Raw genomic sequence first — 55,007 nt, 5'->3', positions numbered from 1 at the left:
GGGCTCCGCGAAGAAGCAGTGCACATGCGCCCCCAGCACCTGCCGCAGGCCGAAGGTGATGCCCGCCGGCGCCCCGCCCACCCCGCAGGGCAGGTAGACGAACAGGGGGTGCTGCGCGTCCACGGCGATGCCCGCGTCCTGCAACTGCTGGCGCAGGTGTAGCGCCGCGGCGCTGTAACCCAGCAGCAGCGACAGCGAGCGTTCGTCGTCCACGAAATGGCTGAACGGGTCCTGCGCCGCCTGCGCACGCCCCGCGGCCACAGCGCCCTCGTAGTCACCCGCGTGCTCCACCACCTGCACGCCGCGCTGGCGCAGACGCTGCTTCTTCCATTCCTTGGCATCGGCCGACATGTGCACCACGGCGTGAAAACCCAGCGCCGATGCCGCCACGCCGATGCTCAGGCCCAGGTTGCCCGTGGAGCCCACGGCCACGGTGTAGCGCGCAAACACGGCGCGCGCAGCGGGGTTTGCCAGGGCGCGGTAGTCGTCGGCATCGGACTGCGGCGTCAGCAGGCCGTGCTGCAGTGCCAGGCGCTCGGCCAGCTCCAGCACTTCATGGATGCCTCCGCGTGCCTTGATGGACCCGGCCACGGGCAACCGGTGGTCCGCCTTGATCCACAGCGCGCCCTGGCCCGCGACGAGCCCCGCCGCGGCATGCAGGCTGGATGCGGGTAACAGGGGCGACTCGATCACGCCCCCCGTCGCCTGCAACTCGGGGAACACGCCCTCCAGCAGCGGCGCAAAGCGCGCGAAGCGTGCCGCCGCCTCCTTTGTATCATCCAGACTAATGTGATCACCGGCCACGGCCTGCCGTGCGGCGGGTATGGGCTGCCTGTGCGGGTTGAGCCATAGGCAGGGCTCGGCGCGGCGCAGTTGTGCAGCCGGGGCGTCGTCCTGCAAGCGGTCCTGTGGGGAAACAACGGAGGGCATGGGCTGCGGTCGGTGGAAGGTGGGTATAGACGGCATTCTTGGCATGCCCCGGCACCGATACAACTCATTTATATTGACGAGTGCATTAGTTTGAATAATGAATTCACGGCTTTTTCCTTCCCTGCTCGCGTGGCTGCGCTGCTTTGAAGCAGCCGCACGCCACGGCAGCTTCACGCGCGCGGCGGCGGAGCTGTGCATCACCCAGGGCGCAGTGAGCCAGCAGGTCAAGCAACTGGAAACCTGGCTGGGGCGCCCCCTCTTCGTGCGCACGCCCCGCACCCTCATGCCCACGCCCGAGGGCAAATGGCTGGCCGTGGTGCTGCGTGAGAGCTTCGGCGCCGTCGAGGACGCCCTGTCGCAGATGCGTGTGACCGGCGATACGCCCGTGGCCACGCTGAGCTGCTCCCCCTCGTTTGCCATGCAGTGGCTCACGCCGCGGCTGGGGGAATTCTTTCGTGAACACCCAGACGTGGGCCTGCGCGTGTTTGGCGAGTTCCACCGGCTGGACCGCACCCGCATGGTGCGCGACGGGGTCGAGGCGGCAGTTCGCTTCGACCTGGGCGGCTACACCGACCTGCGCGCCAGCGTGTTCCTGGATGAGTGGCTGATTCCCGTGGCCAGCCCCGCCTTCCTGGCCGCCCATCCTGACCTGCAGTCACCATCGCAATTGCGCGGTGAATGGCTGCTGCACGACAGCAGTGCCTGGGAGGGTGCCGAGCCGTTCGAGGAATGGCAACACTGGTGCAACTGCACGGACACAGCGCCGCCCGCCTGGGGCGCCGGGCAGCAGTTCAACCTGTCGCAATTGGCGCTGAGCGCCGCCCTGGCGGGCCAAGGCATTGCCATGGGGCGCGCGGCCCTCGTGCTGGAAGACATACGGCACGGGCGGCTGGTACCGCTGTTCGGGTGCAGCGTGCGCTCGCGGGCGTCGTACTCTTTCGTCACCACGGCGCATCCCAGCCCGCCGATGCTGCTGGTCAAGGAATGGCTGGCGCTGCAGGCACAGCGCTTTGCGGAGTTGCGCGGGGCTCTGCTGCCGTATCCCGCTTGAAAAAAGAAACTTATAAAGCGCTTTTTAATAAAAAAGCGTATAAAGGATGGCATGACGCATTCGTTGATCACCACATTGGCAGAAGTGCGCAAAGCCCGGCGCATCACGCAGGCCGACCTGGCCGCACAAGCCGGCCTGTCGCGCATGGCCGTGCAGCGCACCGAGACGGGGGACGTGGACCCGCGCTTTTCCACCCTGGCCGAGATGGCCCGCGTGCTCGGCATGGAACTGATTGCCGTGCCGGCCGAACTGGGCCCCGCGCTGCAGGCCTTCATCCAGTCGGGGGGCAAGTTCCTGGGCCAGCCCTCGGGAGCGGACGCCCCCCCCTCGGTGGTGGAGAGCCTAGGTCGCTGATCAAGACGCACGATGAGTACCGCCATCCGCTACCTGCGCCTGTACCTGCACCGCCCTGCAGCGCAGGGGGGCGGGCGGCGCGGTATCGGCTACCTGTCCCAGTACGGCGACATCCTGCGCGTGTCCTTCGATGAGGACTACATCGCCGACCCGCAGCGCCCCACCCTGTCGCTGAGCTACCGCGGCGCGAACGAGGCGGACACGCAGCAGATCCTGCGCTCGGCGCGTGACGCCCGCTTGGTGCGCACCGACGGGCGTTGGCCGGCGTACTTCCAGAACCTGCTGCCCGAGGGCCACAACCGCGACCGCCTGGCGCGCGAACGCGGCTGCGCGCCCGACGACGAATTTGAGCTGCTGGCCGCCGCCGGCCACGACCTGATGGGGGCGCTGGAGGTCGAACCCGTGCCCGCCCAGGAGGGCGTTCCCGACGTGGTGCGCTACTGGCACACCACGCAGGGCCTGGACGTGCTGGAGCCCGGTTTTGTCGAATACCCGGTGGAAGACGCCGCGTCGCTGCCCGGTGTGGTCACCAAGTTCAGTGCCGTGCAGGACGGGCGCCGCTACCTCGTCAAGCGCCGCGGCGCCGCCGGCAGCGTGATCCTCAAGCTACCCACCACCGCCCACCCGGACCTGGTGGCCAACGAGTTCACCTGCTACCAGCTGGCCGGTAGCCTGGGCCTGCATTGCGCCCAGGCGCGCATCATCACCCGCGCCGAGGCGGAGCTGCCCGAGGCCGTGCCGTTCGACGACATCCTGGCCGTGCAACGCTTCGACCATCTGGCCGACGGCACCCGCGTGCACATGGAGGAGTTCAACCAGGCCCTGGGCTACGCGCCGCGCCAGAAGTACGGCAAGGGCCTGTTGCAGGACTGGGCCACCATGCTGCGCGTGGTCGATCGCCTGAGCGACCAGCCGGTGCAAGACACCCGCGAGTTCCTGGCGCGCATGGTGGCGTTCATCCTCATGGGCAACACCGACGCGCACCTGAAGAACTGGGCCCTGGTCTACCCCGACGGGCACACGCCGCGCCTGGCGCCGCTGTACGACCCGGTGTGCGTGGCTGCGTTCTTCGAGGGAGCGACCGAACACCAGTACGCGGTGAACCGCGCCATCGACCGCAGCATGCGCGCGCTGGATTGGGACGCACTGCAGGCTCTCATCAAGACCGCCGGCCTGTTGCGCATACCGCGCCACCTGGCACTGCTGCGGGACGTGGTACGCCGCGCGCAGGCCGACTGGCCCGCACTGCTGGCTGACGCCCCCTCCACGCTGCAGCGCACCGTGCAGGCGCGGCTGGCGGGTGGCGTCACACTCACGCACCCATAACAGTCGGGCCCGGTCCAGGCGGGTGCGGCACCCACCCCCGTCGGTGAAAAGCCTGTGGGGCCACGCCCCGCACGCGCATGAGCCGGCGCAGCAGCCCGTTGCCCGACAGCCTTTACCACAGAGTGCTGCCTAGATGGACTGCAAACCGGTGCCTGCCCCCGAGTCTGGCCACCATCGTCAGTCACAGCCATGAGGCGGCGGCGACTGCGCCTTCATTGGTCAAGGGATAAGCCAAGCCCCGCCGCAGCCCCTCAGCGGCTCTGCATCCATCCAGCAGCCTCATCCATCAAATGCCCGCGAAACACTTCGGCAATGGGCGACAGCCGCTTGCCCTTGGGCCAGACCAGGTGCCACTGCGATTGGATGGGAAAACCCTGCACGTTCAGAATGGCCAGGCCATCGAGGTGCGGACCCAGCGCGTGCCGCGAAACGATGGAAACGCCCAGCTGCCCTTGCACCGACTCCTTGATGGCCTCGTTGCTGCCCAGCTCCAGTACCGCAGCGGGCGCAAAGCCCAACTGGCGCAGATGGGCGTCCGTCGCCATTCGTGTGCCTGAGCCTTTCTCGCGCAGGATGAACCGCTCGCTCTGCAACTGCGGCAAGGCCACCCGTTTCTTGGCGGCCAGCCGGTGCCCCGCGGGAGCGATGACCACCAGCGGGTTGGGCATGAGCACGTGGTCCTCCAGCGGCAGATCGCCCGGCGGCATGGACATCACGTAAAGGTCGTCCTGGTTGGCACGCAGACGGGTGATGACATGGTCGCGGTTGAGAACTTCCAGCGAAATATCGATCTGCGGGTGCAGCTTGCAAAAGCTGCCCAGCAGGCGGGGAACGAAGTACTTGGCGGTGCTCACCACCGCCACCTTGAGCCGGCCGCTGGTCAGGCCCTTGGCGCCCGAAATGCCCTGCTCAAACGCATCCCACTCGCTGGCGATGGCGCGGGCGGTGCGGGCCAGGGCCTGGCCCGCCTCGGTCAGGTACACGCGGCGCGACACCACCTCGTACAGCGGCACGCCCACCGCTTGCGCTACCTCGCGCAACTGCATCGAAGCCGTGGGCTGGGTCACGTGCATGAGCTTGGCGGCGGCGCTCACGCTGCCGGTCTCGGCCAACGCAAGAAACAGGCGCAGTTGGCGAAAAGTGATATTCATAGACTTTTATCTATAGATAACCGCATTCGAATCGATTTTACTTTGCCCCCTGCCCTCTCTAGCATCGCCTCCCATCACCCATGTGGAGTTGAAGAATGCAAAGTTTGCTGGACCCTGCGGTCCTTTTTTTTGCACTGGGCGCGTTTGCGGGCCTGGTGCGGTCCAACCTGGAGATGCCAGCGGCCATCTCGAAGTTCTTGTCGATTTACCTGCTGACGGCGCTGGGCCTGAAGGGCGGCTTTGCGCTGGCGGCCTCGGGCTTCACGGCCAGCGTGGCCAGCAGCCTGGGGCTGGCGGTGCTTCTGGCCGTGGTCGTGCCCCTGGCGGGCTACGCGCTGCTGCGGCGGGTGCTGTCGGGCTTCAACGCGGCGGCCGTGGCGGCCACGTACGGATCGGTCAGCGCAGTGACATTCGTGACCGCCACGCAGTACCTGGAATCGCAATCCATCTCCTACGGCGGCTACATGGCCGCGGCCATGGCGCTGATGGAGTCGCCCGCCATCCTCCTGGCCGTGATGCTGGCCAATGCGCTGCGCCAGCGCCAGGCGGTGCCCGCAGCCCATGCTGCGCCCGTGCTGGCCGTTTCTGCTTCAGGCGCCGTGGCCCTGGCCGGCCCCGGCGGGCTGGGTGCCGCGGACCCCACCCCAGCGGGCAAGGGCGGTCCGGCCTTGTCGGTGGGGAAGATCCTGCGCGAATCGTTCACCGATGGCACCCAACTGCTGTTGCTGGGCGCCATGCTCATCGGCCTCATCACGCGCGACGCAGGCAAGGCCGCCATGCAGCCGTTTTCGGGTGACCTGTTCAAGGGCATGCTCTGCCTGTTCCTGCTAGACATGGGCCTGTCTGCCGCGCGCAATCTGCCCGCCGTGCGCAAACAGTCGCCCTGGCTGTTGGCCTACGCAGTGTGGGGTCCGCTGGTGCATGCCAGCGTGGCGGTCGGCCTGGCGTGGCTCGCCCAGGTGCCCGCGGGCGACGCCGTGCTGCTGATGGTGCTGGCCGCCAGTGCGTCGTACATCGCCGTGCCCGCCGTGGTGCGCTATGCGATACCCGAGGCAGATCCTTCGCTGTACGTCAGCCTGTCGCTGGGTGTGACGTTTCCGCTCAACATCCTGCTGGGCATCCCGCTGTATACGCAGGTGGTGTTGCAGTTGTGGGGTGGTTAACGGGTTGGGCACCAAAGCGCATTGCCCGGCGGTGGCATCCACTGCCGGGCATATGCCAACTATTTTGCTATCAATAAAGTAGCTTCAACTGCTTATCCGACCGGCGCCAGATCGTCTTTTCACTCAAAACTTTCGGCACCTGCCGAGCGCAGCAGGGCGGCTGCCGCGTCGGCTTTCATCGCGAGGGCGCAGCCCAAGGCGGTGTTGCCTTGCAGGTCGGCCGCGCGCGGGTTGGCGCCGCGTGACAGCAGCAGTTCCACCACGGCCGGGTGGTTGAACAGGGCGGCGAACATCAGCGGCGTACGGCCATCGGGCGAAGGCCCGTCCACGGCCGCACCACCGTCCAGCAGCAGGCGCACCATGTCCACGTCGCCCTTGAAGGCGGCGCCGGCCAACGGCGTCTGCCCGCGGCCGTTCACCAGCCCCGCATCGGCTCCGCGCGCCAGCAACAGCCGCGCGGCCTCGGCATGGCCGTGGTAGCTGGCCAGCATCAGCAGGCTGTCGCCCTGGGCATTGCGCAGGTCGGGCGGCAGGCCGTTGTCCAGCCACAGCGCCAGACGGGCGGCGTCGCCCTGGCGCGCGGCGTCGAACACCTTCTCGGCAAAGGCCAGGGTGGCTTCATCCAGGGCGGGGCGTTCGGGCGTGGCGGTCATGGGGTTCTCCAGCGTCAAGGTGTGAGCCATTGTAGGAACGGGCGCCCTGCCCCGCCGCGCAATTGCGCTATGGCTTCGATAGCTTGACAGGCCGCACGGGTCAATGCCCCGTGGCCTTGGAGAGCAGCTGGATCACCAGCACGCCGCCCACGATCATGGCCATGCCGATGACGGCCGGCAGGTCCAGCTTCTGCCCATAGAGCAGCCAGCCGACCAGCGAGATCAGCACGATGCCCAGCCCCGACCACACGGCGTACACCACGCCCGTGGCCATGTGGTTCATCACCTTGGAGACGAGGTAGAACGCCACGCAGTAGCCCAGCACCGCCAGCGCGCTGGGCCCCAGCCGCGTGAGCCCCTGCGAGGACTTGAGCGCCGAGGTGGCCACCACCTCCGCCACGATGGAGATGCCGAGCAGAAGGTACGGATGCATGGGTAAGAAAGTGCGGTGCGTGCGAGATTTATCAAAATGATAGCTGCTCGCGCTTGATGGGAAAGCGTTCCAGGCATATTTGGCTTGAAATTCCCACGCTACACCCTACCCGCCCGTGCAGACCAGCCGCTGCTCGCCCAGCCCCGTCGCGCCCAGCCGCATCACGTCGCCCGCGCGCAAGAAGCGCGGCGCAGGCTTCTGTCCCAGTCCCACGCCGGCGGGCGTGCCGGTGAGCACCAGATCGCCCGGCTCCAGCGTCATGAACTGGCTGATGTAGGCCAGCACACGGGGCACGCCGAAGATGAAATTGCGCGTGTGGCCGTCCTGCATGCGCTGGCCGTTCACCTCCAGCCACAGCCCTATGGCGTGCGGGTCGGGAATCTCGTCGGTGGTCACCAGCCAGGGGCCCACGGGCGCGAAGGTGTCGCAGCCTTTGCCCTTGTCCCACTGCCCGCCACGCTCCATCTGGTAGCTGCGCTCGGACACGTCGTTGGCCAGCACGTATCCGGCCACATGGGCCAGCGCATCGGCCTCGGCCACCTGCTGCATGCGCGTGCCGATGACGATGCCCAGCTCCACCTCCCAGTCGGTCTTGAGCGCGCCGGGCGGGATGCGCACGGCGTCCGTGGGGCCGCTGAGCGCGCTGGTCGCCTTCATGAACAGCACGGGCTCTGCCGGCGCGGGCAAGCCGGCCTCGGCCGCATGGTCGGCGTAGTTCAGGCCCACGCAGACGATCTTGCCGACACCGCCCACGGGGCAGCCCAGGCGTGTGCCGGGTTCCACCGCGGGCAGGCGCGCGGCGTCGATGGCGGCCAGCGCGGCCAACGTGCGCGGCGTCAGCTGCGTGGGGCCGATGTCCGGCAGCAGCATGGACAGGTCGCGCAGCACGCCCTGGGCGTCGATCAGGCCGGCGCGCTCCGCGCCGGGTTGTCCGTGGCGGACGAGTTTCATGGGTGTCTCCGTGGGTTTGGTCGGGACGATCTTATGCACGCCATCCCGTTCATCCATCGCATCGACTGATGGCCGCATCGCGTTTGGCGATGGCGAGGCCGGCACGGCCGCCGCGCGGCACGCGTACGATGCGCAGCTTCGCCGCCCCGCCATGCACCCTCACATCCCCGAATCGCCCGCCAGCCCCCCCGCGGACGACCACCCACGCCCGCACAGCCTGCGGGAGCTGTTCTGGGCCTTCACCTGGCTGGCGCTGCAGGGCTTTGGCGGCGTGCTGGCCGTGGTGCAGCGCGAGCTGGTGGAACGCCGCCGCTGGATGAGCAACGAGCAGTTCGTCGAGGACTGGGCCGCCGCGCAGATCCTGCCGGGCCCGAATGTGGTGAACCTGTCCATCATGGTGGGCGACCGCTACTTCGGCCTGCGCGGCGCGCTGGTGGCCGTGGCGGGCATGCTGTTGCTGCCCATGCTGCTGGTGGTGGTGCTGGCCGTGGTCTACGCCGGCTTTGCCGACCAGCCCATGGTGGCCGGCGCTCTGCACGGCATGGGCGCCGTGGCCGCAGGCCTGGTGGCGGGCGTGGGCTGCCGCCTGGCCGCATCGCTGCGCAAGCACCCGCTGGGGCCCTGGGCCTGCGGCGCGATCGCGGCCGCCACCTTCGTCGCCATGAGCGTGCTGCGCCTGCCGCTGGCCTGGGTGCTGCCCGTGGTGGGCGGCGCGGCCTGCGCCCTCACCTGGCGCAAGCTCGCTTCCGCGGGGCACTGACGCAGCCATGGCCGCACCGCTGACCTTGCACCTGCAGCCGCTGGACTGGCTGAACCTGTTCCTGTACTACCTGTCGCTGTCGCTGCTGGCCGTGGGCGGCGCCATCGCCACCGCACCGGACATGCACCGCTTCCTGGTGGAGCGCCAGGGTTGGCTGACCGAGGTGCAGTTCAACACCTCCATCGTCATCGCACAGTCGGCTCCCGGGCCCAACGTACTGTTCATCGCCCTGCTGGGCTGGAACGTGGGCCTGAACGCAGCCGGCACCGGCACGCATGCGGCCTGGGCCTTCGGCGCGCTGGGCGTGGCGGTCTGCATGCTGGGGGTGCTGCTGCCCAGCAGCCTGCTGACCTGGGCCGCCACGCGCTGGGCACACCGCAACCGCGAGCGCCGCTCGGTGCGCGCCTTCAAGCAAGGCATGGCACCACTGGTGATCGGCCTGCTGCTGGCCACGGCCTGGGTGCTGGGCAGCGCCCATGGCGAGCCCGCGCAAGACTGGCCACTGTGGCTGCTGAGCGCGGCCACCACCCTGCTGGTGTGGCGCACGCGCATCCACCTGTTATGGCTGCTGGGCGCGGGGGCGTTGCTGGGCGCGTTCGGCTGGGTCTAGCGCGGTGTCAGGGCTGGCGCGCGCGACGGTAGTCGGCCAGCGCCCGCACCGTGGTGCACAGCAAGCCATGCGCACGGGCAAAGCGGGCCACCTGTGCGCCGCGCGCCATGCTGCCGTCGGGGTTCATGAGCTCGCACAGCACGCCCGCAGGCGGCAGGCCGGCCAGCACGGCCAGGTCCACGGCCGACTCGGTATGGCCGTCACGCTCCAGCACCCCGCCCGCGCGTGCCACCAGTGGGAACACGTGGCCCGGGCTTACGACCTCGGGCACGCACCCCGGCGCCGGAATGCGCAGGGCGCACCGCACGGTCTGCAGACGGTCGGCCGCCGACACGCCGGTACTCACGCCATGCGCGGCTTCGATGGACTGGGTGAACGCGGTGGAGAACGCCGAGCGGTTCACCTCCACCATGGGCCGCAACCCCAGCGCCTTGGCATGCGCGGGCGTCAGGCACAGGCAAACGATGCCGCTGCCCTCACGGATCATGAGTGCCATGGTGGCCTCGGTCATGTTGGCGGCAGCGCAGACCAGATCGGCCTCGTTTTCGCGGTCGGCGTCATCGAGCACCAGTACAGGGCGGCCGGCCGCGATCGCAGCGATCACCGCTGGCATGGGCGCGAGCGTGACCTCCTGTGGGAGATCGCCAGGGGCGGACAAGAAAGTGGCGGGAAAAGACATGAAACGCTCCTCGGTTGAAATGAAGAAACGCCTCAAGGCATGCAAGAAGCACCCACGCGCGCCATGGGCCCGGGGCCCGGCACGCGCGAAGCACACGGCCGCGCCCAGGGCGCTGGGCCCCGGTCGCGGCACGTCTTCTTTCATCCGGACTATGACCGTCGGCCCCGGACTGGGAGTGGCCTGCGCCGCCCCGCACCGGGTCTGCTGACCCCCGGTTGCACTGATGGCAACCGGGGCGCTCGCGGGCTCGCGGTGCAAGAAAACCTCCATGCGCCGCCTACCGCCGGTGGGGAATTCCACCCCGCCCTGAAGACCTGCCGATTATGGCGCCTCAACCATCGGCGGCCCGTCCAGCAGCAACGGCAACAGCCGCGCCGCCGGGCCGCGCAGCACGGCGTGGGCGATACCGTCCAGCTCGCTGGCCGCGGTGTTGACCACCACCACGCGCGCACCGGCATGGCGCGCCTGGTGCGCTAGCCCTGCGGCCGGGTACACGGCGCCCGCGGTGCCCACCACCAACATCAGCTCGCAGGACTGCGCCGCCTGCTGCGCCGCGGCCAGCACCGGCAGCGGCAAGGCCTCGCCGAACCAGACCACGCCAGGGCGTACCAGGTTGCCGCAGGTGGGACAGCGCGGCGGGTGGCCGGGCGCAGCGTCGGCCAGATCGCAGCAGGCACGCGGACGGTCGAGCCAGCGGTCGGCCGTCAGGTCACCATGCAGGCACAGCACATCCGGGCTGCCGGCGCGCTGGTGCAGGCCGTCCACGTTCTGGGTGATGAGCGTCAGCCGCCCGCGCCCGTGCTGCGCAAACGCCGCCAGCGCCCGGTGGCCCGCGTTGGGCTGCACGCCCGCGAGCAAGCCGCGGCGGTGGGCGTACCAGTCCCACACCCGCGCGGGCTGGGCCCTGAAGCCGGTCTCGCTGGCCATCTCCATGGGGTTGAACTGCGCCCAATAGCCCGTCTGCGCATCCCGGAACGTGGGGACGCCCGACTCGGCGCTGATGCCTGCGCCTGTCAGCACCGCGATGCGGCGCGCATCGCGCACCCACGCCCGCACCTCGTCCAGCGGGGTGCAGGGGCCGGACGTTCCGGCATCGTCCGTCATGCCGCGGCCTCGGCCAGCAGGCCCTGCTCGACCATGGCGACCAGTCGCTCGGCCAGCGCCTGGCAGCCGGCCTCGTCCAGGCCGCGCAAGGGCCCGTCCAGCATCAGCATCGCCATGCCATGCACGGCGGACCAGGCCATGAACTCGGCGCCCGGGCGGCGTGCGGGTGGCAGCAGACCGGCCTGCACCATGCCGTCGAGTGTGTGCCCCAGCAGTTCGAACGGATCCATGCCGCTGGCCCCGCGCGCCGCACCATCGTCCGGCGCGCGCTCGTCCACATCAAAGGGCCGCGCCACGAAAGCGGTGCAGAACAGGCCCGGCTCGTGCCGCGCAAAGCGCAGATAGCCCAAGCCCACGCCGCGGAACGCGGCGCGTGCACGCGGGCGCGGATCGCGCAGCCGGCGCGTGGCATGGATCTCGGCCTCGATCGCGCGCGCCAGTTCCGACAGCGCCACCGCGCGCACGGCTTCCAGCAGCGCCTGGTGGTTCTGAAAATGCCGGTACGCCGCATTGGGCACGACACCGGCACGGCGCGTGGCTTCGCGCAGCACTACCGCGGCAGGGCCGCCTTCGCGCGCCAGCGCCACACCGGCGTCCAGCAGCGCGCGCTTCAAATCCCCATGGCGGTACGTGGCACGCGCGGGGCTCAGGTCTTCATTCGGCATTTACGAGTTTTTACAGATACACCGTCCACATTTATCGACGCAGCCCGAATACACTGCAAGTGTACATTGTCCACAAAGGAGTTGCGCCATGGAACCCGACAGCTACATCGACGGCTTCGTGCTTGCCGTCCCCACTGCCAACAAGGAGACATTTCGCCAGCACGCCAGCGAGGCCGCGCAGATCTTCAAGAAGCACGGCGCCCTGGAGATCGTGGAATGCTGGGGCGACGACGTGCCCGAGGGCAAGCTCACCTCCATGCCCCTGGCCGTGCAGCGCAAGGACGACGAGACCGTGGTCTTTTCCTGGGTCGTGTGGCCCTCGCGCGCGGTGCGCGATGCCGGCATGCAGGCCGTCATGGACGACCCGCTCTGCCCCAAGGACATGCCTTTCGATGGCCAGCGTGTGATTTATGGCGGGTTTCGCGTGCTGGTACACGCGTAAACGGCGCGCACCTCTTCCCCTTCTACTCCACTCAAACCACCCCAAGGAGACACCATGCAGTTCACGCCCTACCTCAACTTCGACGGCAACTGTGCCGAGGCCTTTGCCTTCTACGCCAAGCTGTTCGGCGGCACCATCGTCCACCAGAGCACCTTTGGGGAGATACCTCCCTCCGAAAACATGCCCCCGCTGCCCGAGGCAGCCAAGAGCCGCATCATGCATGTGCAGCTGCAGATCAAGGACCAGTCGTTGATGGGATCGGACGCCATGCCAGCCATTCCTGGGCAGGACCCGAATGCCTGTGGTGGCGGCTACCAACTGCCGCAGGGTCTGTGGGTGTCGATCCAGGCCGCCGACGCGGCCGAGGGGCGCCGCCTGTTCGATGCGCTCAGCGCCAGCGGCGAGACCGTCATGCCATTTGCCGCGACCTTCTGGTCACCCGGCTTCGGCATGGCGCGCGACCGCTTCGGCACGCCGTGGATGGTCAACGTGACGGCACAGGCCTGATGCCCCACACCCAAGGAGGCCCTATGTCCGACCGCACCGTTCGTTTGCACCGGGTGCTGCGCACCACGCCGCACAAGCTGTACCGCGCCTTCCTGGAGGGCGACGCCATGGCCAAATGGCTGCCACCCCACGGCTTTACCTGCAGGGTGCAAGAACTCGACGCCCGCGTGGGGGGCACCTTCCGCATGTCGTTCCACAACTTCGGCTCGGGCCAGTCGCACGCCTTCAGCGGCGAATACTTGGAGCTGGTGCCGGGGGAGCTCATCCGCTACACCGACCGGTTCGACGACCCGAACCTGCCCGGCACGCTGGAGGTCACCGTCCGGCTCACGCCCGTGAGCTGCGGCACCGAGCTGAGCATCACCCAGGCCGGCATTCCGCAGGCCATTCCGCTGGAAATGTGCTACCTGGGCTGGCAGGAATCTCTCACCCAGCTGGCCGCGCTGGTGGAGCCCGACGTCCCGGGTTAAAGGCCCAGCAGTCCCGACTCAGCAGGAGCACCCCATGACGCAACCCGCCAAAAACACCGTCTGCCTGTGGTTCGACGGCACTGCCGAAGAAGCCGCGCGGTTCTACGCAAAAACCTTTCCCGACTCATCCGTGAGCGCGCTGCACCGCGCGCCGGGGGACTTTCCGTCAGGCCACAAGGGCGATGTGCTGATGGTCGAGTTCACGGTGCTGGGCATCCCCTGCCTGGGGCTCAACGGCGGCCCGGCCTTCAAGCACAGCGAGGCTTTCTCGTTCCAGGTGGCGACCGCCGACCAGGCAGAAACCGACCGCTACTGGAATGCCATCGTGAACAACGGCGGCCAGGAAAGCGACTGCGGCTGGTGCAAGGACCGATGGGGCCTGTCCTGGCAGATCACGCCCGTGGCCCTGACCCGCGCGGTGACCAACCCCGACCGCGCCGCCGCCAAGCGCGCGTTCGACGCGATGATGCAGATGCGCAAGATCGACATTGCCGCCATCGAGGCGGCGCACCGCGGCTAGGGGCCGGGCGCCTTCGGCGTTCAGGCGCGCTGGCGCAGCGCCTCGTAGAGGCACACCGCGCTGGCCACCGACACGTTCAGGCTCTCGACAGCGCCCTGCATGGGGATGCCCACCAGTTCGTCGCAGGTCTTGCGCGTGAGTTGGCGCATGCCCGGGCCCTCGGCGCCCAGCACCAGGGCGACCGGGCCTTTCAGGTCCACCTGGTACAGCGTCTTGTCGGCATCGCCACTGGTGCCGATGACCCAGATGTTGCGCTCCTTGAGCTCGTTCAGCGTGCGCGCCAGGTTCGTGACCATGAAGTACGGCACCGTCTCGGCCGCGCCGCTGGCCACCTTGGCCACGGTGGCGTTGATGCCCACCGCATGGTCCTTGGGGGCGATCACCGCATGCGCGCCCGCGCCATCGGCCACGCGCAAGCAGGCGCCCAGGTTGTGCGGGTCGGTCACGCCGTCCAGCACCAGCAGCAGCGGATTTTTCACGCCACGGGCCTCCAGCTCGTCCAGCAGCTCGTCCAGCGTGCGCACCTGCGCCACGGCCTCGACCCGCGCCGCCACGCCCTGGTGGCCATGGCTGCCGGCCAGCTTGGCCAGGCGCAGGCCGTCGGCTTCGATCAGGCGCGCCCCCGCCTCGCGTGCGCGCTCCAGGAACTGGCGCATGCGCGCGTCGCGGCGCGTGGGCTCGTAATAGATCTCGATGATGCTTTGCGGCGCGGTCTTCAGGCGCACGCCCACGGCGTGAAAGCCGAAGAGGACTTTGGGGGAGGACATGGGTAGCGATTATCCCGCCGGCGACCCCACTGGCACCGTGGCGCGGCGCAGGCCACCGCCGGACAGCCGCTAAAATCCGCGTTTCTTCCCTTGACAAACGGGCCGCTGCCACAAGCGGCGCCGCTTGCCTGACCGCCTTCATGGCCGTCCCTGTGGCGGCCGCGCCTGCCACAAGGCGCCGCGCTGCGCGGCCTGCGCAGCGGCTCAGGCCCTCCTTCTGTTCAGATCATGATCCTCTCTCCCCTGTTGCGCTGGGTGCAGCGCACGAGCCTGGTCACCCAGATCGCCATCGCCGTGGTCATCGGCATTGTGCTGGCGGCTGTATGGCCCGCCGCCACGCCCCACCTGTCCATTCTGGGCGCGTTGTTCATCTCGGCCCTGAAGGCGGTGGCGCCGGTGCTGGTGTTCGTGCTGGTGATGGCCGCCATCAGCAACCACACACCGGGCGAGACGACGCACATCCGCCCGGTGCTGGTGCTGTACGCGGTGGGCACGCTGGCCGCGGCCACCGTGGGTGTGGTGGCCAGCATGTGGTTTCCCAGCACGCTCACGCTGCAGGCGCCCGCACAGGCCGCCGCGGGGCCGGGGTCGGTGTCCGAGGTGCTGATGAACGTGCTCAAGAGCGTGGTGGAAAACCCGGTCAAGGCGCTGCTGGAGGCCAACTACATCGGCATCCTGGCCTGGGCCATTGCGCTGGGCCTGGCGCTGCGCCACGCCAGCGCGGGCACGCGCGCCATGCTGCAGGACGGCGCCGCGGCCGTGACGCAGGTGATCCAGTTGGTGATCCGCCTGGCGCCCCTGGGCATCCTGGGCCTGGTGGCCAGCACGTTCGCCGAAGCCGGTGCCCAGGCGCTGTGGGGTTATGCCCAACTGCTGGCCGTGCTGCTGGGCTGCATGCTGTTCGTGGCGCTGGTGGTCAACCCGCTGATCGTGTACGTGGCGATCCGCCGCAACCCCTATCCTCTGGTGTTGATGTGCCTGCGCGAGAGCGGCGTGACGGCGTTCTTCACGCGCAGCTCTGCCGCCAATATCCCGATCAACCTGGCCCTGGCCAAGCGCCTGCGCCTGAACGAGGACACCTACAGCATCGCCATTCCGCTGGGCGCCACCATCAACATGGCCGGCGCGGCCATCACCATCAGCGTGCTGTCGCTGGCCGCGGCCAACACCCTGGGCATCCAGGTGGATCTGCCTACCGCGCTGCTGCTGTGCGTGGTTGCGTCGCTGTGCGCCTGTGGCGCATCGGGCGTGGCCGGCGGCTCGCTGCTCCTGATTCCGCTGGCGTGCAGCCTGTTCGGCATCGGCAACGACGTGGCGATGCAGGTGGTGGCCATCGGCTTCATCATTGGCATCCTGCAGGATTCGGCCGAGACGGCGCTGAATTCCTCCACCGACGTGATCTTCACCGCCGCCGCCTGCCTGGCACAGGAGCGCAAGGCGCAGGTCTGATTCACCACCAGCTCGCTATCGATACGAGAGCTGTCAGCGCTTGCTATGCAAGGGTTTCAATATGAAATTCATTGAAAACCAGCTAGCATCAAGCGCTGGCAGCTATTCTTTCAGGAGTTATCGACCAGCCGTCCGGCCTCAATGGTGATGCGCCGGTCGCAGCGCGCGGCAATGCCGCGGTCGTGCGTGACCAGCACCAGCGTGGTGCCCTGCTCGCGGTTGAGGGCCAGCATCAGTTCCATGATGGTCTCTCCCGTGGCGAAGTCCAGGCTGCCCGTGGGCTCGTCGGCCAGTAGCACGGCGGGCTCCACCACGAAGGCGCGTGCCAGCGCCACGCGCTGCTGCTCGCCGCCCGACAGCACCTTGGGATAGTGCGTCAAGCGCTGGCCCAGGCCGACGCGCTCCAGCATGTCGGTCGCGCGGCGGCGTGCATCGCGAATGCCCGCCAACTCGAGCGGCAGCATCACGTTCTCCAGCGCCGTGAGGTTACCCATGAGCTGAAAGCTCTGGAACACGAAGCCCACCTGCCGGGCGCGCAGTGCGGCGCGGTCGTCCTCGTCCAGTGCGAACAGGTCCTGCCCGCCCAGGCGCACCGTGCCGCGCGTGGGCGTGTCCAGGCCGGCGATGATGGACAGCAGCGTGCTCTTGCCCGAGCCCGACGCGCCCACGATGGCCGCAGTCTCCCGCGGCGCCAGGCGGAAATCGATATCCCGCAAAATCTCCAGCGTACCCGTGGAGTCCGTGACGGACTTGAACACATGCTCCACCGCGATGATGGATTCGGGCGGCATGCGGTCGTTGGAGGCGGCAGGGGCCGCGGCGGCGGAGGTTTCGGACATGAAAGGTTCTCGGCAGTGAAGCATATGGTTCGGCGTGACTTTATCGTGGCGGGCGCCCTGGCCCTGTGGGGCGCGGCGCCCGCCCTTGCGCAGTCCGGTGGCAAGAAGCCCACCCGCGCGCCCGTGATCCTGGTGGTGGGCGACTCGCTCAGCGCCGAATACGGCCTGCCGCGCGGCACCGGCTGGGTGGCGCTGCTGGACAAGCGGCTAGCGCAGGAGAAGATCCCCGCCACGGTGGTCAACGCCAGCGTGAGCGGCGACACCACCGCCGGCGGCCGCGCGCGGCTGGCCGCACTGCTCCAGCAGCACCGGCCTACGCATGTGGTGATCGAACTCGGCGGCAACGACGCCTTGCGCGGCCTGCCGCTGGCCAGCACCCAGGGCAATCTGGCGTGGATGACCGAACAGGCCCAGGCCGCGGGCGCGCGCGTGCTGCTGGTGGGTGTGCAGGTGCCGCCTAACTACGGCGCCAACTACACCCGGCAGTTCGCCGAGGTCTTCGAAAACGTGGCCCAGGAGCGCAAGGCGGCGCTCGTGCCCTTCCTGCTCAAGGGCGTGGCCGATGGGCCCGATCCCACGGCGCTGTTCCAGCCCGACCGCATCCACCCCACGGCCCAGGCGCACCCGCGCATGCTGGACAACGTGTGGCCCGCGCTGCGCGCGTTGCTGTAAATCATCGTCAGAGAATCAGCCGGCGCTCTGCGGTGCCTGCGCGGGCGCAAGGGGCGCAGTGGGCGCCGCCACCGCCGCGCGGTAGGCATGCCAACTGGCATGCCCCAGCACCGGCCCCACCACCAGCAAGCCCGCGCCCCAGGCGAACAGCGACAACGCCACCAGCGCCGTGATGAGCAGGCCCCACAGCAGCATCACGCCGGGGTTTTCCACCACCACCCGCATGCTCGCAATGCCGGCCGTGAGCGCATCGGTGTCGCGGTCCAGAATCATCGGAATGGACACCACCATGCTGGAGAACACCAGGGCCGCGAACACACTGCCCACCAGCAAGTACACGGCGACGAACTGCCAGTTGCCCGGGTTGAACACCGCCTGCACCACCCCCGTGGTGGACGGCATGCCGGTGTTGAAGAACACGGCAAACACCACGAGCGACGCGCGGCCCCACAGCAGTTCCAGCACCACAAGTACGAGTACCAGCATGCCCATGCTGCCCAGGTGGCGGTCCCAACAGGTCAGCGATTCGCCCAGATCGGGTGCCAATCCCTGTTCGCGCCGGCGGCTGGTGTCGTACAGCCCCATGGCCAGGAAGGGGCCCACCAGCAGGCAGCCGCTGGCAAACGACATGGTGTATTCCGGCCGCGCCTGGAACACCCAGCCCAGCAGGAGTGCCATGCCCCAGAACCACGTACCGTAGAACAGCGCCACGCCGGGCGCGGCCATCATGTCGCGCGCCCCCAGCACGAGCCAACGCAGCGGGTCCGGCCAGCGCAAGGGGTTGAGAGTCACCGGTGCGGACACCGGCGCGGAGGTGACTGGCGCGGAAGAATCAGACATGGCGGTCGGCATCGCTGCGGCAGTGGCGTTGCTGCCACCTTAACCACCTGAATGCCTGACCACCATCAAGGAAACTACCAGCATCGCCGCACCAGCCGCCAACGCATCAGGCAGTTCCAAAGGCCTGGTGCATCGCCTGGGCCAGGTCGGCACGCAGGTCGTCCACGGCCTCCAGTCCCACGGAGAAGCGCACCACGGTGCCGGGCCGCAGATGCGCGGTGGCGCCCGTGCGCATGCTGGGCAGGTCGTAGGGCACCACCAGGCTCATCGGCCCGCCCCAGCTGTATCCCAGCTTGAACAGGCGCAGGCCGTCGCAAAAGGCATCCACCTGCGCCTGGCTGTGGCGTGCGTCAATGACCACGCTGAACAGGCCGGCGGCAGCGCCCTGCCCACCATTGGCTGCGCCGCACAGCGCCTTCCACTGCGCATGGCCCGGCGATCCGGGCAGCGCCGGGTGCAGCACCTGTGCCACCGCGGGCTGCAAGCCCATCCACTGCGCCAGGTCGCGCGCGGCCGCATCGTGCGCGTGGTAGCGCAGCGCCATGCTGGGCAGCGCCCGCAAGACCGCTTCCACGTCGTTCGCCCCCACCCCGAGCCCGAGCCGCATGTGCGTGAGCTTGATGCGCAGGTGCAAGCCCTCGTCGCGCGTGGTGATGCTGCCCATCAGCACATCGCCGCCGCCGCTGGGGTACTTGGTGAGCGCATGCACGGATACGTCCACGCCCAACGCGCCCTCGGCACCCGCACCATGGCCCAGCAGGTCGAAGGGTGCGAAAGCCAGGCCCGCGCCCCAAGTGTTGTCCAGCACCGTAGCCACGCCGCGTGCGCGGCAGATGCGCACTTGCTCCACCAGGTCGGGGAACTCCAACGTTACGGAGCCCGGCGCCTCCAGCCACACCAGCCGCGTGGCGTCGGTGATCTTGGATGCGAGGTCCGCCGGGTCCAAGGGGTCATAGATACGGTGGCGGATGCCGTAGTGGCGCAGCTCCACCTCGGCCAGTGCCTTGTTGGGACCATAGGCGTTGTCCGGGATCAGCACCTCGTCACCCTGGCGCAGCAGCGCCAGCGATACGGTGGAAATGGCGGCCAATCCGCTGGGCACCAGCAGACACTGCAGCCCGCCTTCCAGCGTGGCCAGGCGCTCTTCCAGCTGGTAGGTCGTGGGTGTGCCGTGCAGCCCGTAGGTGTAGCTGCTCTTGTCCTTCCACTCGCGCGCGCGCATTGCGGCGACGTTGGGGAAGATGACGGTGGACGCCTTGTGCACCGCTGGCTGCGGGGCATGGAAACCCTGCGGCGGTGTGTACTCGTGGTGAATGAGGCGGGTGGACAGGTCGGGTGTGGAGGGCTGCTTCATGCGCCGATGGTAGAGCCTGTCCCCCGCCCAGGCTCAGCCGCCGCTGGAGATGGTGAGGTTGTTGACCACCGAGGTCACGCCCGGTACGGCCTGCGCGATCTGGCTGGCGCGGTCACGGGCCTGCTCGCTTTTCACGGGGCCATTGAGCGTGACGACGCCCGCGCGGGTGTCCACGTCGATCTTGATGGCGCTGAGGTCCGGGTCTTGTGCCAGGCCCGCGTTCACCTTGGTGGTGATGCCGGCATCGTCCATAAGGGCGGCTGCGTCGGCCGTGGCGTTGCGTGAAGCCTGCCCGGCTTCCTGCGCCGCGGATTCCATTTTTTGCTTGGCATCCTGGGCCGCCTGTTCGGTCTTGTTGATGGCGGAATCCAGGCGCTGCCCGGCCGTGGGTTCCTCGGCCTTGTTGCAAGCACTCAGCCCGGCGGCCAGGGCAGCAGCAGCGGCGAAAACGGTCCAGCGCGACGCTCGAAAAAGAGGGGTTGTCATGGGCATATCTCCTTCCAGTGGGTACGGGGTCCACTGTAGAAAGCACTGGCTGCCGAGCCGGTCGGAGAGGACCGAAACTGCAGTAGGACAACAGCGGCTTTCAGGCACGTGCCGACGCAAGCCTGGACAATCGGCCCATGTCCTCATCCTTGCTGCATCGCTGGTTTCCCTTTCTCTCCTGGCCCCGCCCGACATCCGCGCTGCTGCAGGGCGAGTTCTGGGCCGGCATGACCGTCGGGCTGATGCTGGTGCCGCAGGGCGTGGCGTACGCCGCGCTGGCCGGCATGCCGCTGGTGACAGGGATCTACGCATCGCTGGTGCCGGCACTGGTAGCCGTGCTGTGGAGTTCATCCACCCGCCTGGGCGTCGGGCCCACGGCGCTCACCAGCCTGCTCATCGGCGCGTCGATCACCGGGCTGGCCGAGCCCGGCAGCGCCCATTGGGTCACGCTGGCGGTGTGGATGGCCCTGCTGTCGGGCCTGCTGCAGCTGCTGCTGGGCGTGGTGCGTTTCGGCTGGCTGCTCAACCTGGTGACCTCGCCGGTGCTGAGCGGCTTCACGCAGGCTGCGGCGTTGCTGATCCTGGCCTCGCAACTGCCCGACCTGTTGGGCCTTCGCACCAGCTGGAGCGCCCTGGCGGTCAGCCCGTCGCTGCACCACTTCGACCTGCGCGCGCTGGCGTTCGGCCTGGGCAGCCTGGGCTGCCTGGTGCTGGCGCGGCGCTGGCGCTCCAGCTTCCCGGCCGCCATCGTGGTGATCGCGCTGGCGGCGCTCATCAGCTGGGCCATGGGCTATGCCGATGCCGACGGCGCCGTGATCGGCCACTTGCCCTCCGGCCTGCCGACGCTGTACTGGCCGGGATGGCTCTCGTGGGAAGAAATGGGCGCGCTGGTGATGCCGGTGATGGTCGTCACGCTGGTCAGCTTCCTGGAGACCGCCTCCAGCGCCAAGGTGGAGCACCACCAGGGCGGCACCCGCTGGAACGAGAACCAGGACCTGATCGCCCATGGCATGGCCAAGATCAGTTCGGGCCTGTGCGGCAGCTTTGCCACCAGCGCGTCGTTCTCGCGCTCCGCCATCAACCTGTATGCAGGCGCCAAGAGCGGCTGGGCGACGCTGTTCGCGCTGGTGCTGGTGCTGGCAACGCTGCTGTGGCTCACGCCGGCCCTGTACCACGTACCACAGCCGGTGCTGGCCGCCGTGGTGGTGACGGCGGTCACCAGCCTCATCAAGCCCGCCGGCATGTTCCGCCTGTGGCGCGTCTCGCGCGTGGAGACGGCCATCGGCCTCGTTACCTTCGGCCTCACGCTGGCCACAGCACCACGCATGTATTGGGGCGTGCTGGTGGGCCTGCTGATGAACCTGAGCCACTTTTTCTACCAGCGGCTGCACCCGCGCATCATCGAGGTGGGCCTGCACCCCGACGGCAGCCTGCGCGACCGCCACCTGTGGCAGCTGCCCCCGCTGGCGCCAGAGCTGCTGGCCCTGCGCATGGATGCCGAGCTGGACTTCGCCTCCGCCAATGCGCTGGAGCGCCGCGTGACCGACGAGCTGGCCCAGCGCCCGTCCATCCGCCACCTGTGCCTGTTCGCGCTGCCCATCAACCGCATCGACGTGACAGGGGTGGAGGCCTTCATCCGCCTGCGCGCGCTGCTGCAAAGCCACGGCGGCACGCTGCATGTGACGGGCATCAAGCTGCCGGTACAGCACACGCTGGACAATGCAGGCGCGCTGGCGCCGGGACCCAACTTCGCGCTGTACCGCACCGACGCCGAGGCCATCGCGGCACTGCAGAGGCTGGCTCCCCCCGACGCCGGGAACCCTGCCTCGGCCCCGCAGTCCGACACAAGTGGCCCAGCTCAGCCGCTACCGAAGCTATAGCTGCTACACTGCCGATAGATATTTGTTTCTGTTTGTGACAAACACCGCGTCCCCCGCTTCCGTCTCTCTGCGCGACCTGCGTCTGGCCACGGCCCATGCCCTGGTGGCGCAGTCGTTGGGTTCCGAAGTGTCCCTGCAGGGCCAGACGCCGCTGCTGTACCTGCAGAACCTCATTGACGGTCTGTGTGAACTCTCGCTGAAGGACCCGCTCACCGGGCTGGCCAACCGCCGCCACGTGCGTGCGGTGCTGGAGCGCGAGATCGACCGGGTCGCGCGCTCGGGCGAAGCCGCGCTGCTGCTGATGCTGGACATCGACCATTTCAAGCAGGTCAACGACCGCCATGGCCACCTGGCCGGCGACATCGTGCTGCAGTCCGTCGCGCGTACGCTGGAGAGCTGCGTACGGCCCATGGACACCGTGGCCCGCTACGGCGGCGAGGAATTCGCCATCGTGCTGCCCGCCTGCCAGTTCGGCTTTGGCCGGGTGATCGCCGAACGCGTGCGCCGCGCGATCGAAGCCACGCCCGTGCGCATCTCGCCATCGCTCACGTTGAATGTCACCGTGAGCATCGGCGGCGCCTTCGCGCTGCAATGGATCCGCAGCACCACCGCCCTGTGGGCCGACCGGGCCGATGCCGAGCTGTACAAGGCCAAGCTCGGCGGCCGCAACTGCATCAGCATCGAAGAACAACCCGACAGCACGGTCACTGCGGAAGAAAAGAGTCTGCTGTTCGGCCCGCTATACACTCCGTCGGGATGGGGCGAGCTGCCCCCGCCTTTGGATCCATCCACAGGCAGCGCCTATTGAAAGCCCAGTAGTGATGAACGACGCGCTGTCCCCCAACCCGACGACTCCACCGGCCGGCGCCGCTGCGCCGGCTTCTGCTTCCGTGCCCTCCACCACACCTGCCAACGCACGCATCATCGCCATCACCAGCGGCAAGGGCGGCGTGGGCAAGACCTTCGTGTCCGCCAACCTGGCGGCCGCCCTCACCCGCCGCGGGCACCGCGTGCTGGTGCTGGACGCCGACCTGGGCCTGGCCAACCTGGACGTGGTGCTGAACCTGCACCCCAAGGTCACGCTCCACGACGTCTTTACCGGCAAGGCCCAATTGGAAGACGCCGTGATCAAGGCGCCCGGCGGCTTTTCGGTCCTGCTGGCCGGCTCCGGCATGGTCGAGTACTCGCGCCTCACGCCCGAGGTGCGCAACGAATTCCTCAACGTCATCCACACGCTGGCACCCCGCTTTGACGTGGTGCTGCTGGACACCGGCGCGGGCATCTCCGACGTGGTGCTGTTTTCCGTCTCGCTGGCGCACGAGGTACTCATCGTCGCGACGCCCGAGCCCACGTCGCTCACCGACGCCTACGCCGCCATCAAGGTGCTGGCCACCCAGCAAAAGCGCCAGCACGTGCGCATGGTGGTGAACCAGGCCGCACGTCCGGGGGACGGACGCGCCATCACCGGGCAATTGCAGCAGGTGCTGGACCGCTTCGTGACCACCGACACCGGCCGCCCCATGCGGCTGATCCACGTAGGGGACATTCCCGCCGACACCTCGGTGCGCGACGCCGTGATGCGCCGCCAGTTGCTGATGCTGCAGATGCCCGGCTGCCCGGCCGCGCTGGCCGTGGCCCAGTTGGCGAACAAGGTGGAGTCCACGATGCTCACGCCATCCCCCGAAGGACCGGGCGCAAATCGCTCCTGAAAAAATAGCTGCTAGCGCTTACCCAACAAGCGCTACAGCCACTTTTCCCTCAATAACTTACCCCAGGAACCTCCGCGGCGGCAGGGGAATGCGTTCGCTCTCGCCCGGGATGTGGCCCATGGCGTCGCGCTCCCAGTCATCGGCGGCTTGCACGATGCGCTCCTTGCGGCTGGAAACGAAGTTCCACCAGATGTGGCGCGGGCCGTCCAGGGCGGCGCCGCCGATCACCACACACCGCGCCCCCGCCTTACCCGCGCGCACGCTGGTGGAGCGGCCGGGCTCCAGCAGCGCCAGCGTCTGCGCGGGCAACGCCTCGGCGTCCAGCCACAGCCCCTCGCTCACGGTGTAGAGCGCCATCTCGTCGGCGAGCGCGGGCAGGTCCAGCGCAGAACCCGGCTCCAGCTGCACATCCAGCAGCAGCGTGGGCGCAAACGTGGCCACGGGCGACTGGCAGCCGAAGGCCGCGCCGATCAGCACCCGCACCGCTGCGCCGCCATGCTGGTAGGCCGGGATCTGGTCCGCAGGGGTATGGGCAAAGTGCGGTGGTTCTTCCTCATGCGCCTGCGGCAGCGCCGCCCAGAGCTGGATGCCGTGGTTCACATAAGTGCTGTGCGCCAGCGCGGACGGGCGCCGCTCGGAATGCACGATGCCCCGCCCCGCCGTCATCCAGTTGATGGCGCCGGGCTCGATCTGCTGCAGCGAACCCAAACTGTCGCGGTGCAGGATCGCGCCCTCGAACAGGTAGGTGACCGTGGCCAGCCCGATGTGCGGGTGGGGCCGCACGTCGTAGGCGGATGCAGGCGCCACCGTCGCGGGGCCGAAGTGGTCGAAGAACACGAAGGGCCCCACCGACCGGCGCTGCAGCGCCGGCAGCAGGCGGCGCACGGTGAAGCCGCCGCCCAGGTCCTTGAAGTGCCCGCTCAGGCGCAGAGGACCCTGCGCAGGAATGGCGCCGGCGCTCATGCGCGCTCCACCACGGTGGTGATCTCGGTGGTCACCTGGGTCATGAGCTTGTGCACGGGGCATTTGCCGATCGCGGCCTGCAGCTCGGCGATCTGCGCATCGCTCAAGTCGCCCTGCACTTGCAGCCGTGTGGCCAGGCGATAGGTACCGCTGCGCTCCTGCGAGGCATCACGCTCCACCACGGTGCGCACGTCCTGCACGTCCCAGCCCTTGCGCCGCGCGTACCACAGCAGCGTGAGCGCCTTGCAGCCGCCCAGCGCGGCGTCGTACAGGTCGTGCGGGTTGGGGCCGGTGTCGTCGCCACCTTCGGCGGCCGTGCCGTCCACCACCCATTCGTGGCTGCGGATGGTGAGGCGCTGGGCCATGGGGGTGCCCTCGATGCGCTGCAACTGGATGGTCATGGACGGCTCTCCTTCAGGGTTGTCCGTGCCACTGTAATGCGACAGGCGTGACAGGCGTGACAAGCGGCACCGCGGCGTGCGCCCGCCCGGTGTCTAGGGGCGCAGCTGCAGCTGGTGCACGTAGCGGCGCGGCTGGCGCTGCAAGGCGCGGTAGCCGCCGCCGGCCCAGGCCTGGGCCATGTCGGCGTAGCGCGGCGAGAACACCAGCCCGCTCTGACCCGTCTGGTAAATGAACAGCGAACGCTCCGGGTCCTGCAGGTCGTACAGCGCGCGCAGCGAGGGCGCGTGCCGGCTGGCGAAGGGCTCCACGGGCTGCGCAGCGTTGTACTGGCCCACGTTGACGCTGTACGCATCGCCCCCCGAGGGCACGCCCACGTTGAACCAGCGCGACAGCACGGGCACGCTGCCCAGCGGCTTGTGCACGGAAAGCGCCGGATGCGCCGCGCCCCACGTCCAGCGCTCGGGCTGGTTGCCATAGCGCGCGGCCAGGCGCTGCACGGTACGCTCCAGCGCCGCGCCGGCATGTGCGGCGCAGCCGTGGGGCGGGCACCACCAGGTGTCGCCGCGCTCCAGCATGCCTTCCAGGCCCGAACGGAAGTCCCGCCGGCCGTAGGTGGCGGCAAAGCGCTCCTCACCCACGCGGGGCACGACCAGTGCGCGCGTGAGCTCGTCGGCCCACACCGACAGGATGAGCGGCGCCGCGCGGTCGGCGCGCATGTCGCCGTCAAAGCCGCGCAGCAGCGCCTGGGCCTGCCGCGCCAGCGGCTGCGAAACCGGAGCCGCCAGCAAATGGGGCAACAGGCGCAGCGCGGCGGGGGACACCGTGTCGCCCTGCAGCGCGCGCAGGGACGGCAGGTCGTGCAGGCGCCGTGCCTCCAGCTGCTGCTCTATGCGTTGGTAGCGGTAGGGCAAGGCCCAGTCCTGCGTCAGGAAGTGCGGATAGCCCGGCGCCGTGATGCGCTGGTTGGCCGTGGCGATCCAGCCGCGCGCGCCGCCGTCGTCCTGCGGCGTCTGCGCCAGGGGCAGCCAGCCCTGCCAGTCGTAGCGCGCCTCCCAGCCCGGCGCCGGGGCCACGCCGCGCAGGTCGTTGCCGGCCGCACGCAGGGGCACGCGCCCAAAGGCCTGGAAGCGGATCGCGCCATGCACGTCCGCCGCCACCACGCTCTGCATGGGCGAGTGGTAGTGCGCCATGCCTGCGAAGAGCTCCTCCACCGAGCGCGCCTGGTTGCTCAGCAGGCCCGCCAGCACGGTGTAATTGTCGGCATCCAGTGCGCTCCAGCGCAGCGCGATCACATGCCGGCGCAGGTCCAGCACGCTGCCGTGCAGCGCGGGCTGCGCATCGCTGATCACCGGCCCATGGCGCGTGCTGCGCACGGTGTGGCGCACATCAGGGCGGCCCTTCACGCGGATCACGTGCTCGCGCTGCTCGAAGCCCTGCCAACCCTCGGGCGTGCGGTAGCGCGTGGGGTCGTCGGGGTGGATGGCCTCGATGTACAGGTCCTGCACATCGGGCGCGGTGTTGGTGAAGCCCCAGGCCACCTCGGCCGTGCGGCCCAGCACCACGAAGGGCAGGCCCGGCAAAGTGGCGCCGATCACGTCGATGGCCGCGACGGGCGTGCCGTCGGACGCCCTGCCCTGCGGCGCCTTCAGGTGCGCGAAGTACCACAGCGCCGGCGCGCCCAGGCCCAAGTGCGGGTCGTTGGCCAGCAGCGGCCGGCCGCTGGCCGTGCGCGTGCCGTCCAGCACCCAGTTGTTGCTGCCGCGCCCGCCGGGCGTGCCCAGTCCCGCCACGAAGTCCTGCGACCAGGCCTGCAGCGCCTGCGCCGCGCCTTCGCCTGCGGACTCGGCATCGGCCTGCGGTGCCGGTGCAGCCGCCTGCGGCGTGCGGTACACGCCCAGCGACCGGTACAGCGCCTGCAGGTCCACCGCCGTCGCGGGTGCCTCGCCAAGATAGGGCGGCATGAGCTGCCACAGCCGCTCGGTGGGCAGCGTGGCCGCCAGCGACAGGCGCGCGAACTCGTTGCCCCAGTTGCCGCCCAGGTCCAGCGCCATCATCAGCGCCCAGGCCACACTGTCCTCAGGCGCCCAGGCCACACCCTGCGCACCGCCGGGCCGCGCACCCAGCAGCAAAAACTCCGGCGGCAGCGCCTGGGTCCGCGCCGCGTGGAAGGACTGGATGCCCCGGCTGTAGGCCTGCAGCGCCTCGCGCGCGAACGCGGGCAGCGCGGCGTACTGGCGGCGCGCCGCGCCCATGATGTCCAGCGTGCGCATGAGCTTGTCGGTGTCCAGCGTGGCGGGGCCGAGGATCTCGGACAGCTCGCCGTGCATCAGCCGGCGGTTGAACTCCAGTTGCCAGGTGCGCTCCTGCGCATGCACGTAGCCCATGGCGAACCACGCGTCCCAGGGCGTCTGCGCCTCGATGTGCGTTACGTCGGCTTCGTCGCGGCGCACCGCCACGGCGTGCTGCAGCCCGGCGGCGCGCAGCGCCCCGTCCAGTTGCGGGAAGCTGCGCAGCGCATATACCGCGGCCACGCTGCCGGCCAGCAGCAGCGCTGCCACCAGCGCCACCACGGCGCCTGCGCCGATGCGTTGCAATCTGCCCATGCCGCCTCCCCCGCCGTCGCGGCGTTTTAAGCCAAAACCTGCTATCGCGCCCACCCTCAAAGCGCCGGCAGCTCTTAAATCAATAGCATCTCAGTGGGCATGGCCCCAGTAGATGAGCGCGTCGCGCCCTTCGACCGACAGCGACACCTCGGCGCCCACGGGCAGCAGCACCTTGGTGGGCACATGGCCGAACGGCAGGTTGGTGAGCACGGGCGCCTTGATCTGCGTGCGCAGCCAGTCCACCACGCTCTGCAGCTTGAAGCCCTTGTCGTGCGGCGTGAGCTTGTATTCATTGAACTGGCCCAGCACCACGGCCTTTTGCTGGGCCAGCACGCCAGCGTGCAGCAGCTGGGTGAGCAGGCGTTCGACGCGGTAAGGGTGCTCGCCCACGTCCTCCAAGAACAACACGCCGCCCTTGACCTGCGGGAAGTACGGCGTGCCCACCAGCGAACACAGCACGGCCAGGTTGCCGCCCCACAGGGTGGCCTTCTTCACGTAGATGTCGCGCACGGCGGGCTGGCCGTCGGCGCGGGGTTTCTCGGCGTTCATGCGCCAGCCGCTGCCCTCGCCGTGGCCGGTGAGCAGATCGTCCAGGCAGGCCAGCATGATGTCGTCGGGCTCGCCCGGCACGCCCAGGTCTCCCACCAGCGCCGGGCCGGCCCAGGTGGTGGCGCCGGTCTTGGCCAGCAGCGCGGACTGGAAGGCCGTGAAGTCGCTCACGCCCACGAACTGGGTTCCGCGCTCCACCGCCTTGGCCACGGCCTTGTACTGGATGCCCGGCAGGATGCGCGTGAGACCGTAGCCGCCGCGGCTGATCAGCGCCACGTCGGCGCCGCTGGCGGCCGCGCGGTGGATGGCGGCCAGGCGCGTGGCATCGTCGCCGGCAAAGCGCGTGTGGGACGCGAGCGCGTCCGGGTCCACCTCCACCTCGTGGCCCATGGCCTGCAGGCGGGCAATGCCGCGCTTGAACGCGGCCTTGTCGCGCACCGCGCCGGAAGGGGAGTAGATGTAGATGTGCCGGGGGCCGTGAGCGTGATCGCAGTGATCGTGGCCGCAGTCGTGGGGGTGGTTAGGCATAGCGGGTGAAGTATTCCATAGCGCGCAGCGCCGAGGCGGCGCTGGCGTCCGGCACGGTGAGGAGCGGCGCGGCATCGGCATCGGCAAAACGGGCGAAGGCGCGCGGCCCGGCGCGATGGCCGGCATCGGGGAACGGCGCGGCGTCGCAGGGCGCGCCCCCCCGCACATGCAGCACGCGCACCAGGGGCGCCGACGCCGCATCGGGCAGCAGCGGCGCACCGGGCTGCGCCACCTGCACCACGCCGCGCAGGGCCAGGCGCTGCACCAGCTCGGCCAGCACCTGTCGATGCCAGTCGAGGCGGTGGGCGGCTTCTTTCTTGGGTTTGTCGCTGCGGCCGAAGCCGATCAGGTCCGGCGCCACCACGCGGTGGCCGGCCTGCACGAAGGCCACCAGCATGGGCTGCCAGCCATGGCTCCAGCCAGGACTGGCATGCAGCAGCAGCCAGGTGCGGGCGGCGTCGCGTGGGCCTTCGTCCAGGTAGTGCAGGCGCAGGCCGGCCAGCGCGGGCAGATCGCTCACGTAATGCGGCGCGGGGCCGTCCAGATGGGCGAACGCGGCATCGGGCGTGCGCAGCGCGTCTTGGCGCAGCGGGTGGGCGGCCAGTTGCTGCGCCCGCTGGGCGCGGCGGCGGTCGCGGAAGAAGTCGCTGAGCAGTGCACCGCATTCATCGGCCAGCACGCCACCTTGCACCGCGGTCTGGTGGTTGAGACGCGGCTCGGCGAACAGGTTGACCACCGAGCCCGCCGCGCCGGTTTTGGCATCCGCCGCGCCGTAGACCACGCGCGGCAGGCGCGCGTGCAGCATGGCGCCGCTGCACATGGCGCACGGCTCCAGCGTGACGTAGAGCGTGCAGCCGTCGAGCCGGTAGTTGGAGAGCTGCGCCGCGCCGGCGCGCAGCGCGGCCATCTCGGCATGCGCCGTGGGGTCGTGCCCGGCGATGGGGGCATTGCGCCCGGTGGCGATCACCTGCCCATCGCGCACCAGCACGGCGCCCACGGGCACCTCGCCCGCCTGCTGCGCGGCGTGCGCCTGGGCGATGGCCTCGCGCATCCAGTGGGCGTCGTCGGATTCGCTCATCTTTCAATAGCTGCTCGCGCTTTATGGGTAAGCGCTGGAGGCCATTTTGGCCATCAATCTTCGGGCAGGGTGCGTGGCTGCTGCATCAGTGCGTCCATCTGTTGCTTCACCTGCTGCTGCACCTGCTGGCTTTGCGCGCGCACCGTGGAGGCGGCGCCCTCCGCCGGCGCCGGCAGCCCCTGCACGGCGGGCGGCACGGCGACGCGCGTGGCGCCCATCTGCTTCTTGACCAGCACGGCCACGAGGGCCAGGGCCAGCAGCAGCCCGATCAGTCCGAATCCTGTACGCACCGCCTGCCCTCCGCGCCGTGGTGGGCGCTTAGCCAAACACGTTGATGAAGACCTGGATGGCCACGGCATTGACCAGGTCGATGAAGAACGCGCCCACCATGGGCACGATCAGGAAAGCCTTGTGCGACGCGCCGTACTGGTTGGTAATGGCCTGCATGTTGGCCACCGCCGTGGGCGTGGCGCCCATGCCGAAGCCGCAATGCCCCGCACAGAGCACGGCCGCATCGTAGTTGCTTCCCATCAGGCGGAAGGTGACGAAGCCCGCGTAGGCCGCCATGACCAGCGTCTGCACGCCCAGGATGATGACCAGCGGACCCGCCAGCCCGGCCAGCTCCCACAGCTTGAGCGACAGCAGCGCGATCGCCAGGTAGACGGACAGCCCGGTGTTGCCGAACACGTCGATGGCGCGGTCGAACACCTCGAAGTTGAAGACGTAGTCCAGCACGTTGCGGATCAGCACGCCCCCGCCCAGCGCCCACACGAAGGTGGGCAGTTGCAGCGCCGTGCCCTTCGTCAACTGGCTCATGAACTCGGCAAAGGCCAGGCAGCCGGCAAACAGGGCCATGGTCTCGATGGCCGCGTCCGCGGTGATCAGGCGCGTCTTGTGCGGGAACTCGAAGTTGGGCGTGCCCGCCTCCAGCGCGCCGGCATCGCCCGTGCCCTGCGGGTGCTTCAGCCCGTGGCGCTGGATCAGCCATTTGGCCAGCGGCCCGCCGATCAGCCCGCCGATGACCAGGCCGAAGGTGGCACAGGCAATGCCCAAGGTGATGGCGCCAGGGATGCCGTGGTCGTTTTCCAGCACCGAGCCCCAGGCCCCGGCCGTGCCGTGCCCGCCCACCAAAGTGATGGAGCCCGCGATCAGGCCGATCAGCGGGTCCAGCCCCAGCGCGGTGGCCAGCGCCACGCCCACGCTGTTCTGCACGCCGATGAACACCACCACGACCAGCAGGAAGACGATCAGCCCCATGCCGCCCTCGCGCAGCTTGAGGAAGTTGGCGCTCAGCCCGATGGAGGAGAAGAACACCAGCATGAAGGCGGTCTGCAGGCCGGTGTCGAACGACGCACGCACATCGAACGCGGCGTTCAGCCCCCAGGAGATGAGCGCCGCCACCAGGCCGCCCGCCACGGGTTCCGGAATGTTGAATTCGCGCAGCCAGCGGATGCGCTGCACGAGGAACTTGCCCACCAGCAGCACGATGGCCGCGAAGATCAGGGTGTAGTAGGTGCTGAACTGTATATCCATGTGATCTCAAAGGAAGAACCACGCCGGCGGACGCAACCCAGCCGTGCCGCTGGCGGTGGAAGCGGCAGGCGCACAAACCACACGCGCGCTAAGCGCCCTGTCCATGAACCATCCGGGAAAACCCGCAATTTTGCCAGACGCGCACCTGCCGCCGGGTACCCCCGCCCCGGCACGGCCGGGCGCAGACCGGGATAATTCACGCCCTATGTCCCTCCTGCCCCACCAGCTCGAACTGCTCTCCCCCGCGCGCGACGCCGACATCGGCATCGAGGCCGTGAACCACGGCGCCGACGCCGTCTACATCGGCGGCCCCGCCTTTGGCGCGCGGGCCACGGCGGGCAACGACATCCGCGACCTGGAGCGACTCATCCAGCATGCGCACCGTTTCAACAGCCGCATCTTCATCACGCTGAACACCATTCTGCGCGACGACGAGCTGGAGGGTGCACGCCAGATGGCCTGGCAGGTGTACGAGGCCGGCGCCGACGCGCTCATCATCCAGGACATGGGCCTGCTGGAGCTGGACCTGCCGCCCATCCAGCTGCACGCCAGCACGCAGACCGATATCCGCACGCCCGAGAAGGCGCGCTTTCTGCAGGACGCAGGCCTGTCGCAGATCGTGATTGCGCGCGAGCTGGATCTGCAGCAGATCCAGGCCATTCGCGAAGCCACCGACCCCAGCCGTACCACTATTGAATTCTTCGTGCACGGCGCGCTGTGCGTGGCCTATTCGGGGCAGTGTTTCATCAGCCATGCCCACACCGGGCGCAGCGCCAACCGGGGCGACTGCAACCAGGCCTGCCGCCTGCCCTACGAGGTGCTGGACGGCGCCGGCCGCATCATCGCGCACGAGAAGCACGTGCTGTCGATGAAGGACAACAACCAAAGCGACAACCTGCGCGCGCTGATCGACGCCGGCGTGCGCAGCTTCAAGATCGAGGGCCGCTACAAGGACATGGGTTACGTGAAGAACATCACCGCCCACTACCGCAAGCTGCTGGACGAAATCATCGAGGAGCGCGAGTTCACGGGCGAGCCGCTGGCGCGCTCGTCCAGCGGCCGCACCACCTTCACGTTCGAGCCCGATCCCGACCAGAACTTCAACCGCGAGTTCACCGACTACTTCGTCAACGGCCGCAAGGAGGACATCGGCGCCTTCGACACCCCGAAGACGCCGGGCCGCGCCATCGGCTGGGTGACGCAGATCGGCGACAACTGGTTCGAGCTGGAGGTGAGCGATAAAACCACCGCACTGCACAACGGCGACGGCCTGTGCTACTACGACCTGCAAAAGGAACTGGTGGGCGTGCACATCAACCGCGCCGAATGCGTGGCGCCCAAGAAGGGCATCTGGCGCGTGTTCCCCAAGAACGAGATCACCGAGTTCAAGGACCTGCGCAAGGGCCTGGAGATCAACCGCAACCGCGACATGGACTGGGTGCGCACGCTGGAGAAGAAATCCAGCGACCGCCGCATCGGCCTGTGGGCCCATCTGGCCGAGACCGCCGACGGCTTTGCGCTCACGCTCACCGACGAAGACGGCTTCGTGGGCAGTGCGTCGGTCATCCAGCCCCACCAGCCAGCCACCGATGCGGTCAAGGCCGAGGCCACGCTGCGCGATCAGCTCGGACGCTTTGGCGCCACCCGCTTTGCCGTGCACGCCATGGCGCTGCAGCTCTCGCAGCCGTGGTTCGTACCCGCATCGGCACTGAACCAGTTGCGCCGTGACGCCGTGGTCGCGCTGGAGGACGCGCGCACCGCCGGCTTCGTGCGCCTGCCGCGCGCCGTGCCGGTGCAGCCGCCCGTGCCCTTCCCCGAAGACACGCTGACGTATCTAGCCAATGTGTTCAACCACAAGGCGCACGACTTCTACGTGAAGCATGGCGTGAAGGTGATCGACGCCGCGTACGAATCGAAAGAGGAAGAAGGTGAAGTCAGCCTGATGATCACCAAGCACTGCGTGCGCTTCTCCATGAGCCTGTGCCCCAAGCAGGCCAAGGGTGTGATCGGCGTAAAGGGCACCATCAAGGCCGAGCCGCTGCAGCTCATCAACGGCAAGGAAAAACTCACCCTGCGCTTTGACTGCAAGCCCTGCGAGATGCACGTGGTGGGCAAGATGAAAAAGTCGGTGATGAACCAGCATCTCAAGGACATGCAGGCCCAGCCCCTGCAGTTCTACCGCACGCGACCGGCGCCCACCTCCGCCTGAGCCTGGCCTGCTGCCCAAAACATGGGCATCGCGTGCCAGGCCATGACTGGCGCGGCTTCGCGCAGTTGCCCACGGGGTTTTCCACAGCACAGCCCACAGGCTGCGGGGATAACGCAACGCCCGCCCGGCGCCGCGCGGGCGCATATCGACATTGCCAATGCATCGTTGGCCTGTGGAGGGTGGGCCGCCATAATCGCGCGGCTATCTCCGCCCCAGGGCGCCCAGGGGCTCGCACTAGGAAGCGCCCCAGGACGCCGGGCCCCGCCCTCCCCTTCACCCGTAAAGGAAGCACATGCGCATCGAGACATTGGCCGTCCACGCCGGCTATTCGCCCGACCCCACCACCAAGTCCGTGGCCGTGCCCATCTACCAGACGGTGGCCTACGCCTTCGACAGCGCCCAGCACGGCGCGGACTTGTTCGACCTGAAGGTGCCCGGCAACATCTACACGCGCATCATGAACCCCACCACCGACGTGCTGGAAAAGCGCGTCGCGGCGCTGGAGGGCGGCATTGCCGCCGTGGCCGTGGCCTCGGGCATGGCGGCCATCACCTACGCCATCCAGGCCATCGCCGAGGCGGGCGACAACATCGTCAGCGCCAGCACGCTCTATGGCGGCACCTACAACCTGTTTGCCCACACCTTTCCCCAGCAGGGCATCGAGGTGCGTTTTGCCGACGCACGCGATCCCGCCAGCTTCGGCCAGCTGATCGACGCGCGCACCAAGGCCATCTTTGTCGAATCCATCGGCAACCCGCTGGGCAACGTGACCGACATCCGCGCCCTCGCCGACGTGGCCCATGCGCATGGCGTGCCGCTGATCGTGGACAACACCGTGCCCAGCCCCTACCTGCTGCGCCCCATCGAGCACGGCGCCGACATCGTGGTGCACGCCCTGACCAAATACCTGGCCGGCCACGGCAACAGCATGGGTGGCGCCATCGTGGACAGCGGCAAGTTCCCCTGGGCCGAGCACAAGGCACGCTTCAAGCGCCTGAACGAGCCCGACGTGAGCTACCACGGCGTGGTCTACACCGAGGCCCTGGGCCCGGCCGCCTATATTGGCCGCGTACGCGTGGTGCCGCTGCGCAACACGGGCGCTGCCATCTCGCCGCACAACGCCTTCCTGATCCTGCAGGGCATCGAGACGCTGGCGCTGCGCATGGACCGCATTTGCGAGAACACGCAGAAGATCGCCGAGGCGCTGCAGGGCCACCCCAAGGTGGAGTGGGTGCGCTACGCCGGTCTGCCGAACCACCCGGACCATGCCCTGGTGCAGCGCCAGATGAAGGGCCGCGCCTCGGGCATCCTGTCGTTCAGCCTGAAGGCCAGCGGCGACCCGCGCGCCGCCGGTGCGCGCTTCCTGGACGCGCTGCAGCTGTTCACGCGCCTGGTGAACATCGGCGACGCCAAGTCGCTGGCCACGCACCCGGCGTCCACCACGCACCGCCAGCTCAATCCCGAAGAACTGGCCCAGGCGGGCGTGACCGAGGGCATGGTGCGCCTGTCCATCGGCATCGAGCACATCGACGACCTGCTGGCCGACCTGCACCAGGCGCTGGACGCGGTTTAAGCGATTTTCGGCTCTAGCGCTTTCCTGGCAAGCGCTAGTAGCTCCTGATTCAGGAGCATACCCACTGCTCAGCGGGCATCGCGTGCCAGCCGCAGGCCCGTGAACTGCCAGCGCGCCGTGGCGGGAAAGAAGTTGCGGTAGCTAGCACGCACATGGCCGGGCGGCGTGGCGCAGGAGCCGCCGCGCAGGACGTACTGGTTCACCATGAACTTGCCGTTGTACTCGCCCACGGCACCGGGCGCGGGCGCGAAGCCGGGGTACGGGGCGTAGCTCGACTGCGTCCATTCCCAGACCTCGCCGCCCATCGGCTGGAAGGGATCGGCGCCGACCGCCGGCGCCGCTGGGCGGGGATGCAGCCGGCCGCCGTCGTCCAAGACATCGGCATCAGCGGGATGGTCCACGCAGCCCGCGGGCCCGGCACAGGCCGCCGCGGCCACCTCCCACTCGGCTTCCGTGGGCAGGCGCGCGCCGGCCCAGCGGGCAAAGGCATCGGCCTCGTAGTAGGACAGGTGCACCACCGGTTGCGCAGGATGCAGCGGGCGCTCGCCCGTCAGCGTGAATTCGCTCCAGCCGCCCGGCCCGCCGCCTTGGCCGCACTCCCCATCACCGCGCCAGTAGATGGGGTGCTCCAGCCCTTGCGCACGCCGCCAGTCCCAGCCCTCGGCCAACCAGTGGGCCGGCTCGCGGTAGCCGCCGGCCTGCACGAAAGCCAGGTACTGCGCGTTGGTCACCGGTCGAGTGGCGATCTCGAAGGGTTGCAGGAAGACGGTGTGGCGCGGCGTCTCGTTGTCGAAGGCGAAGCCCTCGCCATCGTGGCCGATCTGCGCCAGGCCGCCTTCCAGGCGCCGCCACGCGGTGTCTTGTGCCGCAATGGCTTCCGCCACCACGGCCGCGGCTGTGCCCTGGTAGGCCGGCCACAGCGGGTTGCACCAGAGCAGGTGCTTGACGTCGGTGAGGATCAGCTCCTGGTGCTGCTGCTCATGCTGCAGGCCTAGTTCCACCAGCGCCAGCACGTCACCCGGAACTTCTGGCTGCGACAGGAGCTGCTGCATGCGCGCATCCACGCCGGCGCGGTAGGCCCGCACGGTGGCCAGGTCGGGCCGCGTGATCAACCCACGCTGCGGGCGCGGGTGCTGCCGCCCCACGCCGTGGTAGTACGAGTTGAACAGCACGCGGAACGCCGGATCGAATGCTCGGAAGCCGCTCTCGTGCGCCTCCAGGACGAAGGTCTCGAAGAACCAGCTCGTGTGCGCCAGGTGCCATTTGACGGGGCTGGCGTCGGGCATCGACTGCGCGCAGCAGTCCTCGGCCGAGAGGGGGCGCGCCAGCGCCTCGGTGGCCGCGCGCACCGCGGCGTAGCGCCGCGCCATCGAGGGCTGCGACTGCTGCGGCGACGACGGCAGCGTGAGAGTCGAGGGTGGCAAGCGCATGTGGTATCCCCTGGCGGCATCACGCCTGGGCATGCACCATGGCGAACCAGCCGCGATCGTCCGTCCAGGCCTGCGTGCGCGTGAAACCCGCGTCGTGCAGCAACGCGGTGAAATCCGGCAGCGGGTACTTGTAGCTGTTCTCGGTATGGATGCGCTCGCCCGCCGCAAAGTCGCGCCCGCCGCCCGGCCAGCGCACGCGCTGCGGCCCCGCGGCCTCCAGGTGCATCTCGATGCGCGAGGCATGGGGGTTGAAGAAGGCGCGGTGGCGCCACTGCGCGGGCACGAAGTCGCTGCCGACCAGGCGGTTCACGTGGGCCAGCGCGTTGCGGTTGAAGGCTGCGGTCACGCCGGCGGCGTCGTCGTACGCGGCCTCCAGCACGGCCACGTCCTTGGGCAGGTCGAAGCCGATCAGCAGGCCGCCATCGTCCAGCGCCAGTTCGCGCATGTGCCGCAGCAGGGCCAGTGCCTGGGGCGGGTCGAAGTTGCCGATGGACGAGCCGGGGTAGAAGACGAGGCGGCGCGCACCGGGAACGTCCGGCGGCAGGTGCACACCCCGGGTGATGTCCGCGCCCACGGCGCGGGCATGCAGGCCCGGCAGTGCCACGCGCAGGCGCGCGATGGCATCCCGCAGGTAGTCGGCGGAGATGTCCACGCCCACGAAGTGCGTGGCCCGCACCAGCGCGCAGAGCTCGCGCGCCTTGTCGCAATTGCCCGCCCCGGGCTCGATCACCACACGCGCCGGGCCTACGGCCTGGGCAATGGCGTGCCCGTGGCGCCGCAGCAAGGCACGCTCGGTACGCGTGGGGTAGTACTCGGGCAGGCGGGTGATGGCCTCGAAGAGTTCCGAGCCCCGCTGGTCGTAGAAATACTTGGGTGAGAGCGCCGCCTGCGGCTGCAACAGGCCGGCCAGGATCTCGCCGCGTTCGGCGGCCGAGGCCACACCCGCGGGCGGCTGCGGCGGTGCCAGGCCGAGGTGGTGAAGGACGCCGTCAAGCCGAGCAAGGGGAGAAACTGCAGACATAGCGCTGCAGCGTAGGCCACCTGCCAACGCGCCCCTGCAGTCCAACGACACCTCTTCAGGTAGGACGTACGCGCGATCTGCAGGACAATCCACAGTGCACCTCTTGTGCAGGATTGCCCGCTGTGGTTGGCTTTTTCGCCGCCCAGCCAATAAAGGATCAAATCAGGCGGAAGCGCTTGCCCATCAAGCGCAAATAGCTCCTTCAATGAGAGCATCGATTTACCGTCCGCCGAGGATAAAAAAAAGGGCCGGCGCATGCGCCGGCCCACCCCACCATGAAGAACGGAACTTGCGTGCTTAGAAGCGGTAGCCCACGCCCACGCCGAACAGCACCGGGTCGACCTTGAAAGTGCCCACGCCGCGCACGTCGGTGTCGATGTACACCTTCTTCACGTCCACGTTCAGGGACCAGTTCTTGTCCAGCGCATAGTCGAAGCCCACTTGCAGGGCACCGCCCCAGCTGTTGCGCTTCACGTCCAGGCCCGCGGGCAGCTTCACGCTGGAAAAGCGCGTGTAGTTGACACCAGCGCCGACGTACGGCTTGAACGCGCCGAAGTTCGTGAAGTGGTACTGCAGCAGCAGCGAGGGCGGCAGGTGCTTGAGCGAGCCGATCTTGTCGCCGTTCAGGCGCACGTCGTGCTTTTGCGGGTAGGTCAGGACCAGTTCGGCAGCGAGGTTGGGCGTGAAGAAGTACGAGACGTCGACTTCAGGAATCCACTTGTCGTTGATGCTCACGCCCGCGTCGCCGGCGGCACCGTTGTTGGCGCTGTCCAGATGCACCGCGCGTGCACGCACCAGCCAGGAACCTTCCGCAACCTGCTGCGCGAAGGCAGCGCCGGAGGTCATCGCACACAGAACGGCCAGGGCCAGAAGATTCTTTTTCATGTTGACTCGATACGTTGGGTTGACCGGGGACGACCCCCGTACGCGCATTAAGCCCACGAGTAATATGGTCAATATTGCTGCAGATCAAACCCAGAATCTGTGTGTCTATTCGTATGTGTCTATTCCGTCACAAACGGCGGCATATGGCCTCACTCAATGCGTGCCATTGGCAGCCGCCTTGCCGCGCAGCCGTCCCACCAGCGTCCACCCCGCCAGCACCACGGCGCCCGCCACCAAGCCCACCACGGCATTGAGCAGGTTGGTCACCAGCACCGACCACAGTCCGCCCAGCGGCCAACCCTGCACCGCCGCGCCCACGCCCTCGACGGCATGGTGCAGCGCCGGCACGCCATGCACCAGGATGCCCCCGCCGACGAGGAACATGGCTGCGGTGCCGACCACCGACAGCGTCTTCATGAGCCAGGGTGCGGCCGCGACGATGCCGCGGCCCAGGGCCTGTGCCGCGTTGCTGGCCTGGCGGCAGAGCCACAGGCCCAGGTCGTCCAGCTTCACGATGCCCGCCACGAGGCCATAGACCCCCACCGTCATCAGGACGGCAATGCCCGCCAGTACCGCCACTTGCTGCGCAAAAGGCGCGCCCGCGACGGCGCCCAGGGTGATGGCGATGATTTCAGCAGAGAGGATGAAGTCGGTACGCACGGCCGCCTTGATCTTGTCCTTCTCCACCCGCGCCAGGTCCACATTGGGATTGGCGTTGGCCTGCGCATGGATCGCGTGTTGCACGGCATCTTCCTCGGGCGTGTGTAAAAGCTTGTGCGCGAGCTTTTCGCAGCCTTCGAAGCACAGGAAGGCCCCGCCCACCATGAGCAGCGGCGTCACGGCCCACGGCGCGAACGCGCTGATGAGCAGCGCCGCCGGCACGAGGATGGCCTTGTTCACCAGGGACCCGCGGGCGACGCCCCACACGACGGGGATCTCGCGCTCTGCCCGCACGCCAGTGACCTGCTGGGCATTGAGCGCCAGGTCGTCGCCCAGCACCCCTGCGGTCTTTTGCGCCGCCACTTTGGTCATGACGGACACGTCGTCGGCCATGGCGGCGCTTTTCTTGGCGGCCACCTTGGTCATGAGGGCCACGTCGTCCAGGATGGTGGCGATGTCGTCAAGCAGGGTCAGAAGGCTGGCGCCGGCCATGGGTGAGTTCCTTTCAAGAAGCCGCCATTCTGAATGAAAACACCCCTAACGCATGTGGGACAAGCGCTGACAGCTATTGTTTTTGTAATAGGCGGGCAGGCGTACCATGGCGGCATGCCCTCTCGCACTGCGTCCTCGCGCCCCGTGCGCACCGCCGCCGCGCTGGCCGCGCTGGTGCTGTCCGCCTGCGCCGGCCCGTCGGCGCGCCTGGGCGTGGGCGTGCCGGTGGGGCCGTTCAGCGTGGGCGTCGGCGTGGGCTCGGGCGGCGTATCGGCCGGGGTGGGCACCGGCGTGGGGCCGGTGGGCGTCGGAGTGGGAGTGCACCCAAGCGGCCAGGTGACTGGCGGCGTGGGCGTGGGCGCCTCGGTTCCCATGGGCGGCGCACACGTCGGAGCCGGCGTGGGCTCATCCACCGTGCTGCACGATCCGTACCGGCCGCCGCAGCCACCCGCGCCGGTGGAGCCGTCTTCCGGCGGCCCGACCCTGCAGTGGCGCGACTCGCACGGGCGCATCGTGCCCGAGTGCCAGGTGCGCGGCGGCTGCTAGCCGCGCGCCGCGGCGCCGATCACCCCACCCACTTGCGTGCGTTGCGCCACACGCGCATCCAGGGGCTGAACGCGTCCTTGCCCCCCGTGGCGGCCAGATCGGTCCAGCTCATCTGGATGTTGCGGAACACACGCTCGGGGTGCGGCATCATGGCCGTGAAGCGGCCATCCGCCGTGGTCACGGCCGTGAGCCCGCCGGCGCTGCCATTGGGGTTGAACGGGTAGCGCTCGGTCGGCTGGCCATGGTTGTCCACGAAGCGCATGGCACGCACCACCTTGTCGGCATTGCCACGGTACTGGAAGTTGGCATAGCCCTCGCCGTGCGCCACAGCGATCGGCAGGCGGCTGCCGGCCATGCCCTGAAGGAAGATGCTGGGCGATTCCAGCACTTCGACCATCGACAGGCGCGCCTCGAAGCGGTGGCTCTGGTTGGTGGTGAAGCGCGGCCAGTCCTGCGCGCCAGGGATGATGTCGGCCAGTTCGGCAAACATCTGGCAGCCGTTGCACACGCCCAGGGCAAAGGTGTCGCCACGCGCGAAGAACTGCTGGAACTGGGCCGACAGGCGCTCGTTGAACGTGATGGAGCGCGCCCAGCCGATGCCCGCGCCCAGCGTGTCGCCGTAGCTGAAGCCGCCGCAGGCCACCACGCCAGCAAACTGCGCAAGGTCGGCACGGCCGGTCTGCAGGTCGGTCATGTGCACGTCGAACGCCTCGAAGCCCGCCTCGGTGAAGGTGTAGGCCATTTCCACATGCGAGTTCACGCCCTGCTCGCGCAGCACCGCCACACGCGGGCGCGCGCCAGTGGCGATGTACGGCGCGGCCACGTTGTCCAATGGGTCGAACGTGAGCTGCACGTGCATGCCGGGGTCTGCGGGATCGCCGGCCGCGGCGTGCTCGCTGTCAGCGCAGGCGGGGTTGTCGCGCTGCTGGCAGATTTTCCAGCTCACCGCGTCCCACACCTGGTGCAGGTCCGGCAGGCTGGCGCTGAACACGGCCTTGGCATCGCGCCACACCTGCAACTCGCCCTTGCCTGCATCGATGGGCGAGGACAGCGGGCGCGTCTTGCCCACGAAGTGGCTGCAAGTGGACAGGCCGTGCGCGCGCAGCGTCTGCATGACCTCGTTGCGCTCGCTGGTCCTCACCTGCAGCACCACGCCCAGTTCCTCGTTGAACAACGCGCGCAGCGTGCGCTCCTCGCGCCGGCCGCTGATCTGGGCGCCCCAGTTCTTGCCCTCGCCGCTGTCCATGCGGCTGTCGGTGATGCCGTCGCCCTCGGTGATGAGCATGTCCACGTTCAGCGCCACGCCCACCTGACCGGCAAAGGCCATCTCGGCCACGGTAGCCAGCAGGCCGCCGTCGCCCCGGTCGTGGTAGGCCAGGATCGCACCTTTAGCGCGCAGCGCGTTCACGGCATCCACCAGGGCGATCAGATCCTTGGCGTCGTCCAGGTCGGGCGTCTCGTCGCCGGTCTGGTTCAGCACCTGCCCGAGGATGGAGCCGCCCATGCGCATCTTGCCGCGGCCCAGGTCGATCAGCACGAGGGTCGTGTCCTCTTCCTTGGCGTCGAGCTGCGGCGTGAGCGTGCCGCGCACGTCGGCCAGCGTGGCGAACGCGGTGATGATGAGGCTGACGGGCGAGGTGACCTTCTTGGTCTCGCCGTCCTCGCTCCACTGGGTGCGCATGGACAGGCTGTCCTTGCCCACGGGGATGGAGATGCCCAGCTGCGGGCACAGCTCCATGCCCACGGCCTTCACGGTCTCGTACAGCGCGGCGTCTTCTCCGGGCTCGCCGCAGGCCGCCATCCAGTTGGCCGACAGCTTTACGCGCGGCAGTTCGATGGGTGCCGCCAACAGGTTGGTGATGCTTTCCGCCACCGCCATGCGGCCCGACGCGGGCGCATTGAGCGCCGCCAGCGGCGTGCGTTCGCCCATGGCCATGGCCTCGCCGGCAAAGCCACGGAAGTCGGCCAGCGTCACGGCCGCGTCGGCCACGGGCACCTGCCAGGGGCCCACCATCTGGTCGCGGTGGGTCAGGCCGCCCACGGCGCGGTCGCCGATGGTGATGAGAAAGCGCTTGGACGCCACCGTGGGGTGGGCCAGCACCTCGATCACAGCCTTCTCCAGCGGCAGGCCGTCCACGTTCAGCGGCGCGAAGCTGCGCTGCACGCTGGTCACATCGCGGTGCATCTTGGGCGGCTTGCCCAGCAGCACGTCCATGGGCATGTCCACGGGGTACTTCTGCTCGCCGGATGCGACGACCGTGTCTTCCAGCACCAGTTGGCGCTCCTCGGTGGCCGTGCCGATCACGGCAAACGGGCAGCGCTCGCGCTCGCAGAAGGCCGTGAACTGCGCCAGCGACTCGGGCGCGATGGCCAGCACATAGCGCTCCTGGCTCTCGTTGGACCAGATTTCCTTGGGCGCCAGGCCCGACTCCTCCAGCGGCACGGCGCGCAGGTCGAAGCGCGCGCCGCGGCCCGCGTCATTCGTCAGCTCGGGGAAGGCGTTCGACAGGCCGCCCGCGCCCACGTCGTGGATCGCCAGGATCGGGTTCTGGTCACCCTGCGCCCAGCAGTGGTTGATGACCTCCTGTGCGCGGCGCTCGATCTCGGGGTTGCCGCGCTGCACGGAGTCGAAGTCCAGCTCCGCCGCGTTGGTGCCCGTGGCCATGGAACTGGCGGCGCCGCCGCCCATGCCGATGCGCATGCCGGGGCCGCCCAGCTGGATCAGCAGCGTGCCGGCGGGGAACAGGATTTTTTGGGTGAGCCGCGCGTCGATCGTGCCCAGGCCGCCCGCGATCATGATGGGCTTGTGGTAGCCGCGGATGATGGCGCCCTCGCCCGTTCCGACCACCTGCTCGTATTCGCGGAAGTAGCCCGTCAGGTTGGGCCGGCCGAACTCGTTGTTGAACGCGGCGCCGCCCAGCGGCCCCTCGGTCATGATCTGCAGGGGGCTGGCGATGTGCTCGGGCTTGCCCACCTCGCTGCCCCAGAGCTTGGACACGGTGAAGCCCGTGAGACCCGCCTTGGGCTTGGAGCCGCGGCCGGTAGCGCCCTCATCGCGGATCTCGCCGCCCGCGCCGGTGGAAGCGCCGGGGAATGGCGAGATGGCCGTGGGGTGGTTGTGCGTCTCCACCTTCATCAGTACATGGTGGGTTGCACTACGCTTTTGATAGCTTGGAGCGCTTACCTGTTGGGCGAAAGACTCGAATTTGGCGATGAATTGCTCGACCTCGCTGCCTTCCATGATGGAGGCGTTGTCGGCATAGGCCACCACGGTATGCTGGGGCGACACGGCTTCGGTGTTGCGGATCATGCCGAACAGGCTCTTGTCCTGCGCCACGCCGTCGATGGTGAACTGGGCGTTGAAGATCTTGTGGCGGCAGTGCTCGCTGTTGGCCTGGGCGAACATCATCAACTCCACGTCGGTGGGGTTGCGCGCCAGGCCTGTGAAGGCGTTGACCAGGTAGTCGATCTCGTCGTCGGCCAGGGCCAGGCCCCAGGCCTTATTCGCAGCCTCCAGCGCCGCACGCCCGCCCTGCAGCACATCCACGAAGGCCATGGGCTCGGCCTGCAGCTCGGTGAACAGGCGCTGTGCCTCGTCCAGCGTGGTGACCACCGATTCCGTCATGCGGTCGTGCAAGAGCGCCGCAACCTGCTGCAGCTGCTCGGTGCTCAACTCGGGCTTGCCACCCAGCAGGCCGCCCTTGAGGCTGATGCGGTATTCGGTGATGCGCTCGATGCGGCGCACCGCCAGGCCGCAGTTGTGGGCGATGTCCGTGGCCTTGGACGCCCAGGGCGACACCGTGCCCAGGCGCGGAGTGACATACAGCACCATGCCGTCCCGCGGGCCGGCGTATGGGTCGCCGTAGGTCAGCAGCGCGGCCAGGCGCTCGCGCGCGGCGGCATCGGGTGCGGCGTCGCCAGCTACCAGGTGCACGAAGCGCGCCGCAATGCCGTCGATCTTGGGATGAATGGCCGCCAGGGCGGGTTGCAGTTGCTGGGCGCGGAAGGTGCTGAGGGCATTGCCGCCCTCCAGCGGGGTGATGTGCAAGGTCACGGTAGCGGCCTGTGTGGTGGCAGAAAGAGGCGTTTCGCCCGCTGGTTGAGGCAGCCGCTGAATGGGGCCGCCGCGCCGGCAGCGCGTGTTGGTGGGAGCCCGCTATTTTAGCCCGCCGCACCCGCCCTTGCCCGCCCCGCGCCCACAGGGGGCAAAGGCCGATGGGATAATTTGCGCCATGAGCATCACCATCAAAGACGCGCAGGGCATCGCCGGCATGCGCGAGGCCTGCCGCCTGGCGTCCGAAGTGCTGGACTACATTGCCCCACACATCAAGCCCGGCATCACCACCGCAGAGATCGACCGCCTGGGCGCGGAATGCATGGCCGCCCAGGGCACCGTGTCCGCCACCATCGGCTACCAGCCTCCGGGCTACCCGCCCTACCCCGGCCACCTGTGCACCTCGGTCAACCATGTGGTCTGCCACGGCATTCCCAACGACAAGCCGCTCAAGAAGGGCGACATCGTCAATGTGGACGTCACCGTGATCACCAAGGACGGTTGGTATGGCGACAACAGCCGCATGTACCTTATCGGCGAATGCTCCATTGCCGCCAAGCGGCTGTCGCAGCTCACGTTCGAATCCATGTGGCTGGGCATCCAGCAAGTCAAGCCGGGCGCGCGCCTGGGCGACATCGGCCACGCCATTCAGAAGTTCGCCGAGGGCCACGGCCTGTCGGTGGTGCGCGAGTTTTGCGGCCACGGCATCGGCCAGAAATTCCATGAGGACCCGCAGGTGCTGCACTATGGCCGCCCCGGCACGGGCGAGGAGCTGGTGCCCGGCATGACGTTCACCATCGAGCCCATGCTCAACCTGGGCAAGCGCGACATCAAGGAGCTGGGCAAGGACGGCTGGACCATCATCACCAAAGACCACAGCCTGTCGGCGCAGTGGGAACACACCGTGCTCGTGACCGAGACCGGCTACGACGTGCTGACCCTCTCCGCCGGCTCCCCCGCGCTGCCGGCCTTCGTCACCGCCACCACGACCTGAGCCAGGCCGCCGCGCCCAGAGCGCCGCAAGGCATGCACGGTTCTTGCTAAACGTCCTCCATGCCTTCCATCCCCCCCTGCCCCCCCGCCACCGCACCGGATCTCGCGCAGCTGCATGCGCTGCGCGACGCCTACCGCCAGGACAAGGCCGCCCTGCTGGCGACCCTGCGCGCGCCCGGAGCGTCCACGCGCGGCGTGCGCAGCCTGCTGCATCGCCTCTCCTCGCTGACCGACGGCCTGCTGTGCCGGCTGTGGGACCGCGCGCAGTTGCCTGAAGGCATGGCGCTGGTCGCCGTGGGGGGCTACGGACGCGCACAGCTGTTCCCTTATTCCGACGTGGACGTGCTGTTGCTGCTGCCGGACGGCATGAGCGTGGCCGCGGGCCATGCAGGTGCGGCGCCCTGCACACCGATCGAGACCTTCATCGGCAGCTGCTGGGACGCGGGGCTGGAGGTTGGATCCAGCGTGCGCAGCGTGGCCGAATGCCTGAGCGAGGCCGCCGCCGATGTGACGGTGCAGACATCGCTGCTGGAAGCGCGCCTGCTGTGCGGCAACGCCGCGTTGTTCGATACGTTCCGCCAGCGCTACGACGCGCAGATGGACCCGCGCGCCTTTCTGGTCGCCAAGACGCTGGAGATGCGCCAGCGCCATACGAAATACGAAAACACCCCCTACGCGCTGGAGCCCAACTGCAAGGAGTCGCCTGGCGGCCTGCGCGACCTGCAGCTCATCCAGTGGGTGGCGCGCGCCGCGGGCCTGGGGCGCAATTGGCGCGAGTTGGCGGCCAGTGGCCTGGCCACACCGTTCGAGGTGCAGCAGATCGAGCGCAACGAGGCGCTGCTGTTCCTGATCCGCGCGCGCCTGCATGCGCTGGCCGGCCGGCGCGAAGACCGCCTGGTGTTCGATCTGCAGACCGCAGTGGCCGAGACCTTCGGCTACCGCTCCACCGCACCGGACGGCCAGCGCCTGGCGATGCGTGCCAGCGAGACGCTGATGCGCCGCTACTACTGGGCCGCCAAGGCCGTGTCGCAGCTGTGCCAGATCCTGCTGCTGGGCATCGAGGAGCGACTGAACCCCTCCACGCATGAACTGCGTCCGATCAACCCGCGCTTCTTCGAGAAGGCCGGCATGATCGAAGTGGCCAGCGACGACCTGTACGAAAGAGAACCCCACGCCGTCCTGGAAACCTTCCTGCTCTACGAGACCACCGTAGGGCTCAAGGATCTGTCGGCACGCACGCTGCGGGCGCTCTACAACGCGCGTGGCGTAATGGACAGTGAATTCCGGCGCGACCCCGCGAACCGCGCGCTGTTCATGCAGATCCTGCAGCAGCCCGCAGGCATCACGCATGCCATGCGGCTCATGAACCAGACCTCCGTGCTGGGCCGCTACCTGTGGCCCTTCCGGCGCATCGTGGGGCAGATGCAGCACGACCTGTTCCATGTCTACACCGTGGACCAGCACATCCTGATGGTGCTGCGCAACGTGCGGCGCTTTTTCATGGCCGAGCACGCGCATGAATACCCGTCGTGCTCGCAGCTCGCCGCTGGCTGGGACAAACCGTGGATTCTCTACATCGCTGCGCTGTTCCACGACATCGGCAAGGGGCGCGGCGGCGACCATTCACAGATCGGCGCGCAGGAAGTGCGGCGCTTTTGCCGCCAGCACGCGGCGCACGGCATCACGCGCGAGGACGCGCGGCTCATTGAATTCCTCGTGGCCGAACACCTCACCATGAGCCAGGTGGCGCAAAAGCAGGATCTGTCCGACCCCGACGTGATCGCCGCCTTTGCGCGCCGCGTGGGCAACGAGCGCTACCTCACCGCCCTGTACCTGCTCACCGTGGCCGACATCCGCGGCACCAGCCCCAAGGTGTGGAACGCCTGGAAGGGCAAGCTGCTGGAAGACCTGTACCACGCGACGCTGCGTACCCTGGGCGGGCGCGCACCCGACGCCGCCGCCGAGATCGAGGCGCGCAAACGCGAAGCGCTGGTGCTGCTGGCATTGGCCTCCCAGCCCCACGAGGCGCACAAGAAGCTGTGGGATACGCTGGACGTGAGCTATTTCATGCGCCACGAGGCGGCGGACATCGCCTGGCACACCCGCCACCTCTCGCGCCACGTGGGTGCCGGCAAGCCGGTGGTGCGCGCACGCCAGTCGCTGGCGGGCGAAGGCCTGCAGGTGCTGGTGTATGCGCCGGACCAAAGCGACCTGTTCATGCGCATCTGCGGCTACTTCGACCGTGCGGGCTTTTCCATCCTGGATGCGCGTGTGCACACCGCCAACAACGGCCATGCGCTGGACACCTTCCAGGTCGTTGCCTCCAGCCAGCCAGGCGCCTACCGCGAGCTCATTCACATGGTCGAGAACGACCTGCTGCGCGCCATCGAAGACCCGCGGCCGCTGCCCGAGCCTACGCGCAAGCGCGTGTCGCGTCGCGTCAAGAGCTTCCCCATCGCGCCGCGCGTCACGCTGCGCCCTGACGAAAAGGCCCAGCGCTGGCTCATCAGCATTTCCGCCAGCGACCGTGCCGGCCTGCTGTACCTGGTGGCGCGCGTGCTCTCGCGCCACGGCCTCAGCGTGCAGTTGGCCAAGGTGAGCACGCTGGGCGAGCGGGTGGAAGACGTGTTCCTGGTGCAGGGCCCGGAGATGCAAAACAACGCGCGGCAGATCCAGATCGAGACCGAGCTACTGCAGGCGCTGGCCGATCAATGACTATGATTTCGATAGCTGCTTGCGCTTGCCACAAGGGCGCTACAGCCTGATTGAGCGCTCAATCGTCTTCTACCGCACCAATCTCCGGAAACAACACCTCCGTGTAACCGAACTGCGTGAAATCGCGCACGCGCATTGGGTAGAGCTTGCCGATCAGGTGGTCGCACTCGTGCTGCACTACCCGCGCGTGGAAACCTTCCGCCACACGATCGATGGGCGCGCCCAGCAGATCGACGCCGCGGTAGTGGATGCGCGCAAAGCGCGGCACCTTGCCGCGCAGGCCCGGCACGGACAGGCAGCCCTCCCAGTCGTCCTCCTCGTCGGCGCCCAGCGGCGTGATCACGGGATTGATGAGCACCGTGGGCGGCACGATGGGGCGGTCGGGATAGCGCGGGTTGCGCTCGCCGGAGCCGAAGATCACCACCTGCCAATCCTCCCCGATCTGCGGTGCTGCCAGGCCCGCGCCGTTCACGGCCTGCATCGTCTCGCGCATGTCGTTCACCAGTTGGTGCAGCGCGGGCGTATCGAATGCGGTAACGGGTTGGGCCACCCGCAACAGTCGCGGGTCGCCCATCTTCAGGATGGTGCGGATGGTCATGGTGGGTCTGCGGGCTGCAGCCGCCAAGCGCAGGGCATGGCGAAAGGCATGGCGGCGTCCCTGCCTTGGAGCATAACGCCCGGCAACACCTGCACAATGGCAGGAATGTCTCCGCCGCCCGAGCCACTGCCGCCCGTCCCTGAGCAAGCGCCCCTGCCCGCGCTGGCGCGCTGGCTCTTGCTGGTGTTTGCCGCACTCTGCCTGGCGCTGGGGGTGATCGGCATCGTCGTGCCGGGCCTGCCCAGCACGGTGTTCATCCTCATGGCAGGCTGGGCGGCCGCGCGCAGTTCGCCGCGCCTGTACCGCTGGCTGTGGTTCCACCCGCTGTTCGGCTCCATGCTGCGCAACTGGGCCAACGGCGGGCGCGTGAGCCGCCATGCGAAGTGGAGCGCCACCTTCCTGATGGCCCTGTGCGCGCTGGTGCTGTGGGTGGTGCATATCCCGCGCTGGGCGTCCATCAGCGCGGTGGTCAGCATGGCCTGCGTACTGGTGTGGCTGTGGCTTCGCCCTGAGCCGCAGCGCTGACATCGCCCTTCGCATCCCTTGCACAGCACAGCGTCAAGGCGGCACTTTTTTATGTATATAATCTAAGTCTTGTTCCTCGATAGCTCAGTCGGTAGAGCGACGGACTGTTAATCCGCAGGTCCCTGGTTCGAGCCCAGGTCGAGGAGCCAAATTCCAAGCCTTGCAATTGCACAAGGCCTGCCAAAAACAAACACCGATCATTCCTCAATAGCTCAGTCGGTAGAGCGCCGGACTGTTAATCCGTAGGTCCCTGGTTCGAGCCCAGGTTGAGGAGCCATTTATTGATTTCTAGGCGTTTCACAAGATGCCAAAAAATGGGAAAAACCCAAAGAAATCAACGTCTTATCGGTGGTCAACGTGTCAGGAGGTGTTTTTGACCTCCTTGACATACCGCTTTAAGTGGCGGTACTTTCGACGGCATTTCTCAACTGCCGTCGATCACGTACCGTCATGCTTTCAGATACCGCCTGCCGTGCCGCCAAGGCACAAGAAAAGCCCGCCAAGCTCTCAGACTCTGGCGGGCTTTACCTGCTTGTCAACCAGGCTGGGAAATACTGGCGCTGGGACTACCGCCACGCCGGCAAGCGCAAGACCCTGGCCCTCGGCGTGTACCCCGGCGTCACGCTGGCCACAGCACGCAAGAAGCGCGACGATGCGCGCGCCCTGCTGGTCGAAGGGGTAGATCCTGGCGAGGCTCGCAAGGCACAGAAGGCGGCTTTGTTCGCCGATGACGAAAACACCTTTGAAGCCATCATGCGCGAGTGGCACGCGCTGCAAGCGCCGAAATGGTCACCGCGCTACGCTGAAAAAATGCTCGCGCGCTTCGTCCAGAACGTGTTCCCCTACATGGGCAGTGTGCCCATTGCCGACATGACGCCCTCGGCGCTACTGGCCGTCGTCCGAAAACTGGAGGCGCGCGGCCTCGGTGAAGTACCGTCACGCACACTAAGCGAGTGCGGCCAGGTCATGCGCTACGCAGTCGCCACTGGCCGCGCCGAGCGCGACATTACCGCCGACTTGCGCGGCGCCCTGGCGCCAATGCGGACAAAGCACCTCGCGGCCGTGACCGAGCCGGAGAAGGTCGGGCCGCTGCTGCGGGTGCTGGATGACTACGATGGCACGGCGACGGTGCGCTGTGCGCTGCGCCTTGCACCGCTGCTGTTTGTGCGTCCTGGTGAGTTGCGCTCGATGCGCTGGGCAGATATTGATTTTGAGGCGTGCGAATGGCGCTATCTGGTGACCAAAACGCAAACACGGCACATCGTGCCGCTGTCACGCCAAACGTTGGCTATCCTGGAGGAAATCAGGCCCATCACTGGGCGCGGGGTCTATGTCTTTCCCAGCGCGAGGACGATGAGTCCAGCCGCCAAAAGCCAACGCCCGATGAGCGATAACGCCATCCTCGCGGCCCTGCGGCGCGCTGGCATTGACAAAGACGAGATGACCGGCCATGGCTTCCGGGCTATGGCGCGCACCATCTTGGATGAGGTGCTGGGCTTTCGGCCTGACTTTATCGAACATCAGCTCGCGCACGCGGTGCGCGATCCCAATGGGCGCGCGTACAACCGCACGGCGCATTTGCCGGCCCGGCATGAAATGATGCAGCAGTGGGCCGACTACTTGGACAAGCTGAAGACCGGCGCCGATGTGGTCAAGCTGCGGGCCAATTCTTGAAGGGGGCTTCGATGCCCCTCCCAAGGGGCCTCCAAGGGCCTTCAAAGGGGGCGTCCGTTATGGCCACAGCTCATCTTTCAGCTTGCCAATAACAGCATTCAGGCCGTCGCGCTCGTCCTGGTCGAGTGCGTCTAGGCCACGGTCATAAGCGCCCAGTAGCGCGGCCATTTCGGCGGCGGCGATGCTCACGGTAACGGTGGCATCGCGGGCAATATGGGAGTAGTCGGCTTTGCAAAACATGGCGGCAAGTGCTTCGGTCATCGTTCGCCTTTCTGCCCTGCTGTTGAGATCGGGAGGGCACGGGATGACGCTGGAGATATGCACCAGCCGAAAAAAGCGGCCCGTGTGGTAGGCCAGCTCCAGGACGGCGCCGTCCACGGCTCGGACGGTGTAGATGCCGTCCTGGTAGACAACCTTGCTCCCTGTGGCGACGGCCCCCGTCATTGCTCGCCCTCCCGGCCATCAGCCGCCGCAGCTCGTCGCGCTGCCGCCGCCTTCATGGGGTCGCCTCAGAAAACGGAAAATAAAGCACGCTAAGCCGGTTGCAGCGGTCGTAGCGGCCTGAACTTGCCCGCGCCGATCTTGGCGCTGCTGCGCCAGAGGTAATCGCCGGTGAGGTTGATGTGCTCCCAACCGAGCGGCGACAGGTACTGCAACAGCGCGTCATCAACGGCATGGCCGTTGCCACGCAGCGCGTGCGCAGCCCGTTCCAGATAGACCGTGTTCCACAACACGACGGCAGCCGTTACCAGATTGAGGCCGCTAGCCCGGTAGCGCTGCTGCTCGAAACTGCGGTCGCGGATTTCACCCAGGCGGTTGAAAAACACTGCCCTGGCCAGCGCATTGCGCGCCTCGCCCTTGTTCAGGCCGGCATGCACGCGGCGGCGCAGTTCCACGCTTTGCAGCCAGTCCAGGATGAACAGCGTGCGCTCGATGCGGCCCAGCTCGCGGAGCGCCACGGCCAGGCCGTTCTGGCGTGGGTAGCTGCCGAGCTTTCGGAGCATCAGGGAGGCCGTCACCGTGCCCTGCTTGATCGAGGTGGCCAGCCGCAGGATTTCGTCCCAATGGGCGCGGACGTGCTTGATGTTGAGCGTGCCGCCGATCATGGGTTTCAGCGCGTCATAGGCGGCGTCGCCCTTCGGGATGTAGAGCTTGGTGTCGCCCAGGTCGCGGATGCGCGGCGCGAAGCGGAAGCCCAGGAGGTGCATCAGGGCGAAGACGTGATCGGTGAAGCCCGCCGTGTCGGTGTAATGCTCCTCGATCCGCAAGTCGGACTCGTGGTACAGCAGGCCGTCGAGCACGTAGGTCGAATCGCGCACGCCGACGTTCACGACCTTGGTGTGAAATGGCGCGTACTGGTCAGAAATGTGGGTGTAGAACGTCCGCCCTGGGCTGCTCCCGTATTTCGGGTTGATGTGGCCGGTGCTCTCGGCCTTGCTGCCGGTGCGGAAGTTCTGGCCGTCCGACGATGAGGTGGTGCCGTCGCCCCAGTGCTCGGCGAAGGGATGGCGGAACTGTGCGTTGACCAGATCGGCCAGCGCCGCCCCGTAGGTTTCGTCGCGGATGTGCCAGGCTTGCAGCCAAGCCAGCTTGGCGTAGGTCGTGCCGGGGCAAGACTCCGCCATCTTGGTCAGGCCCAGGTTGATCGCGTCGGCGAGGATCGTGGTCAGCAACAGGTTCTTGTCTTTGGCCGGGTCGCCCGATTTCAGATGCGCGAAATGCCGAGTGAAGCCCGTCCATTCGTCCACCTCCAGCAGCAGTTCGGTGATCTTGACGTGCGGCAGGATCATTGCCGTCTGGTCGATCAGCGCTTGGGCGGTGTCGGGTACCGCCGCGTCGAGCGGCGTGATCTTCAAGCCTGACTCGGTGATGATGGCGTCCGGCAGCTCGTTGGCCGTCGCCATACGGTTGACGGTGGCAAGCTGTGTTTCCAGCAGCGTCAGCCGGTCGTTCAGGTACCGGTTGCAGTCGGTGGCCACGGCCAGCGGCAATTCGCTGGCCTGCTTGAGGCTGGCGAATTTCGCGGGCGGCACCAGGTAGTCCTCGAAGTCCTTGAACTGGCGCGACCCCTGCACCCAGATGTCGCCGGAACGCAACGCGTTCTTCATCTCCGACAGCGCGCACAGTTCGTAGTAGCGCCGGTCGATGCCGGTGTCGGTCATGACCAGCTTCTGCCAGCGCGGCTTGATGAACTCGGTCGGCGCGTCGGCGGGCACCTTGCGGGCGTTGTCGCTGTTCATGCCGCGCAGCACCTCGATGGCGTCGAGCACGTCCTTCGCGGCGGGAGCGGCCCGCAGCTTGAGCACGGCAAGGAATTCCGGCGCGTAGCGGCGCAGCGTGGCGTAGCTTTCGCCGATGCGGTGCAGGAAATCGAAGTCCTCGGGCTGCGCAAGCTTCTGCGCTTCGGTGACGCTCGCCGTGCATGACAAAGACGGTGCCGAAGACATGCTGATGGGCCACTGAGAGGAAACAGGATCATGAAGAACGAAAACAAAGTGCTGGCCTGCGTGGATCAATCCCACTTCGCCGATTACGTGGCCGACTACGCCGCATGGGCCGCTCGCCGAATGGACGCGCCGCTGGAGTTTCTGCACGTCATCGACCGCCACCCCGAGCAGGGATCGGGCGAAGATCACAGCGGTGCCATCGGCATTGACGCCCAGGAAAATCTGCTGACCAAGCTCACCGCCGAAGACGAGGCCCGCACCAAGAATGCTCGCGAGCAAGGCCGCATCTTCCTGAACCGACTGCGCGAACGGGCCACCGCTGCCGGTGCCGCGCTGGTCGATGTTCGCCAGCGGCACGGCGAACTTGAAGCAACGCTGGCCGAACAGGAAGACGGCGTGCGCCTGCTGATACTCGGACGCCGTGGCGAAGCCGCAGAAGCCACACAGCGCGACTTGGGCCGCAATGTGGAGCGGGTGGTACGTTCGCTGCACAAACCGATCCTGACCGTGACCGAAGGCTTCAAAGAGCCGCAGCGCGTGATGATCGCCTTCGACGGCGGTGTCGTGACCCGGCGTGGCGTCGAAATGGTCGCTGGCAGCCCGCTGTTCCGAGGTTTGCCTATCATCCTGCTGATGTCGGGGAAGAAAAGCCAGGATGCACCCAAGCAGCTTGATTGGGCCAAGACCACCTTGGAATCGGCTGGCTTCGACGTCACCGCCTCACTGATCCCCGGCGATGCGGAAAGCATCATCGCCAAGACGGTCAAGGAGCAGTCCATCGACATGCTCATCATGGGCGCATTCGGTCACTCGCCGCTGCGCACTTTGATGTTCGGCAGCAAGACCGCTGACCTGCTGCGTTCCTCGACCATCCCCACGCTTCTACTGCGATAGCGAAGGAGTCGCCTCAATGGACATGGAACAGTTCCGCGCTCGACTGCTGATCGAGCAAAGGGAAACCGTTGAGGCAATCCAGCAGGCTCAACAGTCCGCCGCGCCGGTCGAGCTGGATCAATCCTGTGTCGGTAGGGTGTCGCGTATCGACGCCCTCCAACAACAGGCTCTTGCCCAAGGATTGCGGGAGCGGCTGACCATTCGCAAGCGCAAGGTCGAAGCTGCGCTGGCCCGCCTCGACTCTGGCACCTATGGGCTGTGCTGCGCCTGTCACAGTGATTTGGAGCCGGAACTGTTGAACGCCGATCCTGCTGTTGTGTTCTGCCAGGAATGCGCGACAGCGCGTCAATGACAAAGCCGTATTGATGCCCAACGGCGGAGCCGTTTTGCCTTAACGTGCTTTATTTTCCGTTTTCTGAGGCGACCCCTTCATGCGCTTGTCCTGCTGGCGCTCCTGCCAGCGACGGCGCAGCAGGCGCCAGGCGCGCACGTACTGCATCAGCATTCCGCGAACCAGCACGAAAGCGACTTTGAGAATCATCAGCAGCACGCCGCCGATGACTTTGAAAACCAGTCCGAAGACCGCGACGAACATTTCGATAAGTAGAAGCAGGCCCATTTCGTTTCTCCCGGTGTTGATGACTTCAGCAGTTCGCGGCCACGCCGCGCCCCTGCTTTTGGGTGAGCCTCGCGGGGGCCGCCCGAAGGGGGCGGTCAAGGCCCGCAGGGCCGCGAAGTGCCTTTTGTGGGGTTCTTGCTTGTGTGGTCATGGTTCGCCTTTCTGTCTAGTGAATTCCTGCTTTTCGGAGCCGCCTCACTGAAAAGCTGTGGAGAGCGTGCCCCGCAGGGGATGCCGAGTTGCAGCCGGCG

Annotated in this window: 52 protein-coding genes, 2 tRNA genes, 1 pseudogene and 1 riboswitch (1 of these 56 only partly in view); of the genes and pseudogenes, 26 read left to right on the top strand and 29 right to left on the bottom strand. The window is 67.9% G+C overall.

The annotated features are described in order from the left end of the window. Positions 1–930, bottom strand: partial view of a D-serine ammonia-lyase gene (dsdA, locus tag DTPSY_RS08150; RefSeq protein ID WP_015913178.1) — the 5' portion only. The gene continues 426 nt to the left of window position 1, outside the view; the window shows 930 of its 1,356 coding nt (coding positions 1–930); it begins with the start codon at positions 928–930; the stop codon falls past the left edge of the window. A gap of 97 nt (positions 931–1,027) precedes the next feature. Between dsdA and DTPSY_RS08145 the strand changes: the two genes are divergently transcribed. The 3 genes from DTPSY_RS08145 to DTPSY_RS08135 are packed head-to-tail and all read left to right on the top strand — an operon-like array spanning position 1,028 to position 3,661. Beyond that, a complete protein-coding gene (locus DTPSY_RS08145) occupies positions 1,028–1,981 on the top strand; it encodes a LysR family transcriptional regulator (RefSeq protein WP_015913177.1) in 954 nt (317 codons plus the stop codon). 39 nt (positions 1,982–2,020) lie between these two features. Continuing rightward, positions 2,021–2,335 carry a helix-turn-helix transcriptional regulator gene (locus DTPSY_RS08140; RefSeq protein ID WP_350303894.1) on the top strand — a complete coding sequence of 105 codons (315 nt, stop codon included), beginning with the start codon at positions 2,021–2,023 and terminating at the stop codon, positions 2,333–2,335. A 12-nt stretch (positions 2,336–2,347) separates the two neighbouring features. Beyond that, positions 2,348–3,661 (top strand): type II toxin-antitoxin system HipA family toxin, encoded by a 1,314-nt coding sequence (locus tag DTPSY_RS08135; RefSeq protein ID WP_015913176.1) that lies wholly within the window; start codon positions 2,348–2,350, stop codon positions 3,659–3,661. Between the two features lie 251 nt (positions 3,662–3,912). Here the strand turns inward: DTPSY_RS08135 and DTPSY_RS08130 are convergent, their stop codons facing one another. Beyond that, positions 3,913–4,812 carry a LysR family transcriptional regulator gene (locus DTPSY_RS08130; RefSeq protein WP_015913175.1) on the bottom strand — a complete coding sequence of 300 codons (900 nt, stop codon included), beginning with the start codon at positions 4,810–4,812 and terminating at the stop codon, positions 3,913–3,915. Between the two features lie 95 nt (positions 4,813–4,907). On the opposite strand from DTPSY_RS08130, the gene DTPSY_RS08125 reads away from it, so the two are divergent. Beyond that, positions 4,908–5,975: a sodium-dependent bicarbonate transport family permease gene (locus DTPSY_RS08125; protein WP_015913174.1), complete on the top strand. Its 1,068-nt coding sequence runs from the start codon at positions 4,908–4,910 to the stop codon at positions 5,973–5,975. A 119-nt stretch (positions 5,976–6,094) separates the two neighbouring features. Here the strand turns inward: DTPSY_RS08125 and DTPSY_RS08120 are convergent, their stop codons facing one another. From DTPSY_RS08120 to DTPSY_RS08110, 3 genes are all read right to left on the bottom strand, one after another. After that, positions 6,095–6,658: an ankyrin repeat domain-containing protein gene (locus tag DTPSY_RS08120; protein WP_015913173.1), complete on the bottom strand. Its 564-nt coding sequence runs from the start codon at positions 6,656–6,658 to the stop codon at positions 6,095–6,097. A 70-nt stretch (positions 6,659–6,728) separates the two neighbouring features. Continuing rightward, positions 6,729–7,061 carry an SMR family transporter gene (locus DTPSY_RS08115; RefSeq protein ID WP_015913172.1) on the bottom strand — a complete coding sequence of 111 codons (333 nt, stop codon included), beginning with the start codon at positions 7,059–7,061 and terminating at the stop codon, positions 6,729–6,731. Positions 7,062–7,166: 105 nt separating this feature from the next. Next, positions 7,167–8,012, bottom strand: a complete 846-nt coding sequence (locus tag DTPSY_RS08110; RefSeq protein ID WP_015913171.1) for a fumarylacetoacetate hydrolase family protein — start codon at positions 8,010–8,012, stop codon at positions 7,167–7,169. A gap of 151 nt (positions 8,013–8,163) precedes the next feature. Here DTPSY_RS08110 and DTPSY_RS08105 point away from each other — a divergent pair, with 151 nt between their 5' ends. Beyond that, positions 8,164–8,772, top strand: a complete 609-nt coding sequence (locus DTPSY_RS08105) for a chromate transporter (protein ID WP_015913170.1) — start codon at positions 8,164–8,166, stop codon at positions 8,770–8,772. Between the two features lie 7 nt (positions 8,773–8,779). After that, on the top strand, positions 8,780–9,382 hold the full coding sequence (locus tag DTPSY_RS08100) for a chromate transporter (protein ID WP_015913169.1): 603 nt from the start codon (positions 8,780–8,782) through the stop codon (positions 9,380–9,382). A 7-nt stretch (positions 9,383–9,389) separates the two neighbouring features. Here DTPSY_RS08100 and ribB read toward each other — a convergent pair whose 3' ends face one another. The 3 genes from ribB to DTPSY_RS08085 form a co-directional block, all read right to left on the bottom strand. Further along, a complete protein-coding gene (gene ribB, locus DTPSY_RS08095; protein WP_015913168.1) occupies positions 9,390–10,061 on the bottom strand; it encodes a 3,4-dihydroxy-2-butanone-4-phosphate synthase in 672 nt (223 codons plus the stop codon). A gap of 128 nt (positions 10,062–10,189) precedes the next feature. Beyond that, positions 10,190–10,379, bottom strand: a riboswitch (FMN riboswitch). Between the two features lie 3 nt (positions 10,380–10,382). Continuing rightward, positions 10,383–11,165: an SIR2 family NAD-dependent protein deacylase gene (locus DTPSY_RS08090; RefSeq protein WP_015913167.1), complete on the bottom strand. Its 783-nt coding sequence runs from the start codon at positions 11,163–11,165 to the stop codon at positions 10,383–10,385. Continuing rightward, a complete protein-coding gene (locus DTPSY_RS08085) occupies positions 11,162–11,830 on the bottom strand; it encodes a TetR/AcrR family transcriptional regulator (RefSeq protein ID WP_015913166.1) in 669 nt (222 codons plus the stop codon). Before DTPSY_RS08085 ends, DTPSY_RS08090 begins: the two co-directional genes overlap by 4 nt. An 88-nt stretch (positions 11,831–11,918) precedes the next feature. On the opposite strand from DTPSY_RS08085, the gene DTPSY_RS08080 reads away from it, so the two are divergent. From DTPSY_RS08080 to DTPSY_RS08065, 4 genes are read left to right on the top strand one after another with little or no spacing between them, the layout of a single operon-like run. Next, the gene (locus tag DTPSY_RS08080; RefSeq protein WP_011805472.1) at positions 11,919–12,272 is read left to right on the top strand and encodes a DUF1428 domain-containing protein; all 354 of its coding nucleotides are present in this window, start codon (positions 11,919–11,921) and stop codon (positions 12,270–12,272) included. Between the two features lie 54 nt (positions 12,273–12,326). After that, complete coding sequence (locus DTPSY_RS08075; protein ID WP_015913165.1) at positions 12,327–12,779, top strand: VOC family protein; 453 nt, start codon at positions 12,327–12,329, stop codon at positions 12,777–12,779. A 23-nt stretch (positions 12,780–12,802) separates the two neighbouring features. Then, on the top strand, positions 12,803–13,249 hold the full coding sequence (locus DTPSY_RS08070; RefSeq protein ID WP_015913164.1) for an SRPBCC family protein: 447 nt from the start codon (positions 12,803–12,805) through the stop codon (positions 13,247–13,249). A gap of 34 nt (positions 13,250–13,283) precedes the next feature. Beyond that, complete coding sequence (locus tag DTPSY_RS08065; protein ID WP_015913163.1) at positions 13,284–13,769, top strand: VOC family protein; 486 nt, start codon at positions 13,284–13,286, stop codon at positions 13,767–13,769. 20 nt (positions 13,770–13,789) lie between these two features. On the opposite strand, the gene rlmB is transcribed toward DTPSY_RS08065, so the two are convergent. Beyond that, on the bottom strand, positions 13,790–14,536 hold the full coding sequence (rlmB, locus tag DTPSY_RS08060; protein ID WP_015913162.1) for a 23S rRNA (guanosine(2251)-2'-O)-methyltransferase RlmB: 747 nt from the start codon (positions 14,534–14,536) through the stop codon (positions 13,790–13,792). 228 nt (positions 14,537–14,764) lie between these two features. Here rlmB and sstT point away from each other — a divergent pair, with 228 nt between their 5' ends. Next, the gene (gene sstT, locus DTPSY_RS08055) at positions 14,765–15,985 is read left to right on the top strand and encodes a serine/threonine transporter SstT (RefSeq protein WP_015913161.1); all 1,221 of its coding nucleotides are present in this window, start codon (positions 14,765–14,767) and stop codon (positions 15,983–15,985) included. A 110-nt stretch (positions 15,986–16,095) separates the two neighbouring features. On the opposite strand, the gene DTPSY_RS08050 is transcribed toward sstT, so the two are convergent. Next, the gene (locus DTPSY_RS08050; RefSeq protein ID WP_015913160.1) at positions 16,096–16,824 is read right to left on the bottom strand and encodes an ABC transporter ATP-binding protein; all 729 of its coding nucleotides are present in this window, start codon (positions 16,822–16,824) and stop codon (positions 16,096–16,098) included. 24 nt (positions 16,825–16,848) lie between these two features. On the opposite strand from DTPSY_RS08050, the gene DTPSY_RS08045 reads away from it, so the two are divergent. After that, positions 16,849–17,496 carry an arylesterase gene (locus DTPSY_RS08045; RefSeq protein ID WP_011805479.1) on the top strand — a complete coding sequence of 216 codons (648 nt, stop codon included), beginning with the start codon at positions 16,849–16,851 and terminating at the stop codon, positions 17,494–17,496. 15 nt (positions 17,497–17,511) lie between these two features. On the opposite strand, the gene DTPSY_RS08040 is transcribed toward DTPSY_RS08045, so the two are convergent. The 3 genes from DTPSY_RS08040 to DTPSY_RS08030 all read right to left on the bottom strand — a co-directional run bounded on the left by DTPSY_RS08040 (position 17,512) and on the right by DTPSY_RS08030 (position 20,176). Beyond that, positions 17,512–18,348, bottom strand: coding sequence for a DUF2189 domain-containing protein (locus tag DTPSY_RS08040; RefSeq protein ID WP_015913159.1), 837 nt, complete (start codon positions 18,346–18,348; stop codon positions 17,512–17,514). Positions 18,349–18,442: 94 nt separating this feature from the next. Continuing rightward, positions 18,443–19,690, bottom strand: a complete 1,248-nt coding sequence (locus DTPSY_RS08035) for a PLP-dependent transferase (protein WP_015913158.1) — start codon at positions 19,688–19,690, stop codon at positions 18,443–18,445. A 33-nt stretch (positions 19,691–19,723) separates the two neighbouring features. Then, complete coding sequence (locus DTPSY_RS08030) at positions 19,724–20,176, bottom strand: BON domain-containing protein (RefSeq protein ID WP_011805482.1); 453 nt, start codon at positions 20,174–20,176, stop codon at positions 19,724–19,726. Between the two features lie 137 nt (positions 20,177–20,313). Here DTPSY_RS08030 and DTPSY_RS08025 point away from each other — a divergent pair, with 137 nt between their 5' ends. Genes DTPSY_RS08025 through DTPSY_RS08015 form a run of 3 tightly spaced genes read left to right on the top strand, consistent with a single transcriptional unit; the run spans position 20,314 to position 23,765 of the window. After that, complete coding sequence (locus DTPSY_RS08025) at positions 20,314–22,056, top strand: SulP family inorganic anion transporter (RefSeq protein ID WP_015913157.1); 1,743 nt, start codon at positions 20,314–20,316, stop codon at positions 22,054–22,056. A 34-nt stretch (positions 22,057–22,090) separates the two neighbouring features. After that, a complete protein-coding gene (locus DTPSY_RS08020; protein ID WP_011805484.1) occupies positions 22,091–22,864 on the top strand; it encodes a GGDEF domain-containing protein in 774 nt (257 codons plus the stop codon). A gap of 13 nt (positions 22,865–22,877) precedes the next feature. Next, on the top strand, positions 22,878–23,765 hold the full coding sequence (locus DTPSY_RS08015) for a MinD/ParA family protein (RefSeq protein ID WP_015913156.1): 888 nt from the start codon (positions 22,878–22,880) through the stop codon (positions 23,763–23,765). A gap of 57 nt (positions 23,766–23,822) precedes the next feature. Here DTPSY_RS08015 and DTPSY_RS08010 read toward each other — a convergent pair whose 3' ends face one another. The 7 genes from DTPSY_RS08010 to gltS all read right to left on the bottom strand — a co-directional run bounded on the left by DTPSY_RS08010 (position 23,823) and on the right by gltS (position 31,421). Then, a complete protein-coding gene (locus tag DTPSY_RS08010) occupies positions 23,823–24,728 on the bottom strand; it encodes a pirin family protein (protein ID WP_015913155.1) in 906 nt (301 codons plus the stop codon). After that, entirely contained in the window at positions 24,725–25,129 is a 405-nt protein-coding gene (locus DTPSY_RS08005) for an OsmC family protein (RefSeq protein WP_015913154.1), read from the bottom strand. The genes DTPSY_RS08010 and DTPSY_RS08005 overlap by 4 nt, the downstream gene beginning before the upstream one ends. A gap of 93 nt (positions 25,130–25,222) precedes the next feature. Then, positions 25,223–27,733 carry a penicillin acylase family protein gene (locus tag DTPSY_RS08000; RefSeq protein ID WP_015913153.1) on the bottom strand — a complete coding sequence of 837 codons (2,511 nt, stop codon included), beginning with the start codon at positions 27,731–27,733 and terminating at the stop codon, positions 25,223–25,225. A 90-nt stretch (positions 27,734–27,823) separates the two neighbouring features. After that, positions 27,824–28,810: an LD-carboxypeptidase gene (locus DTPSY_RS07995; protein WP_015913152.1), complete on the bottom strand. Its 987-nt coding sequence runs from the start codon at positions 28,808–28,810 to the stop codon at positions 27,824–27,826. Then, entirely contained in the window at positions 28,803–29,888 is a 1,086-nt protein-coding gene (tadA, locus tag DTPSY_RS07990; RefSeq protein WP_015913151.1) for a tRNA adenosine(34) deaminase TadA, read from the bottom strand. Before tadA ends, DTPSY_RS07995 begins: the two co-directional genes overlap by 8 nt. Positions 29,889–29,941: 53 nt before the next feature. Further along, positions 29,942–30,178 carry a hypothetical protein gene (locus DTPSY_RS07985; protein ID WP_015913150.1) on the bottom strand — a complete coding sequence of 79 codons (237 nt, stop codon included), beginning with the start codon at positions 30,176–30,178 and terminating at the stop codon, positions 29,942–29,944. Between the two features lie 28 nt (positions 30,179–30,206). After that, the gene (gene gltS / locus DTPSY_RS07980; RefSeq protein ID WP_011805491.1) at positions 30,207–31,421 is read right to left on the bottom strand and encodes a sodium/glutamate symporter; all 1,215 of its coding nucleotides are present in this window, start codon (positions 31,419–31,421) and stop codon (positions 30,207–30,209) included. A gap of 205 nt (positions 31,422–31,626) precedes the next feature. Between gltS and DTPSY_RS07975 the strand changes: the two genes are divergently transcribed. Next, complete coding sequence (locus DTPSY_RS07975; protein WP_015913149.1) at positions 31,627–33,630, top strand: peptidase U32 family protein; 2,004 nt, start codon at positions 31,627–31,629, stop codon at positions 33,628–33,630. 292 nt (positions 33,631–33,922) lie between these two features. Beyond that, positions 33,923–35,203, top strand: a complete 1,281-nt coding sequence (locus DTPSY_RS07970) for an O-acetylhomoserine aminocarboxypropyltransferase/cysteine synthase family protein (protein WP_015913148.1) — start codon at positions 33,923–33,925, stop codon at positions 35,201–35,203. A 68-nt stretch (positions 35,204–35,271) separates the two neighbouring features. Here DTPSY_RS07970 and egtB read toward each other — a convergent pair whose 3' ends face one another. The 4 genes from egtB to DTPSY_RS07950 form a co-directional block, all read right to left on the bottom strand. Then, a complete protein-coding gene (gene egtB, locus DTPSY_RS07965) occupies positions 35,272–36,633 on the bottom strand; it encodes an ergothioneine biosynthesis protein EgtB (protein ID WP_015913147.1) in 1,362 nt (453 codons plus the stop codon). Positions 36,634–36,652: 19 nt separating this feature from the next. Beyond that, on the bottom strand, positions 36,653–37,654 hold the full coding sequence (gene egtD / locus DTPSY_RS07960; RefSeq protein WP_015913146.1) for an L-histidine N(alpha)-methyltransferase: 1,002 nt from the start codon (positions 37,652–37,654) through the stop codon (positions 36,653–36,655). Positions 37,655–37,951: 297 nt separating this feature from the next. Then, the gene (locus DTPSY_RS07955) at positions 37,952–38,539 is read right to left on the bottom strand and encodes an OmpW/AlkL family protein (protein WP_011805496.1); all 588 of its coding nucleotides are present in this window, start codon (positions 38,537–38,539) and stop codon (positions 37,952–37,954) included. 153 nt (positions 38,540–38,692) lie between these two features. Beyond that, complete coding sequence (locus tag DTPSY_RS07950) at positions 38,693–39,691, bottom strand: DUF808 domain-containing protein (protein WP_015913145.1); 999 nt, start codon at positions 39,689–39,691, stop codon at positions 38,693–38,695. Positions 39,692–39,805: 114 nt separating this feature from the next. Between DTPSY_RS07950 and DTPSY_RS07945 the strand changes: the two genes are divergently transcribed. Continuing rightward, complete coding sequence (locus DTPSY_RS07945; RefSeq protein WP_015913144.1) at positions 39,806–40,237, top strand: hypothetical protein; 432 nt, start codon at positions 39,806–39,808, stop codon at positions 40,235–40,237. A gap of 19 nt (positions 40,238–40,256) precedes the next feature. On the opposite strand, the gene purL is transcribed toward DTPSY_RS07945, so the two are convergent. Next, positions 40,257–44,291, bottom strand: coding sequence for a phosphoribosylformylglycinamidine synthase (gene purL, locus DTPSY_RS07940; RefSeq protein ID WP_015913143.1), 4,035 nt, complete (start codon positions 44,289–44,291; stop codon positions 40,257–40,259). 178 nt (positions 44,292–44,469) lie between these two features. On the opposite strand from purL, the gene map reads away from it, so the two are divergent. Beyond that, on the top strand, positions 44,470–45,285 hold the full coding sequence (gene map / locus DTPSY_RS07935; protein WP_011805500.1) for a type I methionyl aminopeptidase: 816 nt from the start codon (positions 44,470–44,472) through the stop codon (positions 45,283–45,285). 59 nt (positions 45,286–45,344) lie between these two features. Then, positions 45,345–47,999 (top strand): [protein-PII] uridylyltransferase, encoded by a 2,655-nt coding sequence (locus DTPSY_RS07930; protein ID WP_015913142.1) that lies wholly within the window; start codon positions 45,345–45,347, stop codon positions 47,997–47,999. A 58-nt stretch (positions 48,000–48,057) separates the two neighbouring features. Here the strand turns inward: DTPSY_RS07930 and def are convergent, their stop codons facing one another. Continuing rightward, positions 48,058–48,597: a peptide deformylase gene (def, locus tag DTPSY_RS07925; protein WP_011805502.1), complete on the bottom strand. Its 540-nt coding sequence runs from the start codon at positions 48,595–48,597 to the stop codon at positions 48,058–48,060. Positions 48,598–48,702: 105 nt separating this feature from the next. On the opposite strand from def, the gene DTPSY_RS07920 reads away from it, so the two are divergent. The 4 genes from DTPSY_RS07920 (at position 48,703) to DTPSY_RS07905 (ending at position 50,796) form a co-directional block, all read left to right on the top strand. After that, the gene (locus DTPSY_RS07920; protein ID WP_015913141.1) at positions 48,703–49,122 is read left to right on the top strand and encodes a YbaN family protein; all 420 of its coding nucleotides are present in this window, start codon (positions 48,703–48,705) and stop codon (positions 49,120–49,122) included. 73 nt (positions 49,123–49,195) lie between these two features. Next, a tRNA-Asn gene (locus DTPSY_RS07915) sits at positions 49,196–49,271 on the top strand. Positions 49,272–49,323: 52 nt separating this feature from the next. Further along, positions 49,324–49,399, top strand: a tRNA-Asn gene (locus tag DTPSY_RS07910). A 173-nt stretch (positions 49,400–49,572) separates the two neighbouring features. Next, on the top strand, positions 49,573–50,796 hold the full coding sequence (locus tag DTPSY_RS07905) for a tyrosine-type recombinase/integrase (RefSeq protein WP_015913140.1): 1,224 nt from the start codon (positions 49,573–49,575) through the stop codon (positions 50,794–50,796). A 57-nt stretch (positions 50,797–50,853) separates the two neighbouring features. Here DTPSY_RS07905 and DTPSY_RS18660 read toward each other — a convergent pair whose 3' ends face one another. Together DTPSY_RS18660 and DTPSY_RS07895 are read right to left on the bottom strand one after the other, a co-directional pair. After that, on the bottom strand, positions 50,854–51,240 hold the full coding sequence (locus DTPSY_RS18660) for a hypothetical protein (protein WP_015913139.1): 387 nt from the start codon (positions 51,238–51,240) through the stop codon (positions 50,854–50,856). Between the two features lie 89 nt (positions 51,241–51,329). Continuing rightward, a pseudogene (locus DTPSY_RS07895) lies at positions 51,330–53,213 on the bottom strand (Tn3 family transposase); the annotation flags it as partial. Between the two features lie 60 nt (positions 53,214–53,273). Between DTPSY_RS07895 and DTPSY_RS07890 the strand changes: the two are divergent. Both DTPSY_RS07890 and DTPSY_RS07885 read left to right on the top strand, forming a co-directional pair. Beyond that, a complete protein-coding gene (locus tag DTPSY_RS07890; RefSeq protein WP_011518937.1) occupies positions 53,274–54,137 on the top strand; it encodes a universal stress protein in 864 nt (287 codons plus the stop codon). A gap of 16 nt (positions 54,138–54,153) precedes the next feature. Beyond that, the gene (locus tag DTPSY_RS07885; protein ID WP_011518936.1) at positions 54,154–54,489 is read left to right on the top strand and encodes a TraR/DksA family transcriptional regulator; all 336 of its coding nucleotides are present in this window, start codon (positions 54,154–54,156) and stop codon (positions 54,487–54,489) included. 39 nt (positions 54,490–54,528) lie between these two features. On the opposite strand, the gene DTPSY_RS07880 is transcribed toward DTPSY_RS07885, so the two are convergent. Continuing rightward, complete coding sequence (locus DTPSY_RS07880) at positions 54,529–54,756, bottom strand: hypothetical protein (protein ID WP_015913138.1); 228 nt, start codon at positions 54,754–54,756, stop codon at positions 54,529–54,531. Positions 54,757–55,007: the final 251 nt, after the last annotated feature.

It is taken from the genome of [Acidovorax] ebreus TPSY (assembly GCF_000022305.1).
GTDB classification, from domain to species: domain Bacteria; phylum Pseudomonadota; class Gammaproteobacteria; order Burkholderiales; family Burkholderiaceae_C; genus Diaphorobacter; species Diaphorobacter nitroreducens.
Note: the sequence above shows the minus strand (reverse complement) of the source record. Positions and strands in the feature narration are given on the sequence as shown.

Bases quoted from the DNA above. Each gene is read 5' to 3' on its own strand.
- DTPSY_RS08145 (WP_015913177.1), top strand. From the start codon at position 1,028: ATGAATTCACGGCTTTTTCCTTCCCTGCTCGCGTGGCTGCGCTGCTTT.
- DTPSY_RS08135 (WP_015913176.1), top strand. From the start codon at position 2,348: ATGAGTACCGCCATCCGCTACCTGCGCCTGTACCTGCACCGCCCTGCA.
- DTPSY_RS08130 (WP_015913175.1), bottom strand. From the start codon at position 4,812: ATGAATATCACTTTTCGCCAACTGCGCCTGTTTCTTGCGTTGGCCGAG.
- DTPSY_RS08125 (WP_015913174.1), top strand. From the start codon at position 4,908: ATGCAAAGTTTGCTGGACCCTGCGGTCCTTTTTTTTGCACTGGGCGCG.
- DTPSY_RS08120 (WP_015913173.1), bottom strand. From the start codon at position 6,658: ATGGCTCACACCTTGACGCTGGAGAACCCCATGACCGCCACGCCCGAA.
- DTPSY_RS08115 (WP_015913172.1), bottom strand. From the start codon at position 7,061: ATGCATCCGTACCTTCTGCTCGGCATCTCCATCGTGGCGGAGGTGGTG.
- DTPSY_RS08110 (WP_015913171.1), bottom strand. From the start codon at position 8,012: ATGAAACTCGTCCGCCACGGACAACCCGGCGCGGAGCGCGCCGGCCTG.
- DTPSY_RS08105 (WP_015913170.1), top strand. From the start codon at position 8,164: ATGCACCCTCACATCCCCGAATCGCCCGCCAGCCCCCCCGCGGACGAC.
- DTPSY_RS08100 (WP_015913169.1), top strand. From the start codon at position 8,780: ATGGCCGCACCGCTGACCTTGCACCTGCAGCCGCTGGACTGGCTGAAC.
- ribB (WP_015913168.1), bottom strand. From the start codon at position 10,061: ATGTCTTTTCCCGCCACTTTCTTGTCCGCCCCTGGCGATCTCCCACAG.
- DTPSY_RS08090 (WP_015913167.1), bottom strand. From the start codon at position 11,165: ATGACGGACGATGCCGGAACGTCCGGCCCCTGCACCCCGCTGGACGAG.
- DTPSY_RS08085 (WP_015913166.1), bottom strand. From the start codon at position 11,830: ATGCCGAATGAAGACCTGAGCCCCGCGCGTGCCACGTACCGCCATGGG.
- DTPSY_RS08080 (WP_011805472.1), top strand. From the start codon at position 11,919: ATGGAACCCGACAGCTACATCGACGGCTTCGTGCTTGCCGTCCCCACT.
- DTPSY_RS08075 (WP_015913165.1), top strand. From the start codon at position 12,327: ATGCAGTTCACGCCCTACCTCAACTTCGACGGCAACTGTGCCGAGGCC.
- DTPSY_RS08070 (WP_015913164.1), top strand. From the start codon at position 12,803: ATGTCCGACCGCACCGTTCGTTTGCACCGGGTGCTGCGCACCACGCCG.
- DTPSY_RS08065 (WP_015913163.1), top strand. From the start codon at position 13,284: ATGACGCAACCCGCCAAAAACACCGTCTGCCTGTGGTTCGACGGCACT.
- rlmB (WP_015913162.1), bottom strand. From the start codon at position 14,536: ATGTCCTCCCCCAAAGTCCTCTTCGGCTTTCACGCCGTGGGCGTGCGC.
- sstT (WP_015913161.1), top strand. From the start codon at position 14,765: ATGATCCTCTCTCCCCTGTTGCGCTGGGTGCAGCGCACGAGCCTGGTC.
- DTPSY_RS08050 (WP_015913160.1), bottom strand. From the start codon at position 16,824: ATGTCCGAAACCTCCGCCGCCGCGGCCCCTGCCGCCTCCAACGACCGC.
- DTPSY_RS08045 (WP_011805479.1), top strand. From the start codon at position 16,849: ATGGTTCGGCGTGACTTTATCGTGGCGGGCGCCCTGGCCCTGTGGGGC.
- DTPSY_RS08040 (WP_015913159.1), bottom strand. From the start codon at position 18,348: ATGCCGACCGCCATGTCTGATTCTTCCGCGCCAGTCACCTCCGCGCCG.
- DTPSY_RS08035 (WP_015913158.1), bottom strand. From the start codon at position 19,690: ATGAAGCAGCCCTCCACACCCGACCTGTCCACCCGCCTCATTCACCAC.
- DTPSY_RS08030 (WP_011805482.1), bottom strand. From the start codon at position 20,176: ATGACAACCCCTCTTTTTCGAGCGTCGCGCTGGACCGTTTTCGCCGCT.
- DTPSY_RS08025 (WP_015913157.1), top strand. From the start codon at position 20,314: ATGTCCTCATCCTTGCTGCATCGCTGGTTTCCCTTTCTCTCCTGGCCC.
- DTPSY_RS08015 (WP_015913156.1), top strand. From the start codon at position 22,878: ATGAACGACGCGCTGTCCCCCAACCCGACGACTCCACCGGCCGGCGCC.
- DTPSY_RS08010 (WP_015913155.1), bottom strand. From the start codon at position 24,728: ATGAGCGCCGGCGCCATTCCTGCGCAGGGTCCTCTGCGCCTGAGCGGG.
- DTPSY_RS08005 (WP_015913154.1), bottom strand. From the start codon at position 25,129: ATGACCATCCAGTTGCAGCGCATCGAGGGCACCCCCATGGCCCAGCGC.
- DTPSY_RS08000 (WP_015913153.1), bottom strand. From the start codon at position 27,733: ATGGGCAGATTGCAACGCATCGGCGCAGGCGCCGTGGTGGCGCTGGTG.
- DTPSY_RS07995 (WP_015913152.1), bottom strand. From the start codon at position 28,810: ATGCCTAACCACCCCCACGACTGCGGCCACGATCACTGCGATCACGCT.
- tadA (WP_015913151.1), bottom strand. From the start codon at position 29,888: ATGAGCGAATCCGACGACGCCCACTGGATGCGCGAGGCCATCGCCCAG.
- gltS (WP_011805491.1), bottom strand. From the start codon at position 31,421: ATGGATATACAGTTCAGCACCTACTACACCCTGATCTTCGCGGCCATC.
- DTPSY_RS07975 (WP_015913149.1), top strand. From the start codon at position 31,627: ATGTCCCTCCTGCCCCACCAGCTCGAACTGCTCTCCCCCGCGCGCGAC.
- DTPSY_RS07970 (WP_015913148.1), top strand. From the start codon at position 33,923: ATGCGCATCGAGACATTGGCCGTCCACGCCGGCTATTCGCCCGACCCC.
- egtB (WP_015913147.1), bottom strand. From the start codon at position 36,633: ATGCGCTTGCCACCCTCGACTCTCACGCTGCCGTCGTCGCCGCAGCAG.
- egtD (WP_015913146.1), bottom strand. From the start codon at position 37,654: ATGTCTGCAGTTTCTCCCCTTGCTCGGCTTGACGGCGTCCTTCACCAC.
- DTPSY_RS07955 (WP_011805496.1), bottom strand. From the start codon at position 38,539: ATGAAAAAGAATCTTCTGGCCCTGGCCGTTCTGTGTGCGATGACCTCC.
- DTPSY_RS07950 (WP_015913145.1), bottom strand. From the start codon at position 39,691: ATGGCCGGCGCCAGCCTTCTGACCCTGCTTGACGACATCGCCACCATC.
- DTPSY_RS07945 (WP_015913144.1), top strand. From the start codon at position 39,806: ATGCCCTCTCGCACTGCGTCCTCGCGCCCCGTGCGCACCGCCGCCGCG.
- map (WP_011805500.1), top strand. From the start codon at position 44,470: ATGAGCATCACCATCAAAGACGCGCAGGGCATCGCCGGCATGCGCGAG.
- DTPSY_RS07930 (WP_015913142.1), top strand. From the start codon at position 45,345: ATGCCTTCCATCCCCCCCTGCCCCCCCGCCACCGCACCGGATCTCGCG.
- def (WP_011805502.1), bottom strand. From the start codon at position 48,597: ATGACCATCCGCACCATCCTGAAGATGGGCGACCCGCGACTGTTGCGG.
- DTPSY_RS07920 (WP_015913141.1), top strand. From the start codon at position 48,703: ATGTCTCCGCCGCCCGAGCCACTGCCGCCCGTCCCTGAGCAAGCGCCC.
- DTPSY_RS07905 (WP_015913140.1), top strand. From the start codon at position 49,573: ATGCTTTCAGATACCGCCTGCCGTGCCGCCAAGGCACAAGAAAAGCCC.
- DTPSY_RS18660 (WP_015913139.1), bottom strand. From the start codon at position 51,240: ATGACGGGGGCCGTCGCCACAGGGAGCAAGGTTGTCTACCAGGACGGC.
- DTPSY_RS07890 (WP_011518937.1), top strand. From the start codon at position 53,274: ATGAAGAACGAAAACAAAGTGCTGGCCTGCGTGGATCAATCCCACTTC.
- DTPSY_RS07885 (WP_011518936.1), top strand. From the start codon at position 54,154: ATGGACATGGAACAGTTCCGCGCTCGACTGCTGATCGAGCAAAGGGAA.
- DTPSY_RS07880 (WP_015913138.1), bottom strand. From the start codon at position 54,756: ATGGGCCTGCTTCTACTTATCGAAATGTTCGTCGCGGTCTTCGGACTG.